This is a genomic window from Acidovorax sp. LjRoot117 (genome assembly GCF_964252695.1).
Taxonomy (GTDB): Bacteria; Pseudomonadota; Gammaproteobacteria; order Burkholderiales; family Burkholderiaceae_C; genus Acidovorax.
Genome location: NZ_CAXUPO020000007.1, coordinates 1 through 55201 on the forward strand (window position 1 = coordinate 1; position 55201 = coordinate 55201).

Here is a 55201-nt window from a genome sequence, read left to right on the forward strand (position 1 = left end):
AATGGCCATGGCGGTGCGCAGGGTTTCCTGGCACTGGGCCACGCCGCAGGACACAGCGATGACTTCGGTCACCAAGCCCTTTTCTTTCAGGCGCACGGCCTCTTCGACGGCGATCTCGTCAAAGGGGTTCATGCTCATCTTCACGTTGGCGATGTCCACACCGCGCAAGTCCGATTTGACGCGGACCTTCACGTTGTAGTCCACCACGCGCTTGACGGGGACGAGAATTTTCACGTGTCTACCTTTCATGCTGTCGCTGCTGTGACCCGGCCTGGAACCGGCCGGTCGGAATGGATGTGCCAGAGCACGACCACCATCGTGCTCTGGCACGAGCGCCTCCTCTCGCCAGGAGGCGCTTCAAGCCTTGGAGCCAGTGCCCTCAGAAGCTGTGCCGGACGCCGAAGGACAGGGCCTTCGCGTTGGCGCCCATGGCGGCGGGGGCTACGGCGACGGTGCTTCCCACCAGCACCGTGTTGCTGGTGCTGTTGTTCTTGACCAGGCCACCAGACACGTAGAGCGCCGTGCGCTTGGACAGGAAGTACTCGTAGGTCGCGCCATAGATCGTGGCTTGCCCATCCGCGATGCCAGGCATTCTTTCGGTCTTGTTCCTGATGACTTGCAGGAGGATCTGGCTTTGGGTGAGGGGAATGGTCGCGCCGACCCAGGCAGACTCGCTCTTGAGGAGGCTCGTGGCCGCCAGCACCTTGTTTTTCTCGGATGGGTTGAAGGCGTAGTACCCCGTGGCCAGCCGCACGGGCCCGAAGTTGTAGGAGCCGGCCGCGGTCCACTCGGACTGCCAGGCCGCGGCGGCTCCCGTGGGGATGTCCTTCGCATACTGGCGGAAACGCGCGTAGCCTGCGGTACCGAGCCAGGGGCCGTCGGCGTAGGTCAGGCTTCCTCCGTGGAAATTGCCGGCGTCGCTGGAGGCCGCCTCGCCCGGGGCCACCATGAAGCGGGCAGTCACGGGGCCGCCTTTCCACGATCCGAAGATCGAGTTGTTGATGCGGGCCGTGGATTGGTGGCCAGGGTCGCCTGCCACGGAGGCCGGGCTCTGCAGGCTGCCAATGCCCGTCTGCTGCAGGTTGCCCCAGTAGTTGCCCACACCGGGGTCCACGGCCAGCAGCGACAGCGCCACGGGCGAGAGCTGCCTGCCGGCACGGACTTCCCAGTTGGTGCCGCTCAACCCCACCCAGGAGGCCCGGCCGAAGGCGGCACCGCCCTGCTGCAGGACGCCGGTGCTGCCGTCAAAACCCTGTTCGAGCACGAAGTTGGCCTTGAGCCCGCCGCCCAGGTCTTCCGTGCCGCGAAAGCCCAGGCGAGAGGCCCAGCCCGCCCCGGAGTCGAGCCGCATGGTGCTGCCGGCACCGTTGTCCACCCAGGTCAGTGACGCATCGAGCACGCCATAGATGGTCACCGAGGATTGCGCATAGGCCAACGGGGAGCCCAGCAGGGCCAGCACCGCAGTGGATGAGATGAGTTTGTTCACGTTGTCTCCGTTCAATGTTTGTCATGCACGGCGGACGGGCACGCCGACCGCCGGTTCGAAATGTAGCGTAACTTACCGGTCGGCAGGTAATTTAATTGAACGATGTTTGGCGTGATTGCGACAGCCGTAACGGCTCAGGACGCAGGTTGCAAAGACAGATCGATGCAGTAGGTGCGCGCCGCGGTGCCGCTGAAAAGCTGCGTTCGCTCCGAGGGGCTGCAGGCCTTCGTGGCGTGCTTGAACGCATTCCAGAGCACCGGGTAGCTGCAGCCCACCTTGTCGACCGGAAAGTTGCTCTCGAACATGCACCGGTCTGCGCCGAATGCCTCGATGCACACCTCGAAATACGGAGACCAGGCGTTCGCGATCACTTCCGAGCGTGCGGGCCGGTCGGCCAGGTCCAGGCCGAAGCCCATGCGGTGCATGGCCAGTCCCCCCAGCTTGAGCCGCAGGTTCGGCCGCTGGGCCAGTGCGCGGATGTGCCCGCGCCATGCGTCGAACACTTGCGCGCGCTGGCCGGCATAGGGGCCGATGCCCAGGGGCCCTCCGCAGTGGTTGAGCACCATGGGCGTGTCCGGGCACTGGTCGGCGAGGAAGGCCACTTCCGGCAGTTGCGTGTGGTAGACCCAGAGGTCGAGCGACAAGCCCATGGCGCCAAGGCGCCGGGTGGCTTGCCGGGCTGTGTCATCGCGAAGGATGCCCTCGCGGCCCTGCGTGGCTGGATGGACAGCCGGGTCGCTGTGCCAGGTGGGGCGCGCGCGGATGCCCCTGAAGCGCCCCTGTCCTGCTTCGATGTGCCTCTCCAGCACGGGTTCGATGCCGTCACCCAGCGCCAGGTCGGCCCACCCGACGATGGCGGCGCACACCTGGGTGCGCGGTCCCGTCTGTGCGAAGGCCAGCGCCTGTGCGGCTGCGAAGGCGGTTTCCCCCACCGGCCTGAGTGCCTCCGGGCCATCGGCCAGATAGTGCGAATGGCAGTCCACGAACACGGTGGCGCGTATGTCGTGCCCGGTGCGAAGGTCCTGGCCCAGGTCGCCCTGCAGATAGCTTGCGCCGGGCAGCACCCACAGGTGGTGGTGGGCATCCACGATGGGCAGGTCCGGCTCGATGGCTTCTTCGTGGTGCAGGGCCAGCCAATCGGCCCGGGGCAGGGCGATGCTGGCATGCGCAGCTACGCTAGGCTGAACGGCGGGGGTGGAGGCGGGAGCGGGGGCGTTGTGGCCCGGGGTGTGGTCAGAGGAGGGCATGCGTGACTCCCCCGTCCACCAGCATGGATTCCCCCGTCATGAAGCTGCTCTCGTCCGAAGCGAGGAAGCAGGCTGCCGCCGCGATGTCGTCCACGTGCCCCAGGCGCCCCAGCGGAGTGCGCGCGATGCGCCGCGCCGCCACGGACTCATCCATGTTGATGCGCACGCCTTCGGTGGGCACCGTGCCGGGTGCGATGGCGTTCACGCGGATCTTGCGAGCACCCAGTTCGACGGCTGCGGAGCGCGTGAGGCCCAGGGCCGCAGCCTTCACTCCGCAGTAGACCAGCGCGCCGGGAATGCCCAGAAAGCCCGCGGCCGAGGCGATGTTGATGATGGAGCCGCCGCCGCTGCGGCCCATGGCAGGTGCTGCCGCCTGGATGCCCCAGACGATGGAGTGAAAGCCGGTGGCTGTCATGCGATCGAGCATCTCGGGCGTGATGTCCTGGGTCGGGCCATAGCGCACCCAGATCGCGTTGTTCACCAGGATGTCGAACCGGCCATGCTGCGTCTCCAGCGCGTCCACGGCCTGCGTGAACGTCTCGCGCAATGCGACATTGCCGCCGAAGCCCTGGGCCCGGCCTCCCCCTTGCCGGATCTCTTCGGCAGCCTTTTGTGCCAGGTCCTCGCGGATGTCGAGCACCCCGACGGTGGCCCCTTGGTCGGCAAAGGCCTGGGCGATCGCCCGTCCTATGCCCTGTGCGCCGCCGGTGACCAGTGCCACCCTGTTGTCAAGCCTTTGGTTCATGCATGTCTCCTGAAAAATTACTTGTCGACCGGTAATCCAGCAAGGCAAAAAAAGGGCCCCCCAGGTACCCGTCAGGCCCGGGGCGTTGCCTTCTTGCGTGCGGTGCTGGAGGGCGTCTTTTCGGCCGGTGGTGGCGCGTCCGTGGGCGACGCAGCGGCGCTGGATGCGGCAGGCTCGCGCACCGTCATGCCCAGCAGGGCCATGTCGACGTACTGGCCCATGACATCCTTCACGCTCAGCTTTCCCTTGGGGGAGTGCCAGCGCGTGACGTAGTTCAGCCCGGACAGCAGAAAACGGGTGGTCATGGCGGCATCTGCGTCGCGGAATTCGCCCGAATCGATCCCCTCCTGGACGCAGCGGCGCAGCAGCTTCTCGTAGGTGTCTCTCAAGTGCAGCGCCACGCCCCTCTGCTCGGTGTGGCCTGCTTCGCGAAAAGCGTTGGCGCCGGCCAGCCAATGGTCGCGATGTTCGTCGAGAAAGTGCGCCGATGAGCGCATGAACGCGCGAACCCGCTCGGTCGGGGTGTTGGCGCGCGCCACGTCGGCGCCGACCATCTGGACCAGGGCATCGAGCGACTGGATCACCACCCGCTCATAGAGATCGTCCTTGTTCGGGAAGTGGTAGTACAGCGCGGCTTTGGTGATCTTGGCCTCTTCGGCAATGTCCCGCAGCGAGGTGGCGTGAAAGCCTCTGTGCGCGAACAGCCGGCGAGCGATGTCCAGCAGTTGGTCTTCGCGGTTGCCGCTGGCCAGGGAGGGGTCGGTGGGGGCTTTTTTCGTGCCAGCGCGGGGAGCCATAGCGGGTGCTTTCTTGGTGGGGAAATCGTGGAGATTAACCCGCATTGGCCTGAGGGCATCGGCTGGATCGGGTTATCCACGAGACACAGACCTTGTGGGCCTGAAGGATTTCGAAGTATTATTAACCAGTCGGCAGGTAAATTTTGCCGAGAAGGCGAGAACTTTCATATGGGCAGTGGGCCAAACTGCAATCCATAACTTACCGAACGGCAGGTAAATTTCATGAGACTTGATCAAAACGAAGCGGACCGCGCATTCCGGCACGAGGTGCGGCGCTTTTGCGAGCAGAACGTACCCGATGCCTTGCGCGAACGCGTGCGCTCAGGCATGCGGGCCACGCCCGACGGCTTTCGCCAATGGCAGAACATCCTGTTCCGCCAGGGATGGGGGGCACCCACTTGGCCGCGCGAGCACGGCGGTACCGGCTGGTCGCCGGTGCAGATCCACATCTTCGAGCAGGAGACTGCGGCTGCGGACGCGCCGCCGCAATTCCACCAGGGCCTGGAGCTCATCGGTCCCATCATCTTCACCTATGGCACGGCTGAGCAGAAGGCACGGTACCTGCCGCGCATCCTGTCGGGCGAAGACTGGTGGTGCCAGGGCTATTCGGAGCCCCAGGCCGGGTCCGACCTGGCCGGCCTGCGCACCCGCGCCGTGCGCGACGGCGACCACTATGTGGTCACCGGCCAGAAGCTGTGGACGAGCTATGCCCATGCGGCCAACCGCATGTTCTGCCTGGTGCGCACCAGCGATGAGACGCGCAAGCAGGACGGCATCTCGCTGCTGCTGATGGACATGGACGCGCCCGGCATCACCGTGCGCCCGTTCCACACGCTCGACGAGCAGTCCCACGTCACGGAAGTGTTTTTGGATGCCGTGCGGGTGCCGGCCAGCCAGCTGCTGGGCGAGGAAGGCCGCGGCTGGAGCTATGGCAAGGTGCTCCTGGACCGCGAGCGCGCCTTGACGGCAACGTTGGGCGTGCGGCTGGCAAGGCAGCTCGAACAGGTGAAGGAGCTGGCACGCAAGACGCCAGACGCAGGGTCCAGCCTTTACCAGAACCCTGGCTTTCGCTCCAAGCTGGCGCAACTGGAGATCGAGGTGCAGGCGATCGAGCAGATGGGCCTGCGCATGCTGGCCGACAACGTGGCGGGTGTGGACACCGGGCCGCGCGGCTCCATGCTCAAGCTGCGCTGGTCAGAGCTGCTGCAGCGTGCCACGGAGCTATGGGTGGAGACCCTGGGCTACGACGGCACGCGCTTTGCGTCCGCAGGGGGCGCGCCGGGTACCGTCCCCATGGAGCAGTCGGGCCCGATGACGGCCTACCTCCACAGCCGCGTCACCAGCATCTATGGTGGTTCCAACGAAATCCAGCGCAACATCATCGCGCGCCGTGCACTCGGCCTTTAAGACATGCACAACCATTACACACCCGAACAGAAGATGCTGGCGGACGGCGTGGAGCGCTTCGTGCGTGAGCACGGACGTTTCGAGCAGTGGCGCAAGCTCACGGCAGCCGGGGCTGCCTACGACGAAGACAACTGGCGCCGCATGGCGGACATGGGATGGCTGGCATTGGCCATCCCGGAGAAGCACGGGGGCTTCGGTGCCTCGGCGGCCGACACCATGATCGTGGCCGAGGGCATCGGGCGGGGCCTGTTGCGCGAGCCTTTCGTCAGCACCAGTGTGATGGCGGCGCGCCTGCTCGCCAGGGCGGGTACCGCCGAGCAGTGCAAGCTGTTCGAGGGCATGGCGGATGGCAGCGTCCGCATCGCCGTCGCACTGGGCGAAGCCGCTGGGCGCTTTCACCTGAACAGCGTGCGCACGCGTGCCATCCCCTCGGGGGCGGGCTTTCGGCTGAGCGGCGAGAAGTCCTGGGTGCCCGATGCCAGCACGGCGCACTGGCTCATCGTGCCTGCCCGCACCCGCGGCTCGGAAGGGGATGCGTCGAGCATCTCCCTGTTCCTGGTTGCGGCAGATTCGCCCGGGCTGCGGCGCACCGACTTTCGCAGTCCCGATCACCAGCACATCAGCCAGCTGCAGATGGATGGGCTGGACCTTCCCGAATCGGCGCTGCTGGGGCCCCTGCATGAAGGCCTGGCGCTGCTGGAATATGCGGTGGACCATGCGATCGCAGCACGCCTGGCCGAGGCCTGCGGCGCGATGGATGCGGTCAGCGAAATGACGCTCGACTACCTCAAGGTGCGCAAGCAGTTCGGCACGACCATCGGCAGCTTCCAGGCGCTGCAGCACCGCATGGTCGACATGAGCATTGCCTGCGAAGAGTCCCGCTCGATGCTGCAGCTGGCGCTGGACGGCCTGGACGCCCCGCCTGCCCAGCGCAGGAGGTCCATCGCCGCTGCCAAGGCGCGAATCGGCCAGTGCGGCCTGTACGTGGGCTACCAGGCGGTGCAATTGCACGGCGGCGTGGGAACCAGCGACGAACTGGCCGTGAGCCACTACCTCAAGCGCCTGGCCATGATCGACACCGCCTACGGCAACGCCGACTTCCAGCGCGATCGCTTCATCGCGTTGTCGGACGCGGTGCCCGCCGCAGTATCGCAAGACGCTGCTTCCACCGTAGAACAGGAGCAGATGGCATGAGCGAACCGGCCGCATCCCGCTGGAACCTGGCCGACATCTTCGATGGTGTGGCTGCGCGTGTTCCCGCAGACCGACCCGCCATCGTGCAGGTAGACAAGGTGGTGAGCTGGGGCGAGCTCGATGCACGCAGCAACCGCGTGGCACGGGCCCTGCTTGCCGCCGGGCATGGCGCTGGCGAACGCGTGGGGTTCCTGTCGAGGAACCATCCCGGCTACATCGAGGGCTTTGTGGCCTGCCTCAAGTCGCGCCTGATCCATGTGAACCTCAACTACCGGTACACGGTGGATGAAGTCGCAGGCGTTCTGGAAGACGCGGGTGCCACGGCCTTGCTCTACCAGCAAGAGTTCGCCCCGCTGGTGGCCGAGCTGGCCACGCGCTTGCCGGCACTGCGCTCACGCATCTGCCTCGACGGAGAAAGCCTGGGCCATGAAGCCACGGCCAGCTTCCAGGCCTGGGCGGCGCAAGGCGACACCAGCCCGCTGGACATCGCGCGGGACGAGCGGGACCCGCTGCTGCTTTACACCGGCGGTACCACGGGCCGGCCCAAAGGCGTGATCTGGCCGGGCAACCACTACCGGGCATGCCAGCTGGAATCGCCCCTGGTGCAGCGGCGCCCTGCCAGCCTGCCCGAGCACCTGGACATGGTCGAAGCCAACGCGGCGCCCGGCCGTGTGCTGCCCGCATGCCCGCTGATGCACGGCGCAGGCATCAGCAGCACGCTGGCCGAGCTGCTCAATGGCGGCACGGCCTTGCTGCTCGCGCACCGCAGCTTCGATCCGCACGAGCTGTGGCAACTGGCGGAGCGTGGTCGCGCGACCCGTGTGCTGATCGTCGGCGATGTGTTCGCGCGCCCCATGCTGGCGGCGCTGGACGAGAAGCCCGGCCGCTACGACCTCTCTGCGCTCAAGGTCATCAGCTCCGCGGGCCTGATGTGGAGCGAGGAAATCAAGGCAGGCTTGCTGCGCCACCTTCCTTCGGTGGTGCTGGCCGACATCTACGGCGCGTCCGAGGCCGCGGGCCTGGGCTACGCCATCACCACGCGGGACAAGGCCACGCCCACGGGCCGGTTCGAGCCGGGTCCGCACACCGTCATGGTGGGCGACGACGGGCGCATCGTGCCGGCAGGCCAGGAGGGCGAAGGCTGGCTCGCCCGGGGTGAACCATTGCCCGAAGGCTACTTCGGGGACCCGCGCAAGACCGCGGAAGTGTTCCGCACCATCGACGGCCGGCGTTACGCCGTGCCGGGTGACCGCGTGCGGCGCCATCCCGACGGCTCCATGCAACTGCTCGGGCGCGGCAGCCTGGTCATCAACTCCGGCGGCGAGAAGATCTACGTGGAGGAAGTGGAGGAAGCCCTCAAGCGGCTGCCGGGCGTGCGGGATGTGCTGGTGGTGGGCGTGCCCGATGAACGCTGGGGCAATGCCATCGTCGCTCTGCTCGATACCGGCGGCGTGCCTGCGAATGCCCAGGCCTTGCGCACGGGCCTGGCGCCGTACCTCGCAGGCTACAAGGTGCCCAAGCACTTCCTGGTGGTGGAGCAACTACCCCGCGCCGACAGCGGCAAGGGCGACTACCGCGCCGCGCGCGAGCTTGCGCAGGCGCAACTGGAGGCCGCATGAGACGCAGCACATTCCTCAAAGCCCTGCCTGCAGTCTTGGCGGGACACCTGGCGGGTGCCAGCCTGCTGATCACGCCGCATGCCCGCGCGGCAGAGGACGCCTGGCCCGGCAAGCCGATCCGGCTCATCGTGCCTGCCGCGCCGGGTGGCGGATCGGACACGGTGGCGCGGATCGTGGCGCAGGCCCTGGGTGAAAAGCTGGGCCAGCCCGTGGTGGTGGACAACCGCGCGGGCGCAGCGGGCACGCTGGGTGTGGCCGTGGGCCTTCAGGCGCCCGCCGATGGCTACACCTTCATCTGGTGCACGCCGTCGGCGCAGATCATGTCGCCAGGCAGCATCCGCTACGACCCGGTCAAGGACCTGGCCCCCGTCAGCCTGCTGGTGTCTGCGTCCTACCTGCTGGTGGTGGGCAACCAGCAACCCTGGCGAACCGTGCGCGAACTGGCCGATGCCGCGCGCGACAAGCCGGGCCAGCTGAACTACGGCACGGCGGGAACCGGCTCTTTCGGCCACTACATGGCCGCATCGTTCGGCCTGGCCGCCGGCGGCGAGCTGACGCAGGTGCCCTTCACCGGTGAAGGGCCCGCCATGGTGGCCCTGATGCGCGGTGATGTGCAGATGGCCTTCATCAGCGGTGCTGGCGCATTGCCGCACGTGAGCTCCGGCCGGGTGCGCGCATTGGGCGTCTCTGCAGCGCAGCCCATGGAAGGCATGCCGACGAACATTCCCGCGGTGGCTGCAAGCCTTCCGGGATTCGACCTGGTGGCCATCAACTACCTGGCCGCTCGCACTGGAACGCCCCAGCCCATCATCGACCGCATGAGCCAGGCCGTCCAGGCCGTGCTGTCCAACCCGTCCGTGCGGGAGCGGGTGCTGGGGTTGGGCGTGTCGCCCGTGGCCAGCACGCCCCAGGTGCTGGGCCAGCGCATCGCCACCGAGCGCAAGCGGGTTCAGGACACGCTGAAGCGCGCCGGCATCGTGCTGGAGTAGCCGGCCCTCCATTCCCCTGGACATGCACAGACCACAACAAGAGAACGAGACAACATGAGCCACACCCATCCCCCAAGCCAGGGACTTCGCCGCCGCGACGCGCTCGCCGCTGCATTGGCCGGCATCGCAACGCCTTTTGCTGCACTGGCCTCGGGCCCTGAGTCCAACTGGCCCCACCGGCCCGTGCGCATGGTGGTGCCGTTTCCGCCCGGCGGTGGCTCCGACGCCGTAGCCCGCATCCTCTCGACCGTTCTCTCGGAAAAGCTGGGGCAGCCCGTGGTGCTCGACAACAAACCCGGCGGTGCCGGCACGGTCGGTGTGTCCTATGCGCTGCAGCAACCAGCGGATGGCTACACCATCGTGTGGTGCACGCCCGCCGCGCAGTACCTGGCACCCAAGTCGGTGCGCTACGACCCGGTGGCCGACTTCGCGCCGGTGAGCCAGACGGTGGCCGCCACCTACATTCTCGTGGTCGACCCGAAGCTGAACATCCATTCGGTGGCCGATCTCGTCGCGGCGGCCAAGGCCAAGCCGGGCGGCATCAACTACGCCACTGCGGGGATTGGAGGCCAGGGCCACCTCATGGGGGCGTATTTCAACCTGCTGGCCGGTACCGACATGACCATGGTGCCCTTCACCGGCGAGGCTCCGGCCATCACCGGCGTGATCGGCAGCCAGGTGCATGCCACGTTCGTCAGCAGTGCCGCCGCCATGCCGCAGGTCAAGGCGGGCAAGGTGCGGGCCATCGGCATGTCCGCGGCCAACCGCCTTCCCGGCATCCCCGCGGACATTCCTCCGATTGCCGCGACGCTGCCGGGCTACGACGTCACGGCGATCAACTACATCGCCATGCGCAGCGGCACCCCCAAAGCCATCGTGGACCGCCTGAGCAAGCTCATCAACGAAGCGCTGGCGACCCCGTCCGTGCGCGACCGCATCGCGGCCGTGGGCGTGGTGCCCGTCGGCAGCACGCCGGAGGAGCTCGGGCAGCGCGTGGCCGCGGAGCGCACCAAGTGGACGGACGTGCTCCAGAAAACCAACATCGTTCTCGAATGACCATGGCGACTGAAAACTCCGCATCCGGCCATGCGCGTTGTGCGGTGGTGACCGGCGCGGCCCGCGGCATTGGCCTGGCCATCGCCGAACAGCTGGCGCGCGACGGCCTCTCGGTCGTCGCCACCGACCGGGATGGCGAGCTGGCCCATGCCGAAGCCGAGCGTCTGCGTGCCCAGGGACTGGCCGTGCAAGGGGCCGCCCTGGATGTCCAGGACCGCGCGGCGGTCCGTGCGCTGTTCGCAACGCTGCCCGCCATCGACGTGGTCGTGAACAACGCGGGCATCGCCTCGACCATGATCCCCTTTCGCGAGCTGGACGCCGATCGGCTTCGCAGCATGATGGGCGTGAACCTGCTGGGCAGCTTCATCGTGGCCCAGGAGGCGGTGCGCCGCATGCCCGAGGGCGGGCGCGTAGTGCAGATCGCATCGCGCGGCTACCTCGGTGGGGCAGGGGCTGCGCACTACGTGGCCAGCAAGGCCGCCGTGGTGGGCATGGTGCGTGCCATGGCCATCGAGCTGCGCTGGCGCGGCATCACCGTCAATGCCGTGGCGCCGGGCATGGTCGACACCCGGATGCTGGAAGGCTACACGCCCGAGATGCGGCGTGCGCTGGAACAGCGCGAGCCCGCGGGCGCAGCCGCCAGCCCGCAGACCATTGCCGACGCCGTGTCCTTCCTGGCATCGCCCCGGGCGGGCCAGTGCAACGGCCAGGTGCTTTTCGTGGACGGCGGCAAGAGCGTGGGCATGCCTCCGCTGTGACCGTCCCGGTACTTCACTCATCCGCTGCCATGTCCATGCCACCTTCCACCTCTACACAAACCGCCAGCAAGCTGCTGCTCGTGGGCACGCAGGAGCCGCTGGCCCCGGCGATCCAGGCGCGCCTGGAACACGATGGCCACCAGGTGCTGGCCATCGCCAATGCAGACCCCACCGCGCTGCGGGATGCCATCGCCGCCGCAGGATCGCTCCATGCGCTCGTGACGCTGACACCGACAACGCGCTCGAACCTGCAGTTCGACGAGATCGACGACGCTGCCTTCGAGGCGGCGCTGGACGCCCAATTGCTGGCTCCGATCCGCGTGGCACAGGCGGCACTGCCGTATCTGGCAAAGGGCGCGCAGATCGTGCATGTCGGCTCGCGCGGCCACCAGGGCGCCTGGGGCGGCGTGCACCAGATGGCCGCGAGCGCAGGGCTGGTGGCCATGACCCGTTCCATGGCGCTCGAACTCCAGCCCGAAGGGCTCTGCGTCAACCTGGTCGCCAGCGAGTTCAGCAACGAGCGCCAGGACACCCCTGGCAACCGCGAGGCCGTCGCGCACGCGGTGAGCATGCTGGCCGCGCCGCACAACGGCATCACCGGCCAGTGCATCGTCGTCGACGGCCTGGCGTCGCTGCGGCTGAGCGAATCCCGCCGACCTTACGGTATCCATTCCTGAAATTCACTCACCCATCCATCCGAGGAGAACCTATGCAATTCCTGAAGCTCAACGTCGAGAACCATGTGGCCGTGATCACCATGGACGCGCCCCCCGTGAATGCCGTGTCCGCCGGCCTCATGGACGAGATGATCGCTGCGTTCGACCAGATGAGCGACCGCGACGACGTGCGCGTGGTCGTGCTCACCGGCGCCGGCAAGATCTTCTGCGCCGGGGCCGACATCAAGAGCCGCGCCAACAAGACCTTCGAGCCCGGTGAGCGCTGGGCGCATTCGCGCCGCGCGCGCGAGCTCAGCTATTCGATCATCGAATGCAAGAAGCCCGTGATCGCCGCCATCAACGGTGCGGCGCTCGGTGCCGGCCTGGGCATTGCCGTTTCCTGTGACATCCTGCTGTGCTCTGAAAATGCCTCCCTGGGCCTGCCCGAAGTGGACGTGGGCCTGATGGGGGGAGGGCGCCATGCCATGCGTGTGTGCGGCCACTCGCTCACGCGCCGCATGATGCTGACCGGCGACCGCATCAGCGGCCCGGAGCTGTACCGCCGTGGCATCGTGGAAGTGTGCGTGCCGCTGGAGGAGCTGATGCCGGCAGCGATGGAGATGGCCGCACGCATTGCCTCCAAGAGCCCGATCGCCAGCCGCACCGCCAAGAACTCGGCGGCCACCATCGAGAACATGACGCTGCGCGACGGCTACCGCTTCGAGCAGAACATGACTGCCGAGCTGGGCCAGACCGAAGACTCGCGCGAGGCCATGCGCGCATTTGCCGAGAAGCGTCCCCCGGTGTTCCAGGGCCGTTGAGACCCGCCGCCATGACAAAGGCCGCGCACCGCGCGGCCTTTTTGTTGGGTGACTGCCCTGGCCAGGGCCTGGGGTCGCAGGCCAGACGGGCGCTGGCTTGCGTTTGCTGGTTCTAGTTGGCCAGCATGCCGCCATCCACCGGCAGGGTTACGCCGTTGATGTAGCTGGCCATGGCCGATGCCAGGAACACCGCCGGTGCGGCAATCTCGTCGGGCTGGCCCATGCGGCCCTGGGGCGTGCGGCGCAAAAAGCCTTCGAGCCGGCGCGGGTCGGCGCGGGTGGCCTCGGTCATCGCGGTCTCGATCACTCCCGGCGCGATGGCGTTGACCCGGATGCCATCCGCGCCCAGGTCCACGGCCATGCTCTGGGTGAACATCTTCACCGCGCCCTTGGAGCTGGAATAGCCGATGCAGCCGCCCTGTGCAATGAAGGCTGCCCCCGAGGCGATGTTGATCACGTTGCCGCGGGTCTGGCGCAGGGCTGGCAAGAACGCGTGCAACACGTTGAAGCCGCCCATGACGTTGACGTCGAACACCTGGCGCAGCTTGGCGTGCACTTCGGGCGCGTCGATCCCGGCGCGGATCAGGATGCCGGCGTTGTTGACCAGGATGTCCAGCGCGCCGATGTCGCGCCCGACCTGCTCCGCCAGCGCCGCGCATGCGGGCACGCTGGTGATGTCGAGCGCGAACGCCCACGCCTGCCCGCCGGAGCGGCGAATGTCCTCCACCGTCGCTGCGCAGTCTTCGGCGCGCAGATCCACCAGCACCACGCGGGCGCCGGCCCGGGCATAGTGCAGGGCGATGGCGCGGCCGATGCCCGCCGCCGCTCCGGTGACCAGCGCGAGGCGCCCTTCGAGCAGGCGAGCGGTTGTCGAATCGTTGTCCATGTCTTGTCCTGTGTCAGTGGGTTGCATTGCCAGGGCGGCGGCGGGCCAGGTAGGCGTTGATCTCGCCGACGATGCCCCGGCGGAACAGCATCACCACCAGGACGAAGACGGCGCCTTGCACGATCAGCACCGCCTCTGCGATGGATGAGAGCGAGTTGGCCATGGTGACCACCACGATGGCACCTGCCACCGGGCCCAGCAGCGTCTGCAGGCCGCCCACGATGCCCATCAGCAGCGCCTCGCCCGAAGTGACCCAGCTCACGTCGTTGAGCGTGGCGATCTGGAACACGATGCTCTTCATGCCGCCTGCGAGCCCCGCCAACGCTGCAGACAGCGTGAAGGCCAGCAGCTTGTAGCGGTTCACGCGGTAGCCCAGTGAAATGGCCCGTGGCTCGTTGTCCCGGATCGCGGTCAGCACCTGGCCGAAAGGCGAGTACACGATGCGCCAGATCAGCCAGAAGGCCGCGACCACGGCCAGCATCACCACGTAGTACAAGGTGGTGTTGTTGGCCAGGTCGATGACACCGAACAGATGGCCGCGGGGCACGCTCTGGATGCCGTCCTCCCCACCGGTGAACGGAGAGCGCAGCGCGATGAAGTACACCAGCTGTGCGCTGGCCAGGGTGATCATCGAGAACGCGATGCCCGCACGCCGGATGGCGAGCAGGCCGGTGATGGCGCCGATGGCGGCCGCCACGACGACGCCGAACGCCACGCCCAGCGCGGGGTCGAACCCCCACACCTTGACCGCGTGCGCGGTGCCATAGGCGGCCGAGCCGAAGAACATGGCATGCCCGAAGGACAGCAGGCCCACATAGCCCACCAGCAGGTTGAGCGAAGCCGCCAGCAGTGCGAAGCACAGCAGCTTCATCAGGAAAATCGGGTAGGCCACGAACGGAGCGGCCAGCAGCACCACGGCGCCGGCGATCAGCAGCGGGCGCTGGTAGCGCGCCATGCGGGAGGAAGAGGAGGAGTCGTTCATCGCTGTCATCCTGGTTGTCACTTGGTACTGCCGAAAAGGCCGTTGGGGCGCACGGCGAGCGTGATCAGCATGATCACGAATACCACCATGCCGGCGCCGTCCGGGTAGACCACCTTGGTGATGCCCTCGATCACGCCGAGCGCGAAGCCTGCGACGATGGCGCCCACGATGGATCCCATGCCGCCGATCACCACCACCGCGAACACCACGATGATCAGTTGCGAGCCCATGAGCGGGTTGACCTGGTAGATCGGGGCGGCCATCACGCCGCTGAACCCGGCGAGGGCCACACCCAGGCCATAGGTGAGCATCAGCATGCGGGGAACGCGTATGCCAAAGGTGCGCACCAGGTTCGGGTTCTCCGTGGCTGCGCGCAGGTAGGACCCGAGCTTGGTGCGCTCGATCACGAACCAGGTCACGATGCACATGGTCAGCGAGGCCGCGATCACCCAGAGCCGGTACCAGGGGAAGAACGCCATGCTGGTGTCCAGCCCGCCCGCGATGGGGTTGGGATAAGGCTGGCCCGTGGCGCCGAACTTGTAGCGGAAGCTGCCCTCCAGGATCAGCGCGAAGCCGAAGGTCAGCAGCAGCGCGTACACGTGGTCGAGGTGGTAGAGCTTGCGCAGCAAAAAGCGCTCGAGCGCAATGCCGGTCGCACCCACGATCAGCGGGGCCAGCACCAGGGCCCACCAGTAGTTCAGGCCCAGGTACTCCAGCAGCCCCCAGGCCACGAAGGCGCCCAGCATGTACTGCGCGCCGTGGGCGAAGTTCACCACGCGCAGCAGGCCGAAGATGATCGCCAGGCCCAGGCTCATCAGCGCGTAGAGCGAGCCGTTGATCATGCCGACCAGCAACTGCCCCGAGATGGCGGCCAGGGGGTATCCGAACAGGGAGTCGGGCATCGTTGATGTCTCCTGAGTGTTGTTCTTGTGTGCGGTGGGAAAGGGTTCAGACGCCCAGCAGCGCTTCGATGCGCGGGCGGTCTTCCACGATGGCCTGGCGGTCGAAGTGTTCGACCACGCGACCCTCCTCGATCACGTAGAACCGGTCGCCCACGCCCGATGCGAAGCGGAAGTTCTGTTCCACCATCAAGATGGTGAAGCCGCGCTGCCGCAGCGTCGCAATGGCCTCGCCGATCTTGTCGATGATCACGGGCGCCAGGCCTTCGGTGCATTCGTCGAGCAGCAGCAGCTTGGCGCCGGTGCGCAGGATGCGACCGATCGCCAGCATCTGCTGCTCGCCACCCGACAGGCGCGTGCCCGGACTGCGGCGGCGCAGTTTGAGGTTGGGGAACAGCGTGTAGATCTCTTCCACCGACATGCCGCCAGGCATCAGCACCGGCGGCAGCAGCAAGTTTTCCTCCACGTCCAGGCTGGCGAAGATGCCCCTTTCCTCGGGGCAGTAGGCCACCCCGAGGTGCGCGATGTCTTCGGGCACCATGCCCTGCGTGGACCGGCCGTTGACGGCGATGTGCCCCTGTCGCCTGGTCAGCAGCCCCACGATGGCGCGCAGCGTGGTGGTCTTGCCCGCGCCATTGCGGCCCAGCAGGCAGACCACTTCCCCTGGCTGCACCACGAAGTCGATGCCGTGCAGGGCCTGGGTCTCGCCGTAGTGGCCGGTGAGGCCGCGGACGTCCAGGCACGGCGGGTTTGGATTCTCAGGCATGGGCTCCCCCTCCCACATAGGCTTCCCGCACGCGCGGGTCGGTGGACACCTCTTCGTAGCTGCCTTCGGCGAGCACCTCGCCGGCCTGCAGGACCGTGATGCGGTCGCACAGTTCAGCCACGACCTTCATGTTGTGCTCGACCATGAGCACGGTGCGCTGCCGGGCCACCTCGGCGATCAGCCGCGTGACCGGGCCGATGTCCTCGTGGCCCAGGCCGGCCATCGGCTCGTCGAGCAGGATCATTTCAGGCTCGAGCGCCAGCGTGGTCGCCAGCTCCAGCGCCCGCTTGCGGCCGTAGGACAGGTCGGCGGCCATCTCGCGCTCGTAGCGCTGCAGGTTGACCGAGGCCAGGAGCTCCCGCGCCCGGGGTGTGTGGCGGTCCAGCGCCTTGTCGCTGCGCCAGAAGGCGAAGGTGCCGCCAGAGCGGCGCTGCAGCGCCACACGCACGTTGTCCAGCACGCTCATGGCGCCAAACACCGCCGAGATCTGGAACGAGCGCACCATGCCGCTGGCGGCCACGCTGGCCGGGTCACTGCGCGTGATGTCGCGTCCGTTGTAGTGGATCCGGCCGGCGCTCGCAGGAATGGAGGTGGTCAGAAGATTGAAGCAGGTGGTCTTGCCGGCACCATTGGGGCCGATGAGCGCATGGACGCTGTGGCGCCGGATGGCCAGCGACACGTTGCGCACGGCGTGAAAGCCCATGAACTGCTTGCTCAGTCCCTCGGTGCGCAGGATCACGTCCTCGCCCGCATGGTGTGGCTGGTTGGATGGGTTCACGCCAGGGCCTCGTCGTCAAACAGCACTTCGGGCAAACCCCGAACCCCCAGGCCGTGGATGGCGAAGACCGCCCCTGCATCCGGGTGGTCGCTGTTCATGAGATTGCCGCTGTTGCTGATGCTGGTGACGTAGAGCACGTCCAGATCGGGCCCGCCGAAGCAGGGGCAGGTGGGGTAGGGCGTCGGGACGTCCACCAGCCGCAGCAACTGCCCCTCGGGGGTGAAGCAGCCGACCTTGCCGGCCTGCACCAGCGCGACCCAGAGATTGCCCTCGGCATCCACCGTGGTGCCGTCGGGGGCCGAGCCGTGCACCCTGGTGTTGAACAGCGTGCGCGGCACGCCCACGGCGCCGGTCGCCGGGTCGTAGTCCACCGCGCTGACTTCGTCGCTGAAGCTGTCGGCGTGGTACAGGGTGCGCCCATCAGGGCTGAAGCAGGTGGCGTTGGCGAGCGCGATGCCACCGAAGAGCCGGGTGGCGCTGCCGTCGCGCTCCAGCCGGTAGTAGGCGCCGTCCTTGTCGTGGCGGCCCATGACCATGGAGCCGGCGACGAACCGTCCCTGGCGGTCGGTGCGGCCATCGTTCATGCGCATCGACGGGCCGCTGTGCACCACTTCGGCCAACCGGCGCGTGGTTCCCGTCACGGGGAAGAGCAGGTGGAAGCCGTCTTCGACCGACAGCACGATCCGGCCGCGCCGGGTCAGCGCGATCGAGCCCACGTCGCTGGGCGTGGCCCACTCCATATGGCTGCCATCGCGCAGCCGGTGGACTTTGCGGGCCTTGGAGTCGATCCAGTACAGGGCTTGTTCGCGCGTGTCCCACAGCGGGCACTCACCCAGCCGGTCGCGGTGTGCGCCGAGGATTTCGACGCGGGGGGATGCCTGGGTCATGCGGTGCTCCTTGTCATGTCGGTGTTGCGCAGTGCATCGGCGGCCGCTGCGCGGCGCACCAGGTACATGCGGTATTGCTGCGGCCAGGTGGCGTAGTCCTGATTGGCTCCCAGCGCCACCTCGGCATGCACAGGCCAGTTGGGGTTGTAGAGGGCCTCGCGCCCTACGGCGATCAGGTCGGCTTCTCGGGCCTGGAGATAGCCTTCCGCCGTCTGCGGGTCGATGACCAGGCCGACACCCATCACCTGCAGGCCGGTGGCTTCCCGCAGGCGCCCGGCCAGTTCGGCCCGGAACGTCAGGCTGTTGGAGACCGACTTTCCCTGCGTGGGGTAGCTCGAGATGCCGCCGCCGGAGGAGCAGTCGACCACATCAACGCCGCGGTCCTTCAGGCTGCGCAGCAAATCGACCATCTCCTCGAACTCCAGCCCGCCATCTGCCACGTCGGCCAGCGATACCCGCCAGAACAGGGGCTTGTCGTCGGGCCACTCGCGCCGGACGGCTTCGGCCACATCGAGGGCAAAGCGCATGCGGTGCTGCCCGAAGCGGTCGGTGCGCTGGTTGGCGACGGGAGACAGGAATTGGTGGATCAGGTAGCCGTGGGCGCCGTGGACTTCCAGGGCCTCGAAGCCCGCTTCGCGCGCGCGGCGCGCCGCATCGCCCCAGGAGCGCACCAGTGCCTCGACCTGCCCGGTGTCCGGCTCGTCCGGTGTGGGCCAGCCGGGACCGACGGGCAATGCGCTGGGGCCCACCGCCTTCCAGGGTGCCTCGCCACGCGCAGCATCCGCTTCGGTCAGCGGCCCGTGGCCGTGCCACCATTTCTGCATGCCCGCCTTGCGGCCGGTGTGCCCGAGCTGGATCGCCGGCACAGCACCATCGCGCCGCAGTGCATCGGCGATGCGCGCCAATGGCGCGATCTGGTCATCGTTCCACAGGCCGATATCGCCGTGGGTGTTGCGCCCGCGTGCCTCCACGGCCGTGGATTCGACGAAGACGATGCCCGCGCCGCCCATGGCGAACCGTGCAAGATGGGCCAGGTGCCAGTCCGTGGCCATGCCGTCCACACCGGTGGACTGCTGCATCGGGGGAATGACCACGCGGTTGCGCGCGCGCATGCCGCGCAGTGTGTAGGGGGTGAAGAGTTGTGCCATCGCAGGTGCCCGTGGCAATCACTTCTTCGCCACGAAGTCGCAGCCGCCTTCCGCCAGTGGGCGGAAGATCTGCTCGGCCGCAATGGGGGCACCGACCTTGTAGAAGTCGTACTTGTACTTGGACTCGGCAGGCGCCTTGACCTCGATGGGGTAGACCGCGCGCATGACCTGGCCGTCTTCACGGATGGGCGCATTGAGCGTCATGAAGTCGTTGACGCGCGTGGCCTTCATCTTGGCGATCACGGACGGGCCTGCGTCGGTGCCGCTGTCCTTCACCGCGCGGAGGTAGTGCGTCACCGCGCTGTACACCCCCGCGTTGGTGAACGTGGGTGGAACACCGCCATTGCTGCGTTCCATGAAGCGCTTGCTCCAGGCGCGCGTGGCATCGTTCTGGTCCCAGTAGAAGGGGACGGTGATGTTCAGGCCCTGGGCCACGTCCAGGCCCATGGCGGTCACGCTGTTGATGGTCATGCCAAAGACACTCAGGGTCTGCCCGCCACGCGTGATGCGGAATTCGGCTGCCTGCTTGAGCGAGTTGGACAGGTCGAGGCCTGCGTTCAGGATCACGATGGCCTTGGCGCCGCTCGATTGGGCCTGCAGCAGATAGGACGAATAGTCGGTGGCGCCCAGCGGGTGCTTGACCGACCCGACCACCCGGCCGCCGGCCGCCTGCACGAAGCGCGTGGCCTCCGCCTGCATCGCGGCGCCGAAGGCGTAGTCCACGGTGATGAAGAAGAAGTCCTTGATGCCCTTGTTGATCAGCAGCTGCACGCCCGCCTTGGGCATGGCGTAGCTGTCGTTGAGGAACTGGATGCTCATGGGCGAGCAGAACTTGCCCGTGAAGTCGGAGGAGATCGATCCGGAGATCAGATAGGGCTTCTGCTTTTCCTTCATGAAGGTCTGCACGCCCAGGGCGATCGACGATGCCGAGCCGCCGACGATGGTGTCCACCTTGTCGGAATCGATCCACTTGCGTGCGGCGGCCAGGCCCACGTCGGGCTTGTTCTGGTCGTCCGTCGACACCAGTTCGATGGCCTTGCCGTTGACCTTGCCCCCGAAGTCCTCGATGGCCATGCGTGCTGCCAGCACCGAGCCCGAGCCCCCCGCGCCAGAGTAGGGGCCGCTCACATCGTTCATCACTCCGATGCGGACCACGTCGTCCGATATCTGGGCATGGGCCGCACCTGTGGCGAGCAGGAGCGCGGTGGCCATGGCCGCTGCGGCCCTGGGAGTCTGGCGGGTGGTTGATGGGTTCATGTCTGTCTCCGGTTTCATTGTTATCGGGTGATTCACTTCTTCACGAAGTCGCAGCCGCCTTCGCTCAGCGGCCTGAAGATCTGCTCCGCAGGGATGGCAGCGCCCACCTTGTAGAAGTCGTATTTGCCCTTGGACTCTGCGGGTGTCTTGACCTCCACGGGGTAGACGGCGCGCATGACCTGGCCGTCCTCGCGGATGGGGGCGTTCTGCGTCATGAAGTCATTGACGCGGGTGGCTTTCATCTGGGCGACCACCTTGGGGCCGTCGTCCGTGCCGGCGTCCTTCACGGCCTTCAGGTAGTGCTGAACGGCGCTGTAGACGCTGGCCTGGATGTAGGTGGGCACTGCGCCGCCGCTGCTGCGCTCCATGAAGCGCTTGCTCCAGGCGCGGGTCGCGTCGCTCTGGTCCCAGTAGAAGGGGACGGTGATGTTCAGGCCCTGTGCCACGTCCAGGCCCATGGCGGTCACGCTGTTGATCGTCATGCCGAAGACGCTCAGGGCCTGGCCGCCGCGCGTGATGCGGAACTCGGCGGCCTGCTTGAGGGAGTTGGACAGGTCGAGGCCTGCGTTCAGGATCACGATGGCCTTGGCGCCGCTCGACTGCGCCTGCAGTAAGTAGGACGAGTAGTCGGTGGCGCCCAGCGGGTGCTTGACCGACCCGACCACCCGGCCGCCAGCCGCCTGGATGAAGCGCGTGGCTTCGGCTTGCAGGGCCGCTCCGAACGCATAGTCGACGGTGATGAAGTAGAAGTCCTTGATGCCCTTGTTGACCAGGAGCTGCACGCCCGCCTTGGGCAGCGCGTAGCTGTCGTTGAGGAACTGCACGCTCATCGGAGAGCAGGACTTGCCCGTGAAATCCGACGAGATCGTGCCTGCCAGCAGGTAGGGCTTTTGCTTTTCCTTCATCAGCGTCTGCACGCCGAAGGCGATGGACGTGGCCGAGCCCCCCACGATGGTGTCGACTTTCTCGGTGTCCAGCCACTTGCGCGCCGCGTTCAGTCCCACGTCGGGCTTGTTCTGGTCGTCCACGGTCACCAGCTCGATGGACTTGCCGTTGACCTTGCCCCCGAAGTCCTCGATGGCCATGCGTGCGGCCAGCACCGATCCCGGGCCGCCGTTGCCGGAGTACGGGCCGCTCATGTCGTTCATGATGCCGATGCGCACCACGTCGTCCGAAATCTGGGCCTGGGCCGCGGCTGCGCCCAGGAGCAGTGCGGTGGCTGTGAAGCCGGCCCGCAGGCCGGTGGTGAAGGTCGCCTTGCTGGTCATGGTTGTCTCCGGTGTCGTTGGTGTTGGAAAAGGGGGGCGGAACGGGCTCGATGCGGGTACGTCAGGCCCTGGGGTTGCCGGAAGGCAGGGCCAGGATCTGCTTGGCGAGGATGTTTCGCTGTATTTCGTTGGAGCCGCCGAAGATCGCGGGCATGCGCGAGTCGAGGTACTGGCCCATCACGTCCGTGGCGATGCCGTCGATCACCACGTCGTCCATCTGTGCGCCCTGGTCCCCGGCCAGTTGCACCAGCTCGTCGGCGATGCGCTGGTAGGTCTCGGTGCCCCAGACCTTGAGGTAGGACACGTCCGGGCCCAGCTCTTCGCCGCCGCGCAGGCGACCCATGAAGAGCTCGAACGCGGATTTCAGGTCGCGCACGTCGAGCACCAGCTGGGCATAGCGGTCGCGGAAGTCGGCCTGCTCCAGCGCGTGGGTGGCTTCGGCCAGGCGGTCGAGCTGGGCCAGGGCCCCCTCGCACTGGCGCGGCGTGCCGAAGAAGATGCGCTCTTCGCGCAGGAACGAGTTGGCGACGTTCCAGCCGTCATCGATGCGGCCGACCACGTTGGCCACCGGCACGCGCACGTTGTCGAAGAACACCTCGCTGAATTCGCCCTCGCCCTTGAGGTTGACGATGGGGCGCACCTTCACGCCCGGTGTCTTGAGGTCGATCAGCAAGAACGTGATGCCGCGTTGTTTGGCGCTTTCGGAATTGCTGGTGCGCACCAGGGCGAACATCCAGTCTGCGCCGGGGCCCAGCGTGGTCCAGATCTTCTGGCCGTTGACGACGAGGTCGTCGCCATCGCGGTCGGCGCGCGTGCGCAGGTTGGCCAGGTCCGATCCGGCGTTGGGCTCGGAGTAGCCCTGGCACCACATGGTTTCGCCGCTGAGCACGCGGGGCAGGTGGTGGCTGATCTGCTCCGGCGTGCCGTGCATCAGCAGCAGCTTGCCGATGGCCAGGCCGTGGTCGGGAATGCGCGCGCAGCCGTGGCGTGCCATCTCTTCGGCATAGATCACCTGCTTGGTGGGCGACAGGCCCATGCCACCGTGCGACCGGGGCCAGGAAGGCGCAAGCCACCCTTTTTTGGACAGCGCCTGGTACCAGTCGGCAATGTCTGCGTAGTAGGCGCGCTTTTTCATGAAGCGCTTCTCGGGCGGGTAGTTGGCGGCGATCCAGTCGGCCAGCACGTGGCGGAATTGGTCGTCGGGCAGATCGTCCACGTCCGCGGCGTCCACCGTTGCCGGGCCTCCGTTGCCCGTGGCCGCGCGCGTGCGGCCTGTCGTTTGCAGCGCATCCAGGAACTGGCCCCGCTGCCACAGCGGATTGCCCAGCCAGGCCGAGAGCGTGAGCGCGCGCTTGAGGCACAGGCCGATGTCGGTTTCGTCGGCGATGCCCATGCCCCCGTGCAGGTGGATGGCCGCCTTGCCCACCAGCAGGGCCGCGCTGCCGGCACGGGCCCGCGCGGCGCGCAGGGACTGCGTACGCAGCGCGGGATCGGTGGCCCGGTCCCAGTCGAGCAGGGCGTTCTCGGCCGACGCGCGCGCCAGCTGGCATTGGATCCACATGTCGACCATGCGGTGCTGCAGGGCCTGGAAGGAGGCGATGGGTTTGCCGAACTGGATCCGCTGGGAGGTGTAGGCGACGGTGTCCTTGAGCGCGCGCTCGGCCACGCCCACCAGTTCGAACGCCGATGCCAGGCGCGCCAGTTCAATCGCCTGGGCCACCGCGCTGCGCACGCCGTCGCCCGCCGCAACCAAGGCGTCCGCAGGCAGGGTCGCGTCTGCGAAGTCCAGCGCGCCGAAATCGGTCCCGTCCACGGTCCGGGTATTGAGCACGGAAAGCCCCTTGGTGCCCGACGCGATCCAGAACAGCGCTGGCGCGCCCTCATGCAGGGCGTAGACCAGAAAGCCATCGGCTGCGCCGGCCAGCGGAACGAAGCGCTTTTGCGCGCCCCGCAGCATCCACCCGTCGCCCTGGCGCTGCGCCAGCAGCTGGGTCGCGCCCAGGTCGGGGGCTCCGGCGGCCTCCTGCCAGGCCAGCGCACAGAGCGTTCTGCCGGCGCACACATGCTCCAGCAACTGTCGGGCGCGCGCGCAGTCCGGTGCCAGTGGAACGAGTGCCTGCACCACGAGCAATCCGCTGGCCACGAAGGGCTCCGGCACCAGGCCATGGCCCAGCTCCGCCGCGATGACCATGGCTTCGGCCGGGCCCAGGCCGTGGCCGCCCAGCGCCTCTGGCACGAGCACGCCGAGCCATCCTGCCTCGGCCATGTCCTGCCAGACGGCCCGGTCGAAGGGGACGGATTGCTCGCGCAGGCGGCGCACCCGCGCAGGCGCGGGCTTGCGCTTAAGGAAGTCTTGCACGCTGTCGCGCAGCATGCTCTGTGTTTCGTCGAAAGTGGTCATGGGGTCCAAAGTCGTTCCGGGGCTGGCCTTGTGTGCTCAGGCCTTGTCGGTGGGGAGGGTGTGGGCGCGGAACTGTTCGCGCAGCTTGAGTTTTTGCAGCTTGCCGGTGGCGGTGTGCGGCAGCGTGTCCACGAAGACGACGTCGTCGGGCATCCACCACTTGGCGACCTTGCCGTCCATGAAGGCCAGGATGTCTTCGCGCGTACTGGCCTGCCCGGCCTTGGGGACGATCAGCAGCAGCGGCCGCTCCTGCCAGCGCGAGTGCGCCACGCCGATGACGGCGGCTTCCTGCACGGCCGGGTGGCCCATGGCAGCGTTCTCCAGATCGATGGACGAAATCCATTCGCCGCCGGACTTGATCACGTCCTTGGAGCGGTCCGTGATCTGCACGAAGCCGTCGGCATCCAGCGTGGCCACGTCGCCCGTGGCGAACCAGCCGTCGGCGTCCAGCACGCTGCCGCCTTCCGCGCGGTAGTAGCCGCTGGCCACCCACGGACCCCGGGCCTTGAGGTCGCCGAAGGCCTTGCCGTCGTGCGGCAGGGGCCGGCCGTCTTCGCCGAAGATTTCCAGGTCGACGCCGTAGATGGCCCGACCCTGCTTGGCCTGCAGGTCGAAGCGCTGCTCCAGGTCAATTGCGCGGTGCTTGTCGAGCAGCGTGCCGATGCTGGCCAGGGGGCTGGTCTCGGACATGCCCCAGGCGTGGATCACGAAGGCACCCAGCAGCCGCTCGAACTTCTCGATCATCGCGCGCGGGCAGGCCGAGCCGCCGACCACCACGCGCTGCAGGTGGACGTCGGACAGGTTCAGCGTGTCGCGGTGGCGCTCGATGTAGTCGAACAGGCCCAGCCACACCGTGGGGACACCGAGCGAGAAGTTGCAGCGCTCTTCGCGCAGCCGGCGGTAGATGTTCTCGCCCGCGAGGTGGGGGCCGGGCAGCACCAGCTTGGCGCCGCACATGGCACCGGCGTAGGGGATGCCCCAGGCATTGACGTGGAACAACGGCACGACCAGCAGCACGCTGTCGCGGGCCGACAGGCCCAGGCCATCGGTGGTGCAGGCGGTGAAGGAGTGCAGCACCGTGGAGCGGTGGCTGTAAAGCACGCCCTTGGGGTTGCCGGTGGTGCCCGAGGTGTAGCACAGCGAGGAGGCGGTGTTCTCGTCGAAGCGCGGCCATGGGTACTCGGGCGATGCGGCCTCGACCAGGTCCTCGTAGCACATCAGGTTCGGCAGGTCGACCGCGGGCATCTGGTCGCGCCGGCACATCGCGATGAAACCCTTGGCGTGCAGCAGTTGCGGCGCCAGGTCTGCCAGCAGTTGCGCGAAGCTGGTGTCGAAGAACACGTAGCCGTCCTCGGCGTGGTTCAGGATGTAGGCGATCTGCTCCGGGAACAGGCGGGGGTTGACCGTGTGTAGGATGGCCTGCATGCCCGAGACGCCGAAGTACAGCTCCACATGGCGGTGGGTGTTCCAGGCCAGAGTGGCCACGCGGTCGCCTGCCGCCACGCCCAGGGCGGTGAGCGCGTTGGCCAGGCGCTTTGCGCGTTGCTGCACTTCGCGCCAGTTGCTGCGGTGGGTGCTGCCGTCCACGAGGTGCGAGACGATCTCGCGGTCGCCGTGGAACGCGGCTGCGTGGTCGAGCACCCCGGACAGCAGGAGTTGGTGTTGTTGCATCAGGCCTTGCATGGGCTTTCTCCTTGAGGCGCGGTGGTAGGGAGGACTGGGGCCATCAGTGGTAGCTGCGGCCACCGTCGACGGCGAGCACGATGCCGGTCACGAACGAGGATTCGGCGCTGCTCAGGTAGAGCGCCGCCATGGCGATTTCCTGCGGTTCGCCGATGCGCTCCAGCGCATAGCGCGGGCCCACCTGGGCGCGCAGTGCATCGGCGCTGTAGCCGCCGCGCACCATGGGGGTGTCGACGGCGCCCGGGCAGATGGTGTTCACGCGCACCAGCGGGGCCCATTCCATCGCGATGCTTTTGGAAAACGCGATCACCCCGGCTTTTGATGCGGCATAGGCGCTGCGCTGCTTGAACGGTTGCAGCCCCTGCCCGGAGGAAAGATTCACGATGGTGGCGGCGCCGGCCGCACGCAGCGCGGGCAGTGCGGCCCGGCAGACGTTGAAGGTGCCGGTAAGGTTGACGTCGATCACCCGCTTCCAGTCCTGCAGCGAGACGGCATCGGCCCAGTCGGTGTTGGCGATGCCGGCTGCGTTGACCAGGCCGTCGAGGCCGCCGAACTTGTCGGCGGCTTGCTGAACCGCGCGCTCCACGGCCTGCGGATCGGTGATGTCGGCCTCACAGGCCAGCCAGCGCGAGGCCTCTCCGGGCAAGTCGGCGGGGCGCCGCAGGTCGAGCGCCGCCACCTGCGCCCCAGCGCGCAGGAACAGTTCGGCGATCGCCCGCCCGATGCCGGACGCCGCTCCCGTCACGAGCACGCGCCGGCCTGCGAGGCGGCCCGACAACTGCGCGTCAGCGGGGTGAAAAGGAGGGTGGGAGGTGTTGGATGTCATGGAATGGTGGAATGCTGAAATGGGTTACCAGTCGGCAGGTAAATCGATGGGGTAAAAAAAGAGGGTGGGGTTCTGCGCGCCGTGGGTTATGCCGCAGCGGCACCCTTGTCGATGACCAGCCCGTGCAAAAGCATGTCCACGAACTGCTGCATGACCTCGACCGCGCTGAGCTTGCCGTCGGGCCGGTGCCACCGTGGCATCTGGTTGAGCGCGGACAGCAGGAAGCGGCCGGCCATGGCGGGATCGACCGCGCGCATCTCGCCCGCGGCGATGCCTTCGGCGATGCATTGGCGCAGCAGGCCTTCGTAGGAGTCGCGCAGCTTGAGCGCCACCATGCGTTGACCGCCGGTGGCGGCCTGCCAGAAGGCGTTGGAGCCCGCGATCCACCGGTCGCGCCCATGGTCCTGCACATGGGCCGAGGCTTCCATGAAGGCCCGCACGCGCGCCGTAGGCCCCTTGGCCTGGGCCACGGCGGCCGCGACCTGGTCGTGCAGCAGCTGGATCGACTCCAGCACGATGCGCTCGTACAGCGCATCCTTGTTCGGAAAGTAGTAGTACAGCGCCGCCTTGGTGATGCTGGCTGCCTCCGCGATGTCGCGCAGCGAGGTACGGTCGTAGCCGTGCTGCGCGAACAGGCGCCGCGCGATGGCCAGCAGCTGGTTCTCGCGCGAGTCCAGCGGATCGGGGGCTTGCGCGGTGGCGGCAGGTTTGGCTTGCATCATGGGCCTGAGCGTTGAGGTGGGTCAGCGGCCTTGGTAGACCGGCTGGCGCTTTTCCAGGAAGGCCATCTGGGCTTCGCGGGCGTCCTCGGTCTTGGACAGCGCCACGGTGTTGCCCTGTTCGTAGCGGTACGCTTCGCGCGCCGGCATGGCCAGGGTCATGCGGGCGGCCTCCTTGGCCAGGCGCAGTGCGACCGGGCTCTTGGCGGCGATCTCGCGGGCGATGCCCATGGCATAGGGCATGAGTTCGGCGGCGGGCAGGCAGGCCTCGACCAGGCCCAGCCGGTACAGCTCCTGCGCAGAGACCTGCATGCCGGTGTAGAACATGCGGCGCGCGCGCGACTGGCTGAAGTACCGCTGCAAAAAGGTCACGCCACCGGCCAGGCCGACGTTGATCTCGGGCATGGACACGTAGGCGTCTTCCGAGGCGACCCAGATGTCGGCCCCCATCACCAGGCCGAATCCCGCGCCCAGGGCGGGGCCGTTGATGGCGGCGATGATGGGCTTGGCGCATTCGACCATGGCGTAGTGGCATTCCCGCGTGAGGCGGTTGTGGCGGCCGTAGGCGCCAGGCGTGCCTGCGAGGTGGGGGCGCTCGCGGATGTCGGCGCCGGCGGAGAACGCCTTGCCTGCACCCGTGATCACGATGCACTCCACCTCGGCCATGTCGCTCAGCGTGTCGAAGCACTCGATGATCTCGGCCCGCAACTCGGCATTCTGGGCGTTGACCGGTGGACGGTTCAGCGTGACGAGGGCGATGGCGTCCTCGATCTGCAGTTGCAGGTGCTGGAATTGCATGGTGGGGATTCCTTTCACGTTCAGCGCGTGGAGATCAGCGCATCGAGGCAGACGCCGCCCTGGGTCTGCACGACGAAGGGGTTGATGTCGATGCCGGCGAGCTGGTCGGCGTGCTGCACCGCGAACTCCGACAGCTTGCTCAAGGCCTGCGCCAGGGCCTGCAGGTCGTAGGCCGGGCCACCGCGCCAGCCCTTGAGCAGGGCCGATGCGCGCACGGAGTCCACCAGGGCCAGGCCCTGGTCAGGGGTGAGGGGCGCAGAGGCGAACGCCACGTCCTTGTAAAGCTCCACCGCCGTACCACCCAGCCCGAACATCACCATCGGGCCGAACACCGGGTCCATGTGGATTCCGATGATGGTCTCCACGCCGCCGCGCACCATGGGCGCGATCAGCACGCCGTCGATGCGCGCCTGGGGGGCGCGCTCGGCAGCGCGGCTTTGCAAGGTGCCGTACGCGGCGGCCACCTCATCGGCATTCTGCAGGCCCACCATCACGCCGCCGATTTCGGTCTTGTGCGGGATGTCGGCTGAAACGATCTTGGCCACCACGGGGTAGCCCATCGCGTCCGCTGCCGCCACCGCATCGCCAGCGCTGGTGCAGGTGGTCTCCGGCAGCACGGGAATGCCTGCAGCGCCGAGCAGGGCCTTGGCCTGCGTCTCTGTGGCGGCGGCGGGCAGCTGGTGGGCGGCGGGCATCGCCGGCGTGTCTGCGGTGCGCATGCCGCGGCGCAGCCGGGCCATGCGCGCGGCGCCGGCCACGGCCCGCACAGCACGGGTGGGGTCGGCAAACACTGCCACGCCAGCGGCTTCCAGGCGCTGCGTCACGCTTTCCTCGGACAGCATCACCACCACCAGCGCCTGCTCGGGGTGGGCGCGGTGGATGGCGATCAGGCGGTCTTCGGTGGCCTGAAAGCGCTGGGGCGACAGGCCCACGTGCGCGAGGTAGGCAAACAGGCTGCCGTAGGGCGCGCCGGGGCGCAGCATGGTCTCTATGGTGCGTGCGATGCCGTCGGGCACGGCCGTGACCTGGGCCGTGGTGTCAAACGGGTTGGCGGGCACGGCGTAGGGGAGCAAGTCACGCAGGCTGCTGGCGGCATCGTCGGTGAGCGGTGGAAGGCCCATGCCCAGTTCGGTCGCGTTGTCCGCCATCAGGATGCCGATGCCGCCCGAGCCGGTCATGATGCCGATGTCCTCGTTGGCGGGCAGGGTGCCGATCACCGCGCACAGGTGCGCGAGGTCCAGCATTTCTTCCACGGACTGGGCGCGGTGCGCGCCGCATTCGGCAAACACGGCGTCGTAGACCGCGTCGTTGCCCGCCAGCGATCCGGTGTGGGTGGCTGCCGCCGCCGCACCCACGTCGGTGCTGCCGATCTTCATGATCACGACAGGCTTGCCTGCAGCTGCGGCCTTGCGCAGTGCCGCCCGCAGGCGGGCGCCATCCTTGCAGGCTTCGAGGGCCGCGCAGATCACGCGGGTGTCGGGGTCTTGCGCCAGGTAGTCGATGCATTCGGCGACATCCACGTCGGCTTCATTGCCTGTGGCGATCACGCGGGACAGCCCGATGCCGCGCAGCGTCGCCATGCCATAGGTGGCCGATCCGAAGGCGCCGCTTTGCGTCGCCAGGCCGATCACCCCGTGCCTGGGCCGCAGGCCGTTGAGCGCGGTGGAGAACGTGGCGTAGAAGTTCTGGGATGGATTGAGCAGGCCCAGGGCATTGGGCCCCACCATGCGCATGCCCGCCTCGCGGCAGATGGCCACCAGGCGCGCCTGCAGCTCTGCGCCTGCGGCGTCCACCTCTGCAAAGCCGGCGGTGAAGACCTGGACCGCCTTCACGCCCTTGGCAGCGCACTCCTTGAGTGCCGCTTCCACGCCCGGCACGGGGACGGCGATGATGGCGTGGTCCACCGGGCCGGGTACATCGAGCAGGCTGGCATAGGCGGGCAGGCCCTGGATTTCAGCAGCGCCGCTGCGGTTGACGGGATGGATCCGGCCCTGGAAGCCCGCCTCCAGCAAAAAACGCAGCGGCCGGCCTCCAATGCGTTCGGGGTCGGACGATGCGCCGATCAAGGCGACGGAGCTGGGGAAGAAGAGGGGGTGCAGGGGATGCATGGCGTGGGGGATCGGGTCGTTGCGCATGGACTGTGCCTCACAGGAGTGCGTGGGTCACGCCGCCGTCGACCAGCAGCGATTCACCGGTCACGAAGCTGCTGTCGTCGCTGGCCAGGAAGCTGGCGGCGGCGGCGATGTCGCCGACCTGGCCCAGCCGGCCCAGGGGCGTGCGGGCGATCCGCTTGGCTTCCATGTCCGGGTTCACGTTGATGCGCACACCTTCGGTGACCACCGAGCCGGGGCAGATGGCGTTGACGCGGATGCCCTGGGGCCCCAGGTCCACCGCTGCCGAGCGCGTGAGTCCCAGCACGCCGGCCTTGACCCCGCAATAGACCATGCCGGACGGAATGCCCAGGAAGCCGGCCGCCGAAGCGATGTTGACGATGGAGCCGCCGCCCGAGCGCGCCATGGCCGCGGCGCCCACCTGGGTGCCCCAGACGACCGAATGAAAGCCCGTGCCGGTCATGCGTGCCAGGGTCTCCGGGGTGATGGCATCGATGGGGCCGTAGCGCACCCAGATGGCGTTGTTCACCAGGATGTCGAAGCGGCCGAACTGCCGCTCCAGGTCTTGCACCGCGTTTTCGAACGTTGCGCGTTGCGCGACGTCGCCGGCGTAGGCCACGGCCTGTGCGCCTTGGTCGCGTAGCGACCGGGCCGCCTGTTCGGCGTTTTCGCCCTTGATGTCCAGCAGACCGATGGTGGCGCCTTCGGCGGCGAACCTTTCGCAGATGGCGCGTCCGATGCCTTGAGCACCACCTGTGACCAGGGCAACCTTGCCCTTCAAACGAGCTTGCATGTGTATCTCCGTTGTTCAAATAATTCTACCGGCCGGTTAGTAAAAAGGTATAGTGCAAAAAACTAAGGAGATACCCTATGCAAGACCAGGAACTGAGCCGCCAAGTGGCTGAACTGATGGACCGCGAAGCGATCCGTGAATGCATGAACCGCTACTGCCGGGGCATTGACCGCCAGGACGAGGCCGCCTTGCGCGGTGCCTACTGGCCCGACGCCACGGACCGCCACGGCCCTTACCAGGGCAGCGCCACCGGGTTCATCGACTGGGCGTTGAAGAAGCTTGCGGCGGACAGCGAGCGGTCGATCCACAACATCACCAACATGTCGATCACATTGGCCGGCACGCAGGCGGGCGTGGAAACCTATTTCCTGGCGCTGCAGCGCGACCGCGACCCGCAAGGCGTCGCGCGCGAGGTGTTCCTGGCCGGCCGCTATGTGGACCGCTTCGAAAAGCGGGGCGGCGAATGGCGCATTGCCGCGCGCACCGTGGTGTACGACTGGCTGCGCGATCTGGGGGCCCCGGGTGTCACCGAGGCAGAGCATTTCGGCGCGGTGCGCCAGCCGCTGGGCTCCCTGTACGGCAGCGATCCGGTCTATGCGCTGCTGGCGTCCTTGAAACCCTGAACTCACCTGACCTGGCCATGGCCCTCGCGCCAGCGACTGTCAAATCTGCTGCGCGCGCGCTGGCGCTGCTGGAGTACTTCCGCAGCGAACGCGCGCCGCGGTCGCTCAAGGCCATCGTCGAGGCGCTTGGCTATCCCCAGTCCAGCACGACGGCGCTGCTCAAGAGCCTGACGACGGAGGGCTACCTGAACTACGACCGCGTTCACCGCTTGTACTTCCCGACGCTGCGCGTGGTGGCGCTGGGCGACTGGATCGAGCCTGTGCTGATGGGTGGCAACGGCCAACTGCTCGAAGCCATGCGCGATGTGCACAACGCCACCGGAGAGACCGTCTCGCTGGGCCTGCTCAACGATGTCTACCTGCAGCATGTGCGCATCATCCAGTCGGTGCATGCGATGCGTTTCCATACCGAAGAAGGGACCATGCGGCCGGCGGTCAGATCGTCCCTGGGCTGGCTGCTGTTGTCCACGCACACGGCGGAGCAAATAGAGCGCCTGGTGCGCCGCGCGAACATCGCGATCAACAAGCCTGCAGAGCGCGTGGATGTGGACGCCATGGTCGCGCACATCCTGTCGATCAAGGGGCAATCGCAGATCTACGTGGAGGGCATGCCGTTTGCGGACGGCGCGACGATGTGCGCTCTGCTGCCGGTGGCCATCAACGGGCAGCCCGTGGTGCTGGGGCTCGGCGGCAGCCTGGAGCGCATGCGTGCCCATCAGAAGGCCTACGCAGCGGCCTTGCGCCGTGCCGTGGCCTCCATATCACCCTGCGGCAAGGCCACTGGCTGAACTGAATGCACGAGGCGGCAGGCGGTAGCGCCGCCGGCCGCACTCTCCGGTTCACCCGTCAGGCAGCGATGGCCTGGTCCTGCTTGCGCGCAGGCTCGATGTGGTGGCCGGCGTAGCCGTTGGCCGCGGCGGCCGCGCAGTGCTCGCGGTACATCTTGAAGCCGCCGATGAACTGGGTCAGGCCCTGGGGCTTGCCTTCCACGTTGGCGCCGACCCACCAGGTCTTGGCCTTGTTGATCAGCGAATGCCGTGCCAGCGTGTACACCAGCTCCATCCAGTTGTCTTCGGTCTTGCGGGTGGGCTCGATGCTGCCCATGCCGTTCTTGCGCAGGTAGAGGATGGCGTCGGCGATCCAGTCCACGTCGTTCTCGCTCATGCGGATGATGTTGGCGAGCGCCGCGGGGCCGTTGGGGCCGGTGGTCATGAACAGGTTGGGAAAGCCTTCGAGCATGATGCCCAGATGCGAGCGGGGGCCGTTCTGCCATTTCTCCTGCACCGTGCGGCCGCCGCGCCCCACCACGTCAAAGGCCAGCAATGCGCCGGTCAGGCCGTCGTAGCCGGTGGCCAGGATCAGGATGTCGAGTTCCGTTTCTCCCGCCGCGGTGCGGATGCCCTTCTCGGTGGCTTCGAGAATGGGGTCCGTGATGCAGTCCATCAGGTGGACGTTCGGCAGGTTGTACGTCTCGTAGTATCCGGTGTCCAGGCAGGGGCGGCGCGCAAAGATCGGGTAACCCTGGGGCTTGAGCTTTTCTGCAGTGACCGGGTCGGTCACGACTTCGGCGATCTTGCCGCGCACGAAGTTGGCCACGTGCTCGTTGGCCTCCTCGTTGATCATCAGGTCGCCGAACGTGCCCAGCATGGCCAGGCCGCCCTGTTTCCAGGAGTCTTCCAGCAGGGCCTGGCGCTGGGCCGGGGTGACGGTGAAGAATGCCCGTGTGGACAAGGGGCGCGCGCCGCCGATCACGCTGTTGCGGGCCACCTCGCGGATACCCGCATAGTGGCGCTTGACCTCTGCCATGTACTCGGGTTCGATCGGTACGTTGCGCATGGGCATGGTGAAGCTGGGCGTGCGCTGGAATACGAAGAGCTCGCCCGCCTGGCGGCCGACTTCCTGCACGATCTGGATGCCCGTCGAGCCCGTGCCGATCACGCCCACACGCTTGCCCGTGAAGTCGACGGGTTCGTGCGGCCAGCGGGCGGCATGCAGCAGCCGGCCCTTGAAGCGCTCCAGCCCGTCGATCTCCGGCTTCTTGGGAACCGACAGCGGCCCCGTCGCCATGATGCAGTAGGGAGCTTCCCAGGTGGCGCCGCTCGCGGTCGTCACCGTCCATACCTGGCGCGCTTCATCCCATACCGCATTGTTGATGCGGGTGTTGAACTGGTAGTGGCGGCGCAGGTCGAGCCGCGTCGCCACGAAGTCGATGTAGCGCAGTAGCTCGGGCTGGGCCGCGTACTGCTCGGACCAGGTCCACTCCTGCTCGATCTCGGGCGAGAAGGAGTAGCTGTAGTCGATGCTGGGCAGGTCGACGCGCGCGCCGGGGTAGCGGTTCCAGTACCAGACACCGCCCACGTCGCCCCCGGCCTCGAAGGCCTGGAGCGAGAGCCCGAGCTGGTTGAACTTGTGGACGGCGTACATGCCCCCGAACCCGCCGCCGACGATGATCACGTCGACCTGCTGGGGTGCGGTGCTGTTGGTGGAATGCTGGGCGGGTGCTGCGGAAGTTGATGGCATGAATGTCTCCTGTGATCGTTCTTGAAGGGCGCAGTGTCCCCAGGCTATGAAGGGCACCGAAACCTCTGGCAGTCATGATGCCAATTAACTGGCCGGCCGGCAAGTAGAACGGCAATGCCATGACGAACAATCACATGTGTGAATTTGGTGTGTTTGGAGGTGGACCTGCGAGGCACGCCCGGCGACATGACGGGCTGCGATGCGAAGCGGCTGTGCCCCTCGTCTCACGCCAGCAGGCTTTCGACTGGTGGTTGCTGGTGTGGCAGGGGGCACGCAATGCCCTCGGGCCGACACGCCCGCGCCCCGTCACTGGCCCGAACGTGCATCGAGCCCACCTGTTGAACCACCTTCACAGCCGCTGCCGGTAGGCGGCGGGCGTCTCCCCGAAGGTGCGCTTGAACACGGTGATGAAAGCGCTGGCCGTGGCATAGCCCAGGTCCAGCGCGATGCTGTTGACGGGCACATTGGCGGCCAGCATCTCCAGCGAGCGCATGAGCCGTGCGCGTTGGCGCCATGCCGAGAAGTTGAAACCCGTTTCCTCGACGAAGCGCCGGCTCAGCGTGCGCGCGCTGAGGGCCGCCCACCGGGCCCACGCTGGAAGGTCCCGTCCGTCTGCCGGGTCGGCGATGAGCGCGCGGGCAATGCGCTGCAGGCGCGCGTCCCGGGGCAAGGGCAGGCCCAGGGGCTCGACCGGCAGCGTGCGGATCTCGTCCAGGATCACCCCGGCCACACGCAACTGGCCTGCATCCAGCGGGCCCTGAGGCCATTCGGCTGCGCGCAGCACCGCTTCGCGCAGCAGGCCCGAGGTGCGCAGCGTGCACGGCTTGGCGGGCAGCCCCTTGCAGGCGGCCGGCTCGACATACACGCTCCAGCCGTGGAAGGGGCCGTGCGACTGCGCCGCATGCAGGTGGTGCGGCGGCAGCCACACGGCATGGATGGCGGGTACGACCCACACCGCGTCCTCCACCTTGACGGAAATCAGCCCGCGCAGCGACCCGAAGAGCTGCCCGCGCGCGTGCTGGTGCGGCTCGGTCATGCGCTCGCCATCCTGCGTGCCGGCGAGGGCGATGACCATGGGGCCCTGCGGCGCATCGATGGTGGCGAGGGCGAGCTTCAAATCGTTCGAACCGTTCAGGTCAGGCATGCGAGATGGAGGCGTATCGAAATGGCGGATGAAAGCAATCAGTTGGCGATTTCAGTGTACAGCCGCCATGTGAATGCATCTTATTCTTGTTTGCATCGCATCAACAGGAGTCAGGCCATGCGCGCACAGGATGTTCTTCCGGACCATGTCAACGAAGTGGAGGTGGGCGGTATCACCGTCCGCAAGGGCTCGGTGGGGGCCTTCCTCGCCAATGCGCGGGTGTTGCAGGACCCCACTGCACCCGCCGCGGCGCGCGCTGCCGCAGCGGGCGATATACAGGCGTTGGCGCCTGCACTGCGCGCGCTGGGGCTGTTCGAGGTGCTGGAGGTCCGGGACCCGCACTTGCGGGCCCTGGTGGCGCCCCCTGCGGCCGGGCCGGGCAGGCCTGATGCTCCCGACCTCGATGCGCTGTACTCGCCGCCGTCCGAGATGATCCAGAAGGCGGTGCTCGACCGCCTCATCGGTTTTCATGAAAGCTACCTGAAGGCCGCGACGTTTTTCTGCCTGGCCACGGGCAGCGGCGAGGGGCTCGATGCCTCTGCGCGCGGCGGCCCGCCGGGCTTCGTGCACGTGCTGGATGCGCATACGGTGGCCTTTGCCGACTGGCCGGGCAACAACCGCATCGAATCGTTGCGCAACCTGGAGCGCGACGACCGCGTGGGCATGCTCTTCATCTTTCCGGGGCTGGAGGTGTTCCTGCGCATCAACGGCCACGGCAGGGTGTCCACCGCGCCGGAGCTGCTGGCCGAATTGGCAGAACAGGGGCGCACACCCAAGGCCGCGACGGTGGTGGCCATCACCGAAGTGCTCATGCACTGCGGCAAGGCGGTGAACCGCGCCAGACTGTGGGCCCCGGCGTCGCAGGTGGACCGCACTGCGCTGCCCACGGTGGGGCAGATGCTGGCAGAGGTGACGCGGCTGGGGGGTGCCACCGCACCGATCGGCGACGAGCAGGTGGGGCAGATCAACGCGAACTACGACCACGAGGTGCGGCATGCGCTTTACTGAAGACCGGGTGCCGGGCCTGCTGGAACGTGCGTTCGACAGGCTGCTGCTGCGCAGTGCACGGGTGGCTGCGGTGCACAGGGTGTCGGATCGCTTTCGGCTCATCGATCTGGAAGGCGATGCCCTGCAGGGCGCGGCCTGGGCAGCGGGGCACAAGCTGCAGGTCAAGGTGGCCGGGCCGTTCACCGCGCGCACGTTCACCCCCATCGTGTTCGATGCGGTGCGCGGGCATGTGCGCCTGCTGGGCTACGCGCATGGAGCCGGGCCTGGCAGCGACTGGCTGCGGCGTGTGCAGGCGGGCGATGCCTGCCAGGTGTTCGGCCCGCACCGCTCGCTGGCGTTGGGAGATCTGGCCGGGCCGGTGGTGTTGCATGGGGACGAGACGCCGTTCGGCCTGGCGGCTGCCGTTGCGGCCGCCATGGGCGCGAGGGCACAGCCCCGCTGCGTGCTCACGGGGCGCGCGCAGTCGATCCAGCAGGCACGCCAGGCACTCAAGGGGCGCGGCGTGCCGGCATCGTGCATCGTGGCCAAGGCGTACTGGGCGCCCGGCAAGACCGGTATGGACTGAGCGCCCGTGGCCGGCGGCATGAGGTGCTGGCGCGCGATGCATGCCAGGGCGGGGGCTTGGGTGCACCCCTCCCGACGTCCGCATGAGCGTCAGCGCGCTTTATCCGATCGTCATCAGGCTGGCATTGCCGCCCGCCGCCGCCGTGTTCACGCTCAGCGCACGCTCGATCACCAGGCGCTCCAGCGGCACCTCGGTGCTGCCCGGGGGCATGCCCGTGACGGCGACGATGGGGCCGGGGCGGCGGGCAAGCTGTTCGCACACTTTGCGTAAAGCCTCGGGCGTGCCATGGTGCAGCACGGCAGCCAGGTCGGTGGTGCCGTCGGCCAATGCGTTGGGCGCGATCGCGATGCGCGCCTGCAATTCGGCGGGCAGGGTGGTGCGCAGGGCGGTGTGGGCGTCGCTCCACACGGCCTTGCCGCCGCTGGCCAGCACCGCGGCCAGCTGGGTCCACAGGTCTTCCTGCGCGGCAGCGATGCACAGCACGGTGGCACGCGGCAGCAGGCTGTAGACGTTGCGCTCGCCCGTGGGCCCGGGCAGGGTGCGCGCGGTGCCGGTTTGGGTCTCGGCGGCAAAGCGGCGGCAGGTGGCGGCCAGGGGGGCGTGCCCCGCCGCCTGCGCCCATCGCTCCAGGGCGTGCAGGGGGCTCAGCAGTGTTTCGCGCGCGGCCATGTCTGGCGCGGCGATGCGGTCCGCGGCGGCGAATGTCTGCGCCAGTGCGGCGGCCGGGCGCTGGGCCAGCAGCCGCAGCAGGTACAGCGGGCCGCCAGCTTTGGGGCCTGTGCCCGACAGGCCTTCGCCGCCAAAGGGCTGCACGCCCACCACCGCGCCTACCATGTTGCGGTTGACGTACACATTGCCGGCGTGCGCGCGGTCGACCACGCGAGCGATGGTTTCGTCGATGCGGGTGTGCACGCCCTGGGTCAGGCCGTAGCCGGTGGCGTTGATCTGCTCGAGCAGCTGGTCCAGGTCCTTGCGTGCATAGCGCACCAGGTGCAGCACGGGGCCGAAGACCTCGCGCTGCAGCTCGCCGATGCTGTTCAGTTCGATGAGCGTGGGCGGCACGAAGGTGCCCTGTGCGGCCTCGGCTGCATCGCTGCGGCAGTGCTGGAACACGCGCTGGCCGCGGCTCTTGAAGGCGTCGATGTGTTGGGTGATACCCGCCTGGGCCTCGGCGTCGATCACCGGGCCCACGTCCACCGCCAGCGCTGCGGGGTTGCCCATGCGCAGCTCGCCCATGGCGCCCTGCAGCATCTCGACCACGCGGTCGGCGGCGTCGTCTTGCACGCACAGCACGCGCAGTGCGGAGCAGCGCTGGCCCGCGCTGTCGAAGGCTGACGAGACCGCGTCGGTGACCACCTGCTCCACCAGGGCGGACGAGTCCACGATCATCGCGTTTTGCCCGCCCGTTTCGGCGATCAGCGGGATGGGGCGGCCGGCGGCATCCAAGCGGCCGGCGATGGTGCGCTGCAGGATGCGCGCGACCTCGGTGGAGCCGGTGAACATGACGCCCATGGCGCGGGAGTCGCCGATCAGGCGTGCACCCACGGTCTCGCCCTGGCCGGGCAGCAATTGCACTGCGCCGCGCGGCACGCCGGCCTGCCACAGCAGGCGCACGGCCTCGGCGGCGACGAGTGGCGTCTGCTCGGCGGGTTTGGCCAGCACGGGGTTGCCGGCGGCCAGCGCTGCGGCCACCTGGCCCATGAAGATGGCCAGCGGAAAGTTCCAGGGGCTGATGCAGGCCACGGGGCCCAGCGGGATGTGCGTGGCGTTGTCGAAGGTGCTCTCCACCTGCGCCGCGTAGTAGCGCAAGAAGTCCACCGCCTCGCGCACCTCGGCGATGGCGTTGCTGGCGCTCTTGCCGGCCTCGCGCATCAGCAGGCCCATCAGCGGCTGCAGGCGCGCTTCGAGCAGGTCGGCGGTGCGCTGCAGGGCGGCGGCGCGTTCGGCAGGGCCGGTGGCGGCCCAGGCCGGTGCGGCTTGCTGTGCGTTCTTCAGCGCCTGGTCCACGTCGTCGGCCGTGGCCTCCTGCACATGGCCGACCACGTCGCGCAGGTCGGCGGGGTTGCGCACGGGCGTGGCCGGGCCGGCGGGCACATCGGTGGCCAGCAGCGGGCCGGCAGTCCAGCCGTGCAGGGCGCTGGACTGCAGCGTGGCGGCGAGTTGCGCCAGTGTGGCATCGCTGGCGATGTCGAGCCCTTGCGAGTTGGTGCGGCCGCTGCCGTAGAGCGCCGCTGGCAGCGGAATACGCGGGTGGGGCAGGCCGGCCGTGCCTTCGCGGGCGGCCGCTTCGTCCACCACCTGCACGGGGCTGCGCACCAGATCGGCCAAGGCGATGGTCTCGTCGGCAATGCGGTTCACGAAGGAGGTGTTGGCACCGTTCTCCAGCAGGCGGCGCACCAGGTAGGCCAGCAGCGTCTCGTGCGTGCCCACCGGGGCGTAGATGCGGCACGGCCGGCCCAGGCCGGCCTTTCCTGTTTCTCGGCCGAGCTTGCCCGCACCGATGGCGCCCACCACCTGCTCGTACAGCGGCTCGCCCATGCCGTGCAGGCACTGAAACTCGTACTGCCCCGCGTAGTAGTTGCTGCCCGCCAGGTGGTAGATGGTGGCCAGGGTCTCGGCGTTGTGCGTGGCGAACTGTGGGTACACGGCCTCGGGTGCGGCCAGCAGCTTGCGCGCGCAGGCCACGTAGGAGACATCGGTGTGCACCTTGCGGGTGTAGACCGGGTAGTCGGCCAGGCCGTCGATCTGGGCGCGCTTGATCTCGCTGTCCCAATAGGCGCCCTTGACCAGGCGCACCATGAGGCGGCGGCGGGAGCGGCGCGCCAGGTCGATGACGAAATCGATCACATACGGGCAGCGCTTTTGGTAGGCCTGGATCACGAAGCCGATGCCGTTCCAGCCCGCCAGGCTGGGCTCGTGGCACAGGCGCTCGAGCAGGTCGAGTGAGATTTCCAGGCGGTCGGCTTCTTCGGCGTCGATGTTGATGCCGATGTCGTAGCTCTTGGCCAACTCGGTCAGGCGCAGAACCAGCGGGTAGAGCTCGTCCATCACGCGTGCGAACTGCGCGCGGCTGTAGCGCGGGTGCAGGGCCGACAGCTTGATCGAGATGCCCGGGCCTTCATAAATGCCCCGCCCGGCCGATGCCTTGCCGATGGCGTGGATGGCCTGCTCGTACGAGGCGTAGTAGCGCTCGGCGTCGGCCGTGGTCAGGGCCGCCTCGCCCAGCATGTCGTAGGAGTAGCGAAAGCCTTCGGCCTCCATGCGGCGCGCGTTGGAAAGGGCCTCGGCAATGGTCTCGCCGGTGACGAACTGCTCGCCCATCATGCGCATGGCCATGTCCACGCCCTTGCGGATCAGCGGCTCGCCGCCCCGGCCGATGAGCCGGCCCAGCGATGCGCCCAGGCTGCCTTCGCTGTGTGTTGCCACCAGTTTGCCGGTGATGAGCAGGCCCCAGGTGGCCGCGTTGACGAAGAGCGAGGGGCTCTTGCCCAGGTGGGGCTCCCACTGGCCATTGCTGATCTTGTCGCGGATGAGCGCGTCGCGCGTGGCCGCATCGGGGATGCGCAGCAGCGCCTCGGCCAGGCACATCAGGGCCACGCCCTCCTGGGACGAGAGCGAGAACTCCTGCAGCAGCCCCTGCACGATGCCCGCGCGGCCGCTGGCGGCCTTGCGCTGGCGCAGGGCGCCGGCAATGCGCAGCGCCAGTTGCTGCGACGCCGCGGCCAAGTCCTGCGGCACGCGGGCCTGTGCCAGCAGCGGTGCCAGGGCCTCGGGCTCGGGTCGGCGGCAGGCGGCGGTGATGGCGGCGCGCAGCGGGTTGGCCAGCGGGGTGCGCGGGGCGAAGTCTGCAAAGGCGGCGGCGGTCGTTGTCATGGCGGGTTCTCGAAGAGAAATGTTCGGGCCCGACGGCTGTCAGACCCCCTGAAAACGGATCATCTCTGGAGTCGCGATGAATAAATGGTCGAAAATCGGCTTATTGACCGAATGAATCACTAGTGCCAATGACCAACGACACCGATCTGGACCGTATCGACCGCAGAATTTTGTCGATCCTGCAGGAAGACGGGCGCATTGCCAACCTCAAGCTGGCGGAGGCCGTGGCCCTGTCGCCCACCGCGGTGCTGGCGCGTGTGCAGCGGCTCACGCGGGACGGCTTCATCCTGGGCTACGAGGCGCGGCTCAACCCGCTGCGGCTGGGCGCGGGCATGCTGGTGTTTGTGGAGGTGCTGCTCGACCGCACCACGCCCAACGTGTTCGACCAGTTCAAGGCCGCCGTGCAGGTGCACCCCGAGATCATGGAGTGCCACATGGTGGCGGGTGGCTTCGACTACCTGCTCAAGACCCGTTCGGCCGACATGAATGCGTACCGCGTGTTCGCCGGGGCCGTACTGTGGCAGCTGCCCGGCGTGCGCGAGACGCGCACCTACGCCGTGATGGAAGAGGTCAAGCACACCAACCACCTCTTTCTCCATCTGTCGTGAAGCGCCGCGGCACCACAGCCGCGCCGTTGGCCCGCAGCGGCTTTCACGCGACAGCGGCGTTGGCTGGGCGGGGCAAAGCCAGCATAATGACCGGTAAATACGTCTGACTCAGGAGAAGAAACATGAAGGTCCTTCCATACGCTGCCGCAGCCCTGGTGGCTGCATTCTTCAGCCAGTCGGCCATGGCGTCGTGCTACGTGGTGTACGGCCCCGACAAGGACATCGTGTACCGCGCTCCGGAGCCACCGATCGATTTGTCCCGCCAGATCCACGAGACCTTGCCGGTGGTGGCGCCCAACTCGACGCTGGTGTTCACGCCCGACAATCACAACTGCGATCTCACCATCAACAAGCTGCCGCTCGCCTCCGCCTCCATGCGCGGTGCGCCGGGCATGCGCGCTGCACGCGCCGACCGCAGCTGAGGTATTCCTGTCACGGCTCGGACAGGCGCAGTCCCGGGCCTGAGACAATCGGGGGATGAGCGAACCGAAAGAACTATCCCCCTCGTTTGAACCCGCCGCACAAGACGGCGCAGACCTGCCCGACGGCTGGCTGCAGGTGCAGTCCATGGACCTGGACGCCCAGGGCGTGGCCCGCAAGCCCGATGGCAAGGTCGTCTTCATCGACGGCGCCCTGCCGTTCGAGCTGGTCACGGCCAACACCCACCGAAAAAAGAACAACTGGGAGCAGGCCAGCCTGACGGCGATCCACCGCGAGTCGTCACAGCGCGTGCGCCCTGGCTGCCCGCACTTCGGCCTGCACGCCGGGGCCTGCGGCGGCTGCAAGATGCAGCACCTTCACGTGGGCGCGCAGGTGGCCGTCAAGCAGCGCGTGCTGGAAGACAACCTCTGGCACCTGGGCAAGGTCAAGGCCGAAACCGTCATGCGGCCCATCGAGGGGCCCGCCTGGGGCTACCGCTACCGCGCCCGCCTGTCCGTGCGCCATGTGATCAAGAAGGGCACGGTGCTGGTGGGCTTTCATGAGCGCAAGAGCCGCTACGTGGCGGACATGCAGACCTGCAGGATCCTGCCCCCGCACGTGGATGCGATGCTGATGCCGCTGCGTGCGCTGATCGCCGGAATGGACGCGCGCGACACCTGCCCGCAGATCGAGCTGGCCTGTGGCGACACGGTGACCGCCCTGGTGCTGCGGCACCTGGAGCCGCTGAGCGCCGACGACATCGCGCGGCTGCGTGCCTTTGCCGCCGAGCACGGCGTGCAATGGTGGCTGCAGCCCAAGGGCCCGGACACGGTGAAGCTGCTCGACGAGGGCGGCGAACAGCTGTCGTACGCGCTGCCGGACTTTGGCATCACCATGCCCTTCAAGCCCACCGACTTCACGCAGGTCAACCCGCACATCAACCGGGTGCTGGTCAGTCGGGCACTGCGCCTGCTGGATGTGCAGCCGCACGAGCGCGTCATCGACTGGTTCTGCGGCCTGGGCAACTTCACACTGCCCCTGGCCACGCAGGCGCGTGAGGTGCTGGGCATCGAGGGCAGCGAGGCGCTGGTCGCCCGTTCGCGCGAAAACTATGCATTGAATCAGGCCCTGCCGCGCGGCAGTAAAGCGCTGGCAGCTACTGATTTTGTAGCACGCAATCTGTTCGAGATGACGCCTGCGATGCTGGTGGCCGACGGCTCGGCCGACAAGTGGCTGGTGGACCCGCCGCGCGAGGGCGCATTCGCGCTGGCCAAGGCGCTGGCAGACATCGAGCAGGCGCGCATCGGTGCCGAGGATGCCGGCCCGCTGCCCGCGGGCGCCGAAAGCTGGACACCCCCCCAGCGCATCGTCTACGTGAGCTGCAACCCCGCCACGCTGGCGCGGGATGCGGGCCTGCTGGTGCACAAGGCCGGTTACAAATGCATCGCTGCGGGCATGGTCAACATGTTCCCGCACACGGCGCACGTCGAGAGCATGGCGGTGTTCGAGCGGGTGTGACCGCCTGAATGAAGGATGTCAGAGGCAGGAGGAGTGCAGCCAGGCGCTGTCCTGGCCCTTCCCGCTGCCAGTCGCCAGGACGTCAGGCGCGTGCACGCCCGGGGAAGGGCGCCCTGTCAGGGCAGATCTCAACTCCTGCTGCGGCTCGCGGCAGGGTCGCGCGTCTCGGTCTCGGTGTCGATGTCGGCACTGCCCTTGCGCTCGGGCTTCTTCACTTCGCCCAGCACCGACGGCGCGCCTTCGATCTTGTTCTCGCGCATGTACGCGTCCATGTCCTTCCAGCCGGCAAAGACCGATGCCTTGGCGGCCTTGGGGTTGAGCGTGTAGCAATCCTCCAGGCCGCGCAGCGCATGGCGGCAGGCGCCGCCGATGGCCTTGGCCTCGGCATCGCGCTGCGCAACGCGCGGATCAGGGCCCAGGCCAGGGATCTTGTCGCAACCGGCCAGCAGCAGCGCGAGGGCGGCCACGGCCAGCAGGCGCAGCGGGGTGGAGGGCAGGTTGCGATACATGTACTTGCATTATCGGCAGGACTGCGCCGCTATTGAGGCTTGACCTTGGTGCGGGCTCAACAAAAAGAAAAAGGCTCCCGAAGGAGCCTTGTGGCGCACGCTGTGATGCGGCGGTTGACACTGGCACGGTAGCAGGCCAATGCACCCGTGGAACCGGGTTCGCCGGACCACCGGGTGCGCCCCTCCATGGGGAAAGCCGCGCAGCCGTTCAGGGGACGCTTACTCGCGCTCTCCACCCATGATGCCCAGCAGGGCCAGCAGGCTCTGGAACACGTTGAAAACGTCCAGGTACAGGGCCAGGGTGGCGCTGATGTAGTTGGTCTCGCCGCCGTCCAGGATCTGCTTGATGTCGTACAGCATGTAGGCGCTGAAGATGCCGATGGCCGCCATCGAGATCGCCATCATGCCCACGCTGGAGCCGACGAACACGTTGATGATGCCGCCCACCATGAGCACCATGGCGCCCACGAACAGCCACTTGCCCATGCCCGACAGGTCGCGCTTGATCACGCTGGCCAGGCTGGCCATCACGAAGAACACGCCCGCGGTGCCCGCAAAGGCGGTCATGATGAGGTCGGTGCCGTTCTTGAAGCCCAGCACCATGCCGATCAGGCGCGAGAGCATCAGGCCCATGAAGAACGTGAAGGCCAGCAGGACCGGCACGCCCGCTGCAGAACGCTTGGTCTTTTCGATCGCGAACATGAAGGCGAACGCGCCGCCCAGGAACACGATCAGGCCCACGCCGCCGCGCAGCGACTGGGTGATGCCGGTGGCCACGCCGACCCAGGCGCCGAGCACCGTGGGGATCATGCTCAGCGCGAGCAGCCAGTAGGTATTGCGAAGAACCCGGTGGCGGTCTTCCTGCGAGATGCCATAGCCCGCAGAGTGGCCCAGGGTGGTGACATGGTCATTCATCTTGTGTCTCTCCTTGTTGGCCTGCACAGCGCAGACATTGCAAATTCTAGGTGGAGACGGTTTTTGGCCTCGCAATGACCGCACCCGCTTACCTACTTTTGGTAAGGGTACTTTCACCCTGCGTAGGGGTGAGCGGCCCTGTGGATGCCGCTATGCTTGATGGTTCATTGCTCCGGCGGGCCCCTGCGGTTCGTCCGGGCGACCTTTCTTCGACTCTTTCTTTTCCTCCACCCGGACACATCCATGAAGACCAAGCACGAACTCGAACTCGCCGACGTCAAGGCCATTGCCGCCGCTGCCGAAGCCGAAGCCCTGAAGAACCAGTGGGCCGTGACCATCGCCATCGTGGACGACGGCGGTCACCTGCTGTGGCTGCAGCGCCTGGACGGCGCCGCCGCCGTGTCCTCGCACATCGCCCCCTCCAAGGCCCGCACGGCCGCCCTGGGCCGGCGCGAGAGCAAGGTGTATGAGGACATCGTCAACGGCGGCCGCACCGCGTTCCTGAGCGCGCCTGGCATCGACGGCCTGCTCGAAGGTGGCGTGCCGATCCTCAAGGACGGCCAGTGCCTGGGCGCGGTGGGCGTGAGCGGCGTGAAGTCCACCGAGGACGCGCAGGTCGCGCGTGCCGGCATCGCTGCACTGGGTCTTTGAGATTGCTATCAAATAGATAGCTTCTGGCGCTTGCCTATCAAGCGCTGGAGGGCAAATTTATTTGAATCTACCGGGTGACGCTGTCGTCGCCCACAAAAAAACCGGCTCAAGGCCGGTTTTTTGTTGTGAGCGAAGAACCCCGGGGTACAAAAAAAGCCTGGCTACGCGGGGGTGAACCCGTTGGCTGGCAAAAACGACCCTTGCGAGCTTGTTGAAAGCCCGGGAGTCGCCCCACGATGAAACTGGGTGCCGCTGGCGGCGCTATAGGTGCAAAGACCGGTCAGGCGCGGGCTGCGGCAGGTGTTGGTGATGGCTAAACGGCTGCCTTATTTGGTCAGGATCAGCTTGCCGAGCTTGGTGGCCTGCAGGCGGTAGACCGACCCGTTGTGGCTGATGGCGACGGCCTTCTGGCCCTGCAGCAGGGAGCTGCTGTCGACCGCAGCTGCGGTAGGTTCGGTGCGTTGGCTTGCTTGCCCGTCGGCGTGCGAGACCCCCTTGCTGGCAGAAGCGGGGCGCAGGATCGAAGCGGCGGTCAAAGTGGCTTGCATGGGTTTTTCCTGGTGCGTTTGATTGCGTTTTGCTAATGATAACGATTCGCAATTACAAGTCAAGCGACTGGAGTGTTTCTTTTTGTTCTTTTGCTTGCCGGGCAGAATCTGACCACAGCGGTCATTCAGATCAAGGATTCCGAACATGATGAAGATTGACGGTGCGTGCTACTGCGGTGCGATCGCCTACGAGGCCGAGGTGCAGCCTGGCACCATCACGGTCTGCCACTGCGATGATTGCCAGGGCCACTCAGGCTCTGCCTTTCGGGCCAACATCGCGGCTCCTGCGTCCAGCTTTCGGCTGACCCGGGGCACGCCCCGCACCTACGTCAAGACTGCCGCCAGCGGCAACCAGCGCGCTCTGGCGTTCTGCGAGGTGTGCGGCAGCTCGCTCTATGCCTGCGCCGTGAGCGATCCCGCCACTTATTCACTGCGGATCGGCACGATCGAACAACGGCACGAGCTCGGCTCGCCGCAGCGGCAGATCTGGACATGTAGGCGACATGACTGGGTGGGGTTGCCGGAAGGCACGGCGTCGTTTGAGGAGCAGCCATAAATCCCAAATCAGTCTTTAACTTTATCCGCAAGTGGCCTTATTTAGGGACTTTCACTCTGCCGACCTCTCGACCATCGACGCGCACTACAAGGTGTGTTCCAGACCAAACAGCAGTGGGCTTGCTTTTCATCGACTTGATTTCCCCAAGATGGACGACCGTAAGTAATTGACAGTCGCCGCCGAGGGACCCGCATGCGTAGTACCACCCAACAGCTCTGATAATTCCGGAACCTTGCATACCGTAGAACGTGACAATTTGTCCCACCTCACCCTTCCGGACCGGGTTACTTTCTACTTCATAGCGCGGATAGGCCTGAGCAAACCATATTTTTGCTGCTTCCAAACTTGAAAATTCAGCGGGCTCCGTTTGAACCATCGCGGCAGACGCGGACAGCGTGAAAGCCGACACAATGAAGGTCCAAAGCCACCGCAGCTTCTTGGCTCCATAGGCTAAATTGGTCATATAAAGTGCTAAGCGAAGTTGGTCGAATGGTCGGGGAGGCCGCTATTGGCGTACAGCCATCATCGTATCAATGCTCGTATCCGGCGAAAGCGACGGCAGTCAATCTGGAAAGACCATTAAAGCAACACTGAATATGGTCAAGTTGATTTTCTTATGGTTGAGCACACATGCCTTGAGCCTGCAGCGGATGAAACTCCCAGCCGAAGAAAGGCGAGGCAAAAGCGAAGTATCAAAAAAAATTCCGGCCCACCCTCTGCAGGCAAAGCGTGCAGCGGGCGGGCCGGGTGGCAGGGGCAGGTCTAAGGGCTGTCTCGCAGCCCCTGAATCAAGGCGCCGGGTCCGTCACAAACCCGATCTTGCGCACGCCCGCCCGCTGTGCCGCCGCCATGGCCTGGGCCACGCGTTCGTAGCGCACTTCCTTGTCGCCGCGGATGTGCAGGTCGGGCTGGGGCTGTTTGGCAGCCTCGGCCTGCAGGCGGGGGAAGAGTTCTTCTTCCGTGACCTGCGTTTCGTTCCAGAAGTACTTGCCGTCAGCCGACACCGACAGGCGCACGGTCTCGGGCTTGACGTCCTCGGGCTGGTTGGTGGCGCGGGGCAGGTCCACGTTGACCGAGTGCTTCATCACCGGCACGGTGATGATGAAGATGATGAGCAGCACCAGCATGACGTCCACCAGGGGCGTCATGTTGATTTCGTTCATCACGTCATCGGCATCGTCTTGGGTTCCGAAGGCCATGGCTTACGCGCCTTTCTTGAGGGGCAGGACCTTGGCCTGTTCGCCGCCGGCGTTCACGCGGGCACCGGTCACGAAGTAGGCGTGCAGGTCGTGGGCAAAGCTGTTGAGGCCGCCCAGGATGGACTTGTTGCCGCGCACCAGGGCGTTGTAGCCCAGCACGGCGGGGATGGCCACGGCCAGGCCCAGGGCCGTCATGATCAGTGCTTCGCCGATGGGGCCGGCCACCTTGTCGATGGTGGACTGGCCCGACGTGCCAATGGCCACCAGTGCGTGGTAGATGCCCCAGACGGTGCCGAACAGGCCGATGAACGGGGCGGTGGAGCCGACCGAGGCCAGGATGGCCAGGCCCGACTGCAGGCGTGCGGTGAACTCGTCGATGCAGTTGCGCAGGCAGCGCGTGACCCAGTCGCTCACGTCCAGGCTGTCGTGCAGGTGGGCCTTGGTGTTGCGGTGGTGGGCGGTGGCTTCGCGGCCTTCCAGGGCCAGGTGGCGGAAGGGGTTGGTGTTGTCGCTGCCCAGCTTGGTCAGGCCTGCGGCAAAGTCCTCGCTGTGCCAGAAGTCCTGCGCAGCGCGGGTGTGCTTCTTGAACTTGATGATGTCCAGGGCCTTGATGAAGATGACGATCCACGAGGCCAGCGACATGGCCAGCAGGATGATGGCGACCGCGCGGGTGACGAAGTCACCCTGGATCCATACGTTGGCGATGCCGAATTGCGATTCCATGAAAAAACTCCCTGAAGCTGATCTAAAGCGTTGATTGACCGATTGACTGATTATTCGAGCACGAAGTTGACAGGGACCAGGTTCCACATGGTCTCGACCACACCGTTGCGTTTGCCGGGCACGAAGCGCCAGCGCATCACGGCTTCCTGCGCCTGCTTGTCCAGGCGGTCAAAGCCGCTGGACTTGTTGATCTCGACCTTCTGCGGCAAGCCGTCTGTGCCGATCAGTACGCGCAGCACGACCTTGCCCTGCTCGCCCATGCGCTTGCTGATGGCGGGGTAGCTGGGCTTGGGGTTGTTCAGATAGGCCGCGTCGCTCGACGGCAGCTCGATCTTGGGCGGGGCCGGCGGGGCTGGTGGGGCAGGCGGCGCCGGGGGCGCTACCGGGGCCTCGATGGGCGGGGCGGGCGGCTGGGGCGTGGTGATGCCGACAGGCGCGTTGGGCGCCGGAGTGGGGTCCGGGATGGCCACGGGCATGGGTGCCGGGCGCGGGGCCACCTTGGGGGCGGGGCGCGGTGGTGGCGGCGGGGCAGGCGGCGGCGGGGTGACCTTCGGGGGAGCCGGCGGGGCGATGAATTCGCTCAGCAGCTCTGCCGGCACGATGACTTCAGCCGCGCGGCGCAGCAAACCCGATTGCAGGGCCCAGATGCCCGCAACGTGCAGTGCAATGACGGAGCCCACGATCACGGTGTTGCGGCTGACACCCCCGGGAGGAGCGAAACGATCAGGGTGAGACATAAAAATGATAGCTGCTAGCGCTTGTGTACCAAGCGCTAGAGCTCTAAAAGACCTTTGTTATTTGCGAAAGATCCACCAGGCCGAGCCTGCGACGAGGATCAGACTGCCAGCGAGCGTTGAGAGGAGTTCCATGACTTGCTTTCCAAAATGGAGCTGGCAAGCTGGATCGTTTGCGGCGCTGCATCGTTGTGCAGTGCGGCCACCGGGTTCGATGCACTGCACTGCGCGACCACGTCGCGGGCGCAGCTTTCGCAGCATCCGCATTGGGTGGCGACGCCCAGCTCGAACTGGATCTCGTCAAAGCTCATTCCGGCACGTGCGTGGCGGGCGATCTCACGGTCCGATATCCGACGGCAAACACAGACGATCATGGCGGCAGGCAGTGTGGCTGGCTGTTGAAGGTGTCGCTATTATAAATAAGAATCTATCGCATTTGCAATAAACCATTTCTGCCAAGAGGGAGAAACCGGCGCAAAGGCGCGTCAATCGGGGCTGTCTGCAGCCAGCAAGGCCGGCGTGGCGTCCGCCAGCGTGGCGCAACCGGTCAGGGCCATGGCGATCTCCAGCTCGTCGCGCAGCATCCGCAGCACATGGGCGACGCCGGTGGCCCCGGCGTTGGCCAGCCCCCAGACGGCCGGGCGCCCCACCAGCACGGCGGACGCCCCCAGCGCCATCGCCTTGAGCACGTCGGTGCCGCGCCGGATGCCGCCATCGACCAGCACCGGCACGGCGCCGCCCACGGCCTGCACCACGCGCGGCAGGGCGGTGGCCGTGGCCGGGGCGGTGTCCAGTGTGCGGCCGCCGTGGTTGGACACGATGACGCCCGCAACGCCGGCCGCCACGGCTTGGCGCGCGTCGGCAGGGTGCAGCACGCCTTTGAGCAGCACGGGCAGCCGGGTGATGGACTGCAGCCACGCCACGTCGTCCCAGGTGGGGGCGTGGTGCAGCAGCCCGTCGAACATCGCGCTCTGGTCGGCGCCGAGGGCGGGGGCGGGCGGCGCCTGCATGCCCGCCAGGTTGACGGGCGCGGTGCCCGGCGGCAGGCGAAAGCCCGCCCGGCGCTCCCGGTCGCGGGCGCCGCTCGTGGGCGCGTCCACCGTGAGCACCAGGGCTTCGTACCCCGCGGCCTCGGCGCGCTGGACCAGGGCGCGGGTGAAGCCGCGGTCCGGCTGCAGGTACACCTGAAACCACAGTGGGCCGCGGCCGGGGTCGGGCAGCACCGCCTGGGCAATGGCCTCCAGCGGCATGCTCGCCTGGGTGCTCAGCACCACGCCGGCGCCGAGTGCCGCGGCCGCATAGGCCATCGCCACTTCGCCGTCGGCATGGGCCAGGCGCTGAAAGGCGACAGGTGCCAGCAGGATGGGGTGCGCCAGCGTGCGGCCCAGCAGCTCAACGCGGGTGTGCCCGCCAGCCAGCGGCCGCAGCACGCGGGGCCACAGGGGCAGTGCGTCCCACGCGCTGCGGTTGCTGCGCAGGCTGATCTCGTCGGCCGCGCCGCCGCTGAAGTAGGCCCAGGCGTTGTCGTCCAGGTGTTGCCGGGCCTGCTGCTCATGGTCGGCCAGGCTGGCGAGGCCGGGAGGGAGCTGTTGGCGTGCTGGGACGTGTGTCATGGCAATGAAAAAAGCACCTGCCGCGCATTCAGCAAGCGCGAGGTGCTATCAATAAATGAGCAAATTGGTTGGCATGGCCGCCGAGGGCTGGATGTGGGGCAAGACCTGGAGCCAGACCTGGGGCCAGGCCTGCGGCTGTAGCGGGTCTGCCAGGCGCCTGTCACACGTCGGCCCACATGCGCAGCAGGTTGTGGTACGTGCCCGACAGGGCGATGACCGACGGGTCGGTCTCGCCCACGCTCTGGCGCAGGCGCAGCAGGGCCATGTCCATGTCGAACAAGAGCTGGCGCTGCTCCAGCCCGCGCACCATGCTCTCGACCCAGAAGAAGCTGCTGATGCGGTGGCCGCGGGTGACCGGCGACACCTGGTGCACGGTGCTGCTGGGGTACAGGATCATGTCGCCGGCCGGCAGCTTGATGCGCTTGTCGCCCCAGGCTTCGGTGGCGACCAGTTCGCCGCCGTCGTATTCGTCCGGCTGCGTGAGGAACAGCGTGCACGACAGGTCGCTGCGCACCCAGGCGTTGTCTGCCTTGGAGTGCATGACGGCGCTGTCCACGTGGCGGCCATAGAAGTTGGCGCCGTCGCCGTAGCGGTTGAACAGCGGGTTGTAGATGCGCCGGGGCAGGGCGGCCGAAAAAAAGAGCGCATTGCGGGCCAGCGCGGCCTTGACGATGCCCTGCAGCTGGGCCGACAGCTCGCTGCCCTTGGCGAGCTGCTGGTTGTTTTTCTGGTGCACGGCCTGGCTGCCTGCGCTGCGGGCGCCGTCCACCCAGGGGGTGTCGGCCGCCCAGAGCGTTTGCCGGAACAGGGCCACCTCGTCGGCCGTCAGTACGTCTTTGATGTGCAGGAACATGGGGTCCGATTGTGACTCCGCCCCAATGAAGGGGCGGAGTCGTTTCGTCAGAACATCAACGCATCAACGTCGACATGTCGATGCATCAGCGCATCGAAGGTCAGAAGCGCGTCTTCAGCGACACCTGCACGGAACGTGCCGTGCCCGGCGTGTAGAAGCCGCGGTACAGGCCGTCCGCATAGGTGCGGTCGAACAGGTTGTTGACGTTGAGCTTGAGCGTCGTCTTGTCGTCGAACGCGTACTCGACCATGGCGTCCATCACCGCGAAGCCGCTGGCGTACACGGCACGCGAGCCTTCGGGGTTTTGCTTGCCGCGGTAGGTCACGCCCGCGCCCACGCGGATCTTGGAAGTGACGGCGTAGGTCGTCCACACGCTGCCGCTGTGCTTGGGCGTGAGGCCGGGGCGGTCGCCCTGCGCCTGGGCGCCACCGCCGTTGGCGGGCACCACCACATTGCTGTGGTCGATCTTGGCCGAGGGGATCCAGGTGTGGTTGGCGAACAGTTCCCACTGGGGCGTCAGGCGGCCGGCCAGGTTGAATTCCATGCCGGTGGCGTGGCGCTTGCCGGACAGCAGCTCTTGCTGGGCTGCGGTGTCGGGGTCGGTGTTGCGCTCGTTGTACTTCTGGCTGTAGAAGGCGGCCACACCCAGCAGGGCGCGGCGCTCGAACAGCTCGAACTTGCTGCCGATCTCGAAGTTGCGGCTCTTTTCGGGGTCGGTGTTGGCCGTGCGCGCCGTGGTCGTGCCGGGGTTGCCGAACTGGTAGGTGTCGCCCGAGGTGTTGTACGAAGTGCCGTACGACACGTAGTACGAGGTCAGCTCGGTGGGCTGGAACAGCAGGCCCACGCGGGGGCTGACCAGGCTGTCGGAGCGGGAGTTGCTCAGCGCGCCGGTGGCGTTCTTGTACGAAGCCTTGAAGTTGTCGTAGCGCAGGCCGCCCACCAGCTTCAGGGTGTCGTTGATCGCGACGGTGTCCTGGAAGTACAGGCCCAGGTTGCGCGACGTGAAGGTGTTCCACTGCACCGGGGCGCGGCCGTCGGCCACCCAGGCGCCGTCATTGGGCGAGCCCACGGTGGTGTTGGGGCGCGGCGTGGTGTTGGCGTAGTTCTGGTTGCGCTTGGCATCGTCGTCGTAGTAGTCGACGCCGGCCAGCACCGTGTGCTTGCGGCCGCCCCAGTTGAAGGTGTTGTTGTAGTCGCTCTGCACCTGCAGGACATCGCTTTCGCCCAGGCGGCCCTTGGAGCCGCGGGTCAGCACGGTGTTGCCGTTGATCTGGCCCAGGGTGATGTTGCCGTTCTGAAAGCCGATGGTGCTGGCCAGCAGGTCGCGCTCGTACTGGCCGTAGCGCAGGCGGGTGGTCAGCTCGCCGTTGTCGTCGAAACGGTGGATGTGGCCTAGCGTGACGTACTGCGACGAGGTGTTGTTGTGGTCGCTGGCCAGGCCGTAGTAGTTGCGGGCTTCGAGCGGCGTGTTGATCTTGCCGTCGACCACGCGCCAGGGGTGGTTGTAGAGCGGGCGGCCCTTGGATTCGAGGTAGTACAGCCCGATCGAGAACTCGTCGCGCGTGCCGATGCCCCAGGCGAAGGTGGGCGCAATGCCGCGCTTGTCCTGCTTGGCGCCGTAGTTGTCGTACTCCTGCACCATGGCGTTCAGGCGGAAGGCCGCGTTCTCGCCGGTCTTCCAGTTGAAGTCGCCCGTGGCGCGGTGGAACTGGCCGGTGCCGAAGGTGTAGCTGGCTTCGTGCTGGTCGATCAGCAGCTGGTACTTGTTGACCTGGTTGACGATGCCGCCGGTCGAGCCCTTGCCGAACAGCATGGAGGCCGAGCCCTTGAGCACTTCGATGCGGTCGTTGTTGAACGTGTCGCGCTCGATCAGCGGAGCGTCCTTCATGCCGTCCACATAGATGTCACCGGCCAGGCCCAGCGAGAAGCCGCGCATGCGCACGTCCTCTTCGCCCGTTTCGCCCGACTGGAAGGTCACGCCCGCCGTGGTGCGCAGCACCTCGCGGAAGTCGTCCTGGTTGCGGTCGTTCATCAGCTTTTCGGTGAACACCGTCACGGACTGGGGGATGTCCTTGATGTCCTGGTTGCCCTTGCCGACGGTGGTCTTCTTGAGCAGCAGGGTGTCCTTGCCTTGCACTTCGGCCGCTTCCTGCACCGTCACGGTGGACATCGTGGCTTCCGGTGTGCCGGACTGGGCCATGGCGCCCATGGAGGCGGCCAGCATCAGGGCGCCCAGGGGCAGCAGCGCCAAATCGGAAGATGCGCCGGCGGGGGCGGAAACAGGGGATGCGGTTTGACGCAGCGCGGTGCTGCGGCGCTGAGCGCGTGATTTAGCCAAGATGGACTCCGTCGATGGGGGATGTGCAGGTCGGCGCCCGATGTGCGCCGCAAGCGAGTCGGATGCAATGACGCTTGTGAGAAAAACTTCACAAAGTCATGCTTCGTCGTGCATCTTTATGTTACATCGAATGAGGGTCATTCTCATTTGCATTGACGTCTGCACGCCACACTTTGGCGGGGTCCCAACGAAAAAAAGCCGGCAGGGCCGGCTTTTTCTCAGGGCGCGGAGCGCTTCTTACTTGACGTGCTTGCCGATCAGGCCAGCCAGTTCGAACATCGACACCTGGGGCTTGCCGAACAGCTCCTTGAGCTTGGCGTCGGCGTTAATGTTGCGCTTGTTGGTGGCGTCCTGCAGGTTGTTGGCCTTGATGTAGACCCACAGCTTGCTGATGATCTCCGTGCGTGGCAGCGGTGCCGAGCCGACCACGGCAGCCAGCGCGGGGCTGGGCGTGAGGGCCTTCATGAAGGCTGCGTTGGGCGTGCGCTTCTTGGCGGGGGCGGCGGTCTTGGTGGCGGGAGCCTTCTTGGCCGCAGGGGCTGTTTTTGCCGGAGCTTTTTTTGCAGTTGCCATGTTGGGTTTTCCTAGTTGGACGTCAATCTTCACCAGCGAAAGCAAGGCTGTCCCACTGGCAGGCCGATGCTACTGGGAAAAAAACGCGTTTCCAAGGGAGAAACCGCTTTTTTTGCCTCGATTTGTAGCTGTGGTGCCCTCTGGCGGCTGGAAAGTCGGTGCTTTGGCCCGCCTTTCTGGTCCTGCAGGGTGTGCAGCGCGCATTTTGGGCGGCCCGCGGCTGACATTTCGGGTGGCGTCGGGTGCGCTTGGAAGCGCATTCTTTGGCCACCCGCGAGCCCCGCCCAGCGTTGGCTGCGCAACAATGGCCATCCGTGCGCAGGCCAGGCCGCCGCGCTGCCGGCGGCAGGCTTCCAGCCAGCGCTCAACTCTGTTTCACCCCCCTTAACGACATGAAAGGTCTCTGCCCATGACGACAGCTTCTGCCGCCGCCTTCAGCACCTGCGATTTCTGCGACGTCCACAAAGCCGACACCAGCGGCGCCTTTCGGGTGCTCCCGCCTGCGTTCCAGGCCTTCGGCGGCGTGGCGCATTTCAGTGGGCCGGTGAGCACCGTCAAATGCCACGAGGACAACACGCAGGTCAAGGCCGCTGTCGAATCGCCGGGAGAAGGGCGGGTGCTGGTGGTCGACGGCGGCGGCTCGCTGCGCCGTGCGCTGGTGGGCGGCAACCTGGCGGCGGCTGCGGCGCGCAACGGCTGGGCCGGGCTGGTGGTGGACGGCTGCGTGCGCGAT

At 67.1% G+C, this 55201-nt stretch carries 54 protein-coding genes (1 of these 54 cut by a window edge); 18 read left to right on the forward strand and 36 right to left on the reverse strand.

Features of this window, described 5'->3' with window-relative positions; genetic code table 11:
• The 5 genes from ACSQ3D_RS17825 to ACSQ3D_RS17845 form a co-directional block, all read right to left on the reverse strand.
• On the reverse strand, positions 1-234 hold a 234-nt coding region (locus ACSQ3D_RS17825), incomplete at its 3' end, for an electron transfer flavoprotein subunit beta/FixA family protein (RefSeq protein WP_436127785.1).
• A gap of 145 nt (positions 235-379) precedes the next feature.
• Positions 380-1486, reverse strand: coding sequence for a porin (locus tag ACSQ3D_RS17830; protein WP_436127786.1), 1107 nt, complete (start codon positions 1484-1486; stop codon positions 380-382).
• A gap of 134 nt (positions 1487-1620) precedes the next feature.
• On the reverse strand, positions 1621-2733 hold the full coding sequence (locus tag ACSQ3D_RS17835; RefSeq protein WP_436127787.1) for an amidohydrolase family protein: 1113 nt from the start codon (positions 2731-2733) through the stop codon (positions 1621-1623).
• Positions 2720-3478 carry an SDR family NAD(P)-dependent oxidoreductase gene (locus ACSQ3D_RS17840; RefSeq protein ID WP_436127788.1) on the reverse strand — a complete coding sequence of 253 codons (759 nt, stop codon included), beginning with the start codon at positions 3476-3478 and terminating at the stop codon, positions 2720-2722. The genes ACSQ3D_RS17835 and ACSQ3D_RS17840 overlap by 14 nt, the downstream gene beginning before the upstream one ends.
• 71 nt (positions 3479-3549) lie before the next feature.
• Complete coding sequence (locus ACSQ3D_RS17845) at positions 3550-4275, reverse strand: TetR/AcrR family transcriptional regulator (protein ID WP_436127789.1); 726 nt, start codon at positions 4273-4275, stop codon at positions 3550-3552.
• A gap of 222 nt (positions 4276-4497) precedes the next feature.
• On the opposite strand from ACSQ3D_RS17845, the gene ACSQ3D_RS17850 reads away from it, so the two are divergent.
• From ACSQ3D_RS17850 to ACSQ3D_RS17885, 8 genes are read left to right on the forward strand one after another with little or no spacing between them, the layout of a single operon-like run.
• Positions 4498-5682, forward strand: a complete 1185-nt coding sequence (locus ACSQ3D_RS17850) for an acyl-CoA dehydrogenase family protein (RefSeq protein ID WP_436127790.1) — start codon at positions 4498-4500, stop codon at positions 5680-5682.
• 3 nt (positions 5683-5685) lie between these two features.
• Positions 5686-6876 carry an acyl-CoA dehydrogenase family protein gene (locus tag ACSQ3D_RS17855; RefSeq protein ID WP_436127791.1) on the forward strand — a complete coding sequence of 397 codons (1191 nt, stop codon included), beginning with the start codon at positions 5686-5688 and terminating at the stop codon, positions 6874-6876.
• A complete protein-coding gene (locus ACSQ3D_RS17860; protein WP_436127792.1) occupies positions 6873-8495 on the forward strand; it encodes an AMP-binding protein in 1623 nt (540 codons plus the stop codon). Before ACSQ3D_RS17855 ends, ACSQ3D_RS17860 begins: the two co-directional genes overlap by 4 nt.
• The gene (locus ACSQ3D_RS17865; protein ID WP_436127793.1) at positions 8492-9484 is read left to right on the forward strand and encodes a Bug family tripartite tricarboxylate transporter substrate binding protein; all 993 of its coding nucleotides are present in this window, start codon (positions 8492-8494) and stop codon (positions 9482-9484) included. Before ACSQ3D_RS17860 ends, ACSQ3D_RS17865 begins: the two co-directional genes overlap by 4 nt.
• Before the next feature lie 54 nt (positions 9485-9538).
• Positions 9539-10540 (forward strand): Bug family tripartite tricarboxylate transporter substrate binding protein, encoded by a 1002-nt coding sequence (locus tag ACSQ3D_RS17870; protein ID WP_436127794.1) that lies wholly within the window; start codon positions 9539-9541, stop codon positions 10538-10540.
• A gap of 2 nt (positions 10541-10542) precedes the next feature.
• A complete protein-coding gene (locus ACSQ3D_RS17875; RefSeq protein WP_056413881.1) occupies positions 10543-11298 on the forward strand; it encodes an SDR family NAD(P)-dependent oxidoreductase in 756 nt (251 codons plus the stop codon).
• Positions 11299-11327: 29 nt separating this feature from the next.
• On the forward strand, positions 11328-11975 hold the full coding sequence (locus ACSQ3D_RS17880; RefSeq protein WP_436127795.1) for an SDR family NAD(P)-dependent oxidoreductase: 648 nt from the start codon (positions 11328-11330) through the stop codon (positions 11973-11975).
• A gap of 32 nt (positions 11976-12007) precedes the next feature.
• Positions 12008-12775 (forward strand): enoyl-CoA hydratase/isomerase family protein, encoded by a 768-nt coding sequence (locus ACSQ3D_RS17885; RefSeq protein WP_056413818.1) that lies wholly within the window; start codon positions 12008-12010, stop codon positions 12773-12775.
• Between the two features lie 112 nt (positions 12776-12887).
• On the opposite strand, the gene ACSQ3D_RS17890 is transcribed toward ACSQ3D_RS17885, so the two are convergent.
• The 16 genes from ACSQ3D_RS17890 to ACSQ3D_RS17965 form a co-directional block, all read right to left on the reverse strand.
• Entirely contained in the window at positions 12888-13661 is a 774-nt protein-coding gene (locus tag ACSQ3D_RS17890; RefSeq protein WP_056413813.1) for an SDR family NAD(P)-dependent oxidoreductase, read from the reverse strand.
• A gap of 13 nt (positions 13662-13674) precedes the next feature.
• A complete protein-coding gene (locus ACSQ3D_RS17895) occupies positions 13675-14643 on the reverse strand; it encodes a branched-chain amino acid ABC transporter permease (RefSeq protein WP_436127796.1) in 969 nt (322 codons plus the stop codon).
• Positions 14644-14660: 17 nt separating this feature from the next.
• Complete coding sequence (locus ACSQ3D_RS17900; protein WP_056413806.1) at positions 14661-15545, reverse strand: branched-chain amino acid ABC transporter permease; 885 nt, start codon at positions 15543-15545, stop codon at positions 14661-14663.
• Positions 15546-15591: 46 nt separating this feature from the next.
• Positions 15592-16308, reverse strand: coding sequence for an ABC transporter ATP-binding protein (locus ACSQ3D_RS17905; protein WP_396504493.1), 717 nt, complete (start codon positions 16306-16308; stop codon positions 15592-15594).
• Positions 16301-17011: an ABC transporter ATP-binding protein gene (locus ACSQ3D_RS17910; RefSeq protein WP_436127922.1), complete on the reverse strand. Its 711-nt coding sequence runs from the start codon at positions 17009-17011 to the stop codon at positions 16301-16303. The genes ACSQ3D_RS17905 and ACSQ3D_RS17910 overlap by 8 nt, the downstream gene beginning before the upstream one ends.
• Before the next feature lie 71 nt (positions 17012-17082).
• Positions 17083-17973 (reverse strand): SMP-30/gluconolactonase/LRE family protein, encoded by an 891-nt coding sequence (locus tag ACSQ3D_RS17915; protein ID WP_436127797.1) that lies wholly within the window; start codon positions 17971-17973, stop codon positions 17083-17085.
• Positions 17970-19121 (reverse strand): NADH:flavin oxidoreductase/NADH oxidase, encoded by a 1152-nt coding sequence (locus ACSQ3D_RS17920; RefSeq protein WP_436127798.1) that lies wholly within the window; start codon positions 19119-19121, stop codon positions 17970-17972. The genes ACSQ3D_RS17915 and ACSQ3D_RS17920 overlap by 4 nt, the downstream gene beginning before the upstream one ends.
• Before the next feature lie 18 nt (positions 19122-19139).
• Positions 19140-20378, reverse strand: a complete 1239-nt coding sequence (locus ACSQ3D_RS17925; RefSeq protein WP_436127799.1) for an ABC transporter substrate-binding protein — start codon at positions 20376-20378, stop codon at positions 19140-19142.
• A gap of 32 nt (positions 20379-20410) precedes the next feature.
• Positions 20411-21646, reverse strand: coding sequence for an ABC transporter substrate-binding protein (locus tag ACSQ3D_RS17930; protein WP_436127800.1), 1236 nt, complete (start codon positions 21644-21646; stop codon positions 20411-20413).
• Between the two features lie 61 nt (positions 21647-21707).
• On the reverse strand, positions 21708-24047 hold the full coding sequence (locus ACSQ3D_RS17935; protein WP_436127801.1) for an acyl-CoA dehydrogenase: 2340 nt from the start codon (positions 24045-24047) through the stop codon (positions 21708-21710).
• Positions 24048-24083: 36 nt separating this feature from the next.
• The gene (locus ACSQ3D_RS17940; RefSeq protein WP_436127802.1) at positions 24084-25730 is read right to left on the reverse strand and encodes a 3-(methylthio)propionyl-CoA ligase; all 1647 of its coding nucleotides are present in this window, start codon (positions 25728-25730) and stop codon (positions 24084-24086) included.
• Between the two features lie 43 nt (positions 25731-25773).
• Complete coding sequence (locus ACSQ3D_RS17945; RefSeq protein ID WP_436127803.1) at positions 25774-26556, reverse strand: SDR family NAD(P)-dependent oxidoreductase; 783 nt, start codon at positions 26554-26556, stop codon at positions 25774-25776.
• An 86-nt stretch (positions 26557-26642) separates the two neighbouring features.
• Complete coding sequence (locus ACSQ3D_RS17950; protein ID WP_436127804.1) at positions 26643-27278, reverse strand: TetR/AcrR family transcriptional regulator; 636 nt, start codon at positions 27276-27278, stop codon at positions 26643-26645.
• A gap of 21 nt (positions 27279-27299) precedes the next feature.
• A complete protein-coding gene (locus tag ACSQ3D_RS17955) occupies positions 27300-28073 on the reverse strand; it encodes an enoyl-CoA hydratase/isomerase family protein (protein WP_436127805.1) in 774 nt (257 codons plus the stop codon).
• A gap of 20 nt (positions 28074-28093) precedes the next feature.
• Positions 28094-30181, reverse strand: a complete 2088-nt coding sequence (locus ACSQ3D_RS17960; protein WP_436127806.1) for an acetate--CoA ligase family protein — start codon at positions 30179-30181, stop codon at positions 28094-28096.
• 37 nt (positions 30182-30218) lie between these two features.
• The gene (locus tag ACSQ3D_RS17965; protein WP_436127807.1) at positions 30219-30977 is read right to left on the reverse strand and encodes an SDR family NAD(P)-dependent oxidoreductase; all 759 of its coding nucleotides are present in this window, start codon (positions 30975-30977) and stop codon (positions 30219-30221) included.
• A gap of 77 nt (positions 30978-31054) precedes the next feature.
• Between ACSQ3D_RS17965 and ACSQ3D_RS17970 the strand changes: the two genes are divergently transcribed.
• Together ACSQ3D_RS17970 and ACSQ3D_RS17975 are read left to right on the forward strand one after the other, a co-directional pair.
• Positions 31055-31600: a nuclear transport factor 2 family protein gene (locus ACSQ3D_RS17970; protein WP_436127808.1), complete on the forward strand. Its 546-nt coding sequence runs from the start codon at positions 31055-31057 to the stop codon at positions 31598-31600.
• A gap of 17 nt (positions 31601-31617) precedes the next feature.
• Positions 31618-32388, forward strand: coding sequence for an IclR family transcriptional regulator (locus ACSQ3D_RS17975; protein WP_436127809.1), 771 nt, complete (start codon positions 31618-31620; stop codon positions 32386-32388).
• A 58-nt stretch (positions 32389-32446) separates the two neighbouring features.
• Here ACSQ3D_RS17975 and ACSQ3D_RS17980 read toward each other — a convergent pair whose 3' ends face one another.
• Positions 32447-34120: a flavin-containing monooxygenase gene (locus ACSQ3D_RS17980; protein ID WP_436127810.1), complete on the reverse strand. Its 1674-nt coding sequence runs from the start codon at positions 34118-34120 to the stop codon at positions 32447-32449.
• Positions 34121-34469: 349 nt separating this feature from the next.
• Positions 34470-35195, reverse strand: a complete 726-nt coding sequence (locus ACSQ3D_RS17985; RefSeq protein ID WP_162240423.1) for an AraC family transcriptional regulator — start codon at positions 35193-35195, stop codon at positions 34470-34472.
• A 411-nt stretch (positions 35196-35606) separates the two neighbouring features.
• Here ACSQ3D_RS17985 and ACSQ3D_RS17990 point away from each other — a divergent pair, with 411 nt between their 5' ends.
• Together ACSQ3D_RS17990 and ACSQ3D_RS17995 are read left to right on the forward strand one after the other, a co-directional pair.
• Positions 35607-36272, forward strand: a complete 666-nt coding sequence (locus ACSQ3D_RS17990) for an MSMEG_1061 family FMN-dependent PPOX-type flavoprotein (RefSeq protein WP_436127923.1) — start codon at positions 35607-35609, stop codon at positions 36270-36272.
• The gene (locus ACSQ3D_RS17995; RefSeq protein WP_436127811.1) at positions 36259-36837 is read left to right on the forward strand and encodes a hypothetical protein; all 579 of its coding nucleotides are present in this window, start codon (positions 36259-36261) and stop codon (positions 36835-36837) included. Before ACSQ3D_RS17990 ends, ACSQ3D_RS17995 begins: the two co-directional genes overlap by 14 nt.
• A 99-nt stretch (positions 36838-36936) precedes the next feature.
• Here the strand turns inward: ACSQ3D_RS17995 and putA are convergent, their stop codons facing one another.
• The gene (putA, locus tag ACSQ3D_RS18000) at positions 36937-40710 is read right to left on the reverse strand and encodes a trifunctional transcriptional regulator/proline dehydrogenase/L-glutamate gamma-semialdehyde dehydrogenase (protein ID WP_436127812.1); all 3774 of its coding nucleotides are present in this window, start codon (positions 40708-40710) and stop codon (positions 36937-36939) included.
• A 128-nt stretch (positions 40711-40838) separates the two neighbouring features.
• Between putA and ACSQ3D_RS18005 the strand changes: the two genes are divergently transcribed.
• The 3 genes from ACSQ3D_RS18005 (at position 40839) to rlmD (ending at position 43256) form a co-directional block, all read left to right on the forward strand.
• The gene (locus ACSQ3D_RS18005; RefSeq protein WP_056171968.1) at positions 40839-41318 is read left to right on the forward strand and encodes an Lrp/AsnC ligand binding domain-containing protein; all 480 of its coding nucleotides are present in this window, start codon (positions 40839-40841) and stop codon (positions 41316-41318) included.
• Between the two features lie 122 nt (positions 41319-41440).
• The gene (locus tag ACSQ3D_RS18010; RefSeq protein ID WP_056171966.1) at positions 41441-41740 is read left to right on the forward strand and encodes a hypothetical protein; all 300 of its coding nucleotides are present in this window, start codon (positions 41441-41443) and stop codon (positions 41738-41740) included.
• A gap of 55 nt (positions 41741-41795) precedes the next feature.
• Positions 41796-43256, forward strand: a complete 1461-nt coding sequence (rlmD, locus tag ACSQ3D_RS18015) for a 23S rRNA (uracil(1939)-C(5))-methyltransferase RlmD (protein WP_436127813.1) — start codon at positions 41796-41798, stop codon at positions 43254-43256.
• Between the two features lie 128 nt (positions 43257-43384).
• Here rlmD and ACSQ3D_RS18020 read toward each other — a convergent pair whose 3' ends face one another.
• Complete coding sequence (locus ACSQ3D_RS18020) at positions 43385-43765, reverse strand: hypothetical protein (RefSeq protein ID WP_396504511.1); 381 nt, start codon at positions 43763-43765, stop codon at positions 43385-43387.
• A 219-nt stretch (positions 43766-43984) separates the two neighbouring features.
• Positions 43985-44680: a Bax inhibitor-1/YccA family protein gene (locus tag ACSQ3D_RS18025; RefSeq protein WP_056413876.1), complete on the reverse strand. Its 696-nt coding sequence runs from the start codon at positions 44678-44680 to the stop codon at positions 43985-43987.
• 243 nt (positions 44681-44923) lie between these two features.
• Here ACSQ3D_RS18025 and ACSQ3D_RS18030 point away from each other — a divergent pair, with 243 nt between their 5' ends.
• Entirely contained in the window at positions 44924-45331 is a 408-nt protein-coding gene (locus tag ACSQ3D_RS18030) for a GlcG/HbpS family heme-binding protein (RefSeq protein WP_436127814.1), read from the forward strand.
• A gap of 326 nt (positions 45332-45657) precedes the next feature.
• Here ACSQ3D_RS18030 and hemP read toward each other — a convergent pair whose 3' ends face one another.
• The gene (gene hemP, locus ACSQ3D_RS18035; protein ID WP_056413745.1) at positions 45658-45879 is read right to left on the reverse strand and encodes a hemin uptake protein HemP; all 222 of its coding nucleotides are present in this window, start codon (positions 45877-45879) and stop codon (positions 45658-45660) included.
• A 145-nt stretch (positions 45880-46024) separates the two neighbouring features.
• Here hemP and ACSQ3D_RS18040 point away from each other — a divergent pair, with 145 nt between their 5' ends.
• Complete coding sequence (locus tag ACSQ3D_RS18040) at positions 46025-46435, forward strand: GFA family protein (RefSeq protein WP_436127815.1); 411 nt, start codon at positions 46025-46027, stop codon at positions 46433-46435.
• 37 nt (positions 46436-46472) lie between these two features.
• Here ACSQ3D_RS18040 and ACSQ3D_RS18045 read toward each other — a convergent pair whose 3' ends face one another.
• The 9 genes from ACSQ3D_RS18045 to ACSQ3D_RS18085 all read right to left on the reverse strand — a co-directional run bounded on the left by ACSQ3D_RS18045 (position 46473) and on the right by ACSQ3D_RS18085 (position 54468).
• The gene (locus ACSQ3D_RS18045) at positions 46473-46898 is read right to left on the reverse strand and encodes a hypothetical protein (protein WP_436127816.1); all 426 of its coding nucleotides are present in this window, start codon (positions 46896-46898) and stop codon (positions 46473-46475) included.
• Positions 46899-47223: 325 nt separating this feature from the next.
• Complete coding sequence (locus tag ACSQ3D_RS18050; RefSeq protein WP_056171957.1) at positions 47224-47634, reverse strand: ExbD/TolR family protein; 411 nt, start codon at positions 47632-47634, stop codon at positions 47224-47226.
• A 3-nt stretch (positions 47635-47637) separates the two neighbouring features.
• Positions 47638-48357, reverse strand: a complete 720-nt coding sequence (locus ACSQ3D_RS18055; protein ID WP_056171955.1) for a MotA/TolQ/ExbB proton channel family protein — start codon at positions 48355-48357, stop codon at positions 47638-47640.
• Between the two features lie 50 nt (positions 48358-48407).
• On the reverse strand, positions 48408-49094 hold the full coding sequence (locus tag ACSQ3D_RS18060; RefSeq protein WP_436127817.1) for an energy transducer TonB: 687 nt from the start codon (positions 49092-49094) through the stop codon (positions 48408-48410).
• A gap of 98 nt (positions 49095-49192) precedes the next feature.
• Positions 49193-49465, reverse strand: a complete 273-nt coding sequence (locus ACSQ3D_RS18065; protein WP_056171951.1) for a (2Fe-2S)-binding protein — start codon at positions 49463-49465, stop codon at positions 49193-49195.
• A 111-nt stretch (positions 49466-49576) separates the two neighbouring features.
• On the reverse strand, positions 49577-50704 hold the full coding sequence (locus ACSQ3D_RS18070; RefSeq protein WP_436127818.1) for an alpha-hydroxy acid oxidase: 1128 nt from the start codon (positions 50702-50704) through the stop codon (positions 49577-49579).
• A gap of 160 nt (positions 50705-50864) precedes the next feature.
• Positions 50865-51557 carry a Fe2+-dependent dioxygenase gene (locus tag ACSQ3D_RS18075; protein ID WP_436127819.1) on the reverse strand — a complete coding sequence of 231 codons (693 nt, stop codon included), beginning with the start codon at positions 51555-51557 and terminating at the stop codon, positions 50865-50867.
• Positions 51558-51657: 100 nt separating this feature from the next.
• Positions 51658-53781: a TonB-dependent receptor gene (locus tag ACSQ3D_RS18080; protein WP_436127924.1), complete on the reverse strand. Its 2124-nt coding sequence runs from the start codon at positions 53779-53781 to the stop codon at positions 51658-51660.
• Between the two features lie 351 nt (positions 53782-54132).
• Positions 54133-54468, reverse strand: a complete 336-nt coding sequence (locus ACSQ3D_RS18085) for an SWIB/MDM2 domain-containing protein (protein ID WP_056171946.1) — start codon at positions 54466-54468, stop codon at positions 54133-54135.
• Between the two features lie 409 nt (positions 54469-54877).
• Here ACSQ3D_RS18085 and rraA point away from each other — a divergent pair, with 409 nt between their 5' ends.
• Positions 54878-55201 carry the 5' portion of a ribonuclease E activity regulator RraA gene (gene rraA / locus ACSQ3D_RS18090; protein WP_056171945.1) on the forward strand. 189 nt of this gene lie beyond the right edge of the window, so only the first 324 of its 513 coding nucleotides appear in the window; it begins with the start codon at positions 54878-54880; its stop codon lies beyond the right edge, outside the window.

Coding starts and splice junctions, on each gene's coding strand:
- ACSQ3D_RS17910 (WP_436127922.1), bottom strand. CDS start 17,011: ATGGGCTTTCACGCCGTGCGCAACGTGTCGCTGGCCATCCGGCGCCAC.
- ACSQ3D_RS17960 (WP_436127806.1), bottom strand. CDS start 30,181: ATGCATCCCCTGCACCCCCTCTTCTTCCCCAGCTCCGTCGCCTTGATC.
- ACSQ3D_RS18065 (WP_056171951.1), bottom strand. CDS start 49,465: ATGATCGTCTGTGTTTGCCGTCGGATATCGGACCGTGAGATCGCCCGC.
- ACSQ3D_RS18080 (WP_436127924.1), bottom strand. CDS start 53,781: ATGCTGGCCGCCTCCATGGGCGCCATGGCCCAGTCCGGCACACCGGAA.
- ACSQ3D_RS17850 (WP_436127790.1), top strand. CDS start 4,498: ATGAGACTTGATCAAAACGAAGCGGACCGCGCATTCCGGCACGAGGTG.
- ACSQ3D_RS17845 (WP_436127789.1), bottom strand. CDS start 4,275: ATGGCTCCCCGCGCTGGCACGAAAAAAGCCCCCACCGACCCCTCCCTG.
- ACSQ3D_RS18005 (WP_056171968.1), top strand. CDS start 40,839: ATGACCAACGACACCGATCTGGACCGTATCGACCGCAGAATTTTGTCG.
- ACSQ3D_RS18025 (WP_056413876.1), bottom strand. CDS start 44,680: ATGAATGACCATGTCACCACCCTGGGCCACTCTGCGGGCTATGGCATC.
- ACSQ3D_RS18070 (WP_436127818.1), bottom strand. CDS start 50,704: ATGACACACGTCCCAGCACGCCAACAGCTCCCTCCCGGCCTCGCCAGC.
- hemP (WP_056413745.1), bottom strand. CDS start 45,879: ATGCAAGCCACTTTGACCGCCGCTTCGATCCTGCGCCCCGCTTCTGCC.
- ACSQ3D_RS17920 (WP_436127798.1), bottom strand. CDS start 19,121: ATGGCACAACTCTTCACCCCCTACACACTGCGCGGCATGCGCGCGCGC.
- ACSQ3D_RS17975 (WP_436127809.1), top strand. CDS start 31,618: ATGGCCCTCGCGCCAGCGACTGTCAAATCTGCTGCGCGCGCGCTGGCG.
- ACSQ3D_RS18020 (WP_396504511.1), bottom strand. CDS start 43,765: ATGTATCGCAACCTGCCCTCCACCCCGCTGCGCCTGCTGGCCGTGGCC.
- ACSQ3D_RS17935 (WP_436127801.1), bottom strand. CDS start 24,047: ATGACCACTTTCGACGAAACACAGAGCATGCTGCGCGACAGCGTGCAA.
- ACSQ3D_RS18010 (WP_056171966.1), top strand. CDS start 41,441: ATGAAGGTCCTTCCATACGCTGCCGCAGCCCTGGTGGCTGCATTCTTC.
- ACSQ3D_RS18060 (WP_436127817.1), bottom strand. CDS start 49,094: ATGTCTCACCCTGATCGTTTCGCTCCTCCCGGGGGTGTCAGCCGCAAC.
- ACSQ3D_RS17955 (WP_436127805.1), bottom strand. CDS start 28,073: ATGCAATTCCAGCACCTGCAACTGCAGATCGAGGACGCCATCGCCCTC.
- ACSQ3D_RS18030 (WP_436127814.1), top strand. CDS start 44,924: ATGAAGACCAAGCACGAACTCGAACTCGCCGACGTCAAGGCCATTGCC.
- ACSQ3D_RS17985 (WP_162240423.1), bottom strand. CDS start 35,195: ATGGTCATCGCCCTCGCCGGCACGCAGGATGGCGAGCGCATGACCGAG.
- ACSQ3D_RS17835 (WP_436127787.1), bottom strand. CDS start 2,733: ATGCCCTCCTCTGACCACACCCCGGGCCACAACGCCCCCGCTCCCGCC.
- ACSQ3D_RS17870 (WP_436127794.1), top strand. CDS start 9,539: ATGAGCCACACCCATCCCCCAAGCCAGGGACTTCGCCGCCGCGACGCG.
- ACSQ3D_RS17995 (WP_436127811.1), top strand. CDS start 36,259: ATGCGCTTTACTGAAGACCGGGTGCCGGGCCTGCTGGAACGTGCGTTC.
- ACSQ3D_RS17890 (WP_056413813.1), bottom strand. CDS start 13,661: ATGGACAACGATTCGACAACCGCTCGCCTGCTCGAAGGGCGCCTCGCG.
- ACSQ3D_RS17865 (WP_436127793.1), top strand. CDS start 8,492: ATGAGACGCAGCACATTCCTCAAAGCCCTGCCTGCAGTCTTGGCGGGA.
- ACSQ3D_RS17930 (WP_436127800.1), bottom strand. CDS start 21,646: ATGACCAGCAAGGCGACCTTCACCACCGGCCTGCGGGCCGGCTTCACA.
- ACSQ3D_RS18050 (WP_056171957.1), bottom strand. CDS start 47,634: ATGGCCTTCGGAACCCAAGACGATGCCGATGACGTGATGAACGAAATC.
- ACSQ3D_RS17945 (WP_436127803.1), bottom strand. CDS start 26,556: ATGACATCCAACACCTCCCACCCTCCTTTTCACCCCGCTGACGCGCAG.
- ACSQ3D_RS17980 (WP_436127810.1), bottom strand. CDS start 34,120: ATGCCATCAACTTCCGCAGCACCCGCCCAGCATTCCACCAACAGCACC.
- ACSQ3D_RS18040 (WP_436127815.1), top strand. CDS start 46,025: ATGATGAAGATTGACGGTGCGTGCTACTGCGGTGCGATCGCCTACGAG.
- ACSQ3D_RS17940 (WP_436127802.1), bottom strand. CDS start 25,730: ATGCAAGGCCTGATGCAACAACACCAACTCCTGCTGTCCGGGGTGCTC.
- ACSQ3D_RS18075 (WP_436127819.1), bottom strand. CDS start 51,557: ATGTTCCTGCACATCAAAGACGTACTGACGGCCGACGAGGTGGCCCTG.
- ACSQ3D_RS17925 (WP_436127799.1), bottom strand. CDS start 20,378: ATGAACCCATCAACCACCCGCCAGACTCCCAGGGCCGCAGCGGCCATG.
- ACSQ3D_RS17860 (WP_436127792.1), top strand. CDS start 6,873: ATGAGCGAACCGGCCGCATCCCGCTGGAACCTGGCCGACATCTTCGAT.
- ACSQ3D_RS17855 (WP_436127791.1), top strand. CDS start 5,686: ATGCACAACCATTACACACCCGAACAGAAGATGCTGGCGGACGGCGTG.
- ACSQ3D_RS17915 (WP_436127797.1), bottom strand. CDS start 17,973: ATGACCCAGGCATCCCCCCGCGTCGAAATCCTCGGCGCACACCGCGAC.
- ACSQ3D_RS17905 (WP_396504493.1), bottom strand. CDS start 16,308: ATGCCTGAGAATCCAAACCCGCCGTGCCTGGACGTCCGCGGCCTCACC.
- ACSQ3D_RS17970 (WP_436127808.1), top strand. CDS start 31,055: ATGCAAGACCAGGAACTGAGCCGCCAAGTGGCTGAACTGATGGACCGC.
- ACSQ3D_RS17895 (WP_436127796.1), bottom strand. CDS start 14,643: ATGAACGACTCCTCCTCTTCCTCCCGCATGGCGCGCTACCAGCGCCCG.
- ACSQ3D_RS17875 (WP_056413881.1), top strand. CDS start 10,543: ATGGCGACTGAAAACTCCGCATCCGGCCATGCGCGTTGTGCGGTGGTG.
- rlmD (WP_436127813.1), top strand. CDS start 41,796: ATGAGCGAACCGAAAGAACTATCCCCCTCGTTTGAACCCGCCGCACAA.
- putA (WP_436127812.1), bottom strand. CDS start 40,710: ATGACAACGACCGCCGCCGCCTTTGCAGACTTCGCCCCGCGCACCCCG.
- ACSQ3D_RS18045 (WP_436127816.1), bottom strand. CDS start 46,898: ATGACCAATTTAGCCTATGGAGCCAAGAAGCTGCGGTGGCTTTGGACC.
- ACSQ3D_RS17965 (WP_436127807.1), bottom strand. CDS start 30,977: ATGCAAGCTCGTTTGAAGGGCAAGGTTGCCCTGGTCACAGGTGGTGCT.
- ACSQ3D_RS17885 (WP_056413818.1), top strand. CDS start 12,008: ATGCAATTCCTGAAGCTCAACGTCGAGAACCATGTGGCCGTGATCACC.
- ACSQ3D_RS18085 (WP_056171946.1), bottom strand. CDS start 54,468: ATGGCAACTGCAAAAAAAGCTCCGGCAAAAACAGCCCCTGCGGCCAAG.
- ACSQ3D_RS17950 (WP_436127804.1), bottom strand. CDS start 27,278: ATGATGCAAGCCAAACCTGCCGCCACCGCGCAAGCCCCCGATCCGCTG.
- ACSQ3D_RS18055 (WP_056171955.1), bottom strand. CDS start 48,357: ATGGAATCGCAATTCGGCATCGCCAACGTATGGATCCAGGGTGACTTC.
- ACSQ3D_RS17880 (WP_436127795.1), top strand. CDS start 11,328: ATGTCCATGCCACCTTCCACCTCTACACAAACCGCCAGCAAGCTGCTG.
- ACSQ3D_RS17900 (WP_056413806.1), bottom strand. CDS start 15,545: ATGCCCGACTCCCTGTTCGGATACCCCCTGGCCGCCATCTCGGGGCAG.
- ACSQ3D_RS17840 (WP_436127788.1), bottom strand. CDS start 3,478: ATGAACCAAAGGCTTGACAACAGGGTGGCACTGGTCACCGGCGGCGCA.